Raw genomic sequence first — 57,671 nt, 5'->3', positions numbered from 1 at the left:
TTTGCGCTGTTGCCTACGTTGGTATATTATATTTCGGTTTACCAACTGGGAACTACGCTAGGTAATATTGATACGGGGGCGGTTATTGGCTCCTACATCGGTTTGTTTCTGCTGGGGGCAAATTTTGCGGCCATCGGCATTTTTTCATCTGCACTCACAAAAAATCAGGTGATTGCTTTTGCCATCGCAATTTTTCTGTGTTTTTTCGTTTTTAGCGGATTTGATTCGCTTAGCCAACTGTTGTCTTTGCAAAAGTTTGACGGCGTTTTAATCAACCTCGGCATTAATGAGCATTACCAATCTATAAGCAGGGGTGTTTTGGATACGCGGGATCTGGTTTACTTTATAAGTGTGATTGTTTTATTCTTAAGCATTACTAAAACCGTACTGGGAGGCAGAAAATGGTAAACCGCAAAAAAAATAAAGACTTATTACAGCTACTGGCGGTTTTTGTTGGGATTGTTGCGCTCAATTTTATTTCGGGCTTTGCTTTTCATCGGATTGATTTTACGAAGGAAAGGCGTTTTACCATATCGCCGGTAACGGTAAATATTTTGCAAAGCCTAAAAGAGCCGGTAAAAATCTCCGTGTTTTTAGAAGGCGAATTCCCATCAGGATTTAAGCGTTTGCAGCGCGCCACCAAAGATTTGCTAACGGATTACAAAGCTTATGCAGGCAATAATATTAAGTTTGAATTTATAAATCCTTTGGACGGTAAAAACCCACAGCAACAAGAAGAAGTTTACAACGAGCTGGGCGCAAAAGGGATAGAACCCACCAATTTGAGTGTAAAAACCGAATCGGGTTTAAGCCAAAAAGTGATTTTCCCTGCGGCGATGGTAAGCTTTAACGGCGAGCAAATCCCCGTACGTTTGTTGCAAAATAGGATGGGTTTATCACCAGATGAAGTGCTCAACAACTCCATCCAAAATTTAGAATATGCTTTTTCATCGGCCATAAAAAAAGTGAGTTCGGGCGGCAAGCCACGTGTGGGTTTCACAGAAGGCCACGGCGAGTTAAGCGACTTGCAATTGCAAGATGCTATGAAAGCTTTGGCCGACGGTTACGAAGCTGGTCGCATAAACCTTACCGACATTACCGCCAGCGGTTTGCAAAAGTTAAAAGTGATGGTGATAGCCAAGCCACAAACTGCGTTTACAGAGCCAGAGAAATACAAAATTGATCAGTTTTTAATGGCGGGCGGTAAAATCATTTGGGCTATAGACCAAGTGAACGCCGATTTGGACAGTATGCGCAGTACCAAAAGGGAAGAGCAACTGGCGTTTCAAAAAAAGCTGAATTTAGACGATCAGCTTTTTACTTACGGTATCCGCGTCAATTATGATTTGGTGGGTGATATGAACTGTGCGCAAATCCCGGTAAACGTGGGTTCGGTAGGTGGCCAGCCACAGTTGCAGCTGGTTCCTTGGCTGTTTTATCCTATTATTATGCCGGTAAGCCCGCACCCGATGGTGAAGAATTTAGACGGTATAAAAACAGAATTTATCAATACCATTGATACCATCGCGGTAGCAAATGTAAGGCATAATGTATTGTTAAGTACTTCTCCATTTAACAGAGAGCTACAAGCGCCCACTATCATCTCATTAAAAATGATAGAAGACACGCCCGATCCTAAGCTTTTCCAGAGCGCACCAAAAGCCGTGTGTGTTTTATCCGAAGGGATTTTTAAGTCTAATTTTTTAACGCAAGCCATCCCAGCAGGGGCAGATTTAGGCACCCAAAAGCTTCAAAAAAGCACTTTTACTAAAATGTTAGTATTTAGCGACGGCGATGTTTTTAAGAGCCAGGTGAGCGGCACAGACGGTTCTGTTTTTCCTTTGGGTTACGACAGGTTTAGCCAGCAAACTTATGCCAATAAAACCTTCTTATTAAACGCAGTAGACTATTTAACAGATGATTCGGGCCTAATAGCCTTACGCGGAAAAGAGCTGAAATTGCGTTTGCTAGACAAAGGTAAGCTGGTTGCCGAAAAGTTCAAATGGCAGCTTATAAATACCTTAATCCCCTTAATATTATTGTTGCTTTTCGGAATTTTTCAACATCTTTATCGCAAACGGAAGTATGCATATTAAAATTCATATTTTTGATTTTTAAAAAGCCCTAAAAAAATAAACAACGAGATGAGATTCATTGTTTCTACGTCAACTTTATTAAAGCATTTACAAGCGGTAAGCGGCGCCTTAAGCAATAGTGCGGTGTTGCCCATCCTAGAGAACTTTTTGTTTGAGATTAAAGATAACAGCTTAATTATTTCTGCTACAGATTTGCAAACCAGCATGACTACCTCATTGGCTGTAGAATCTAAAGAAGGCGGAAAAATTGCTGTTCCATCTAAAATATTGTTAGATACGCTTAAAACTTTGCCAGAACAGCCCATAGCTTTCTCGGTAGATGACAGCACTTTTGCCATTGAAATTAGCGCCGGCGACGGTAAATACCGTTTAAGCGGCGAAAACGGGGAGGACTTCCCTAAAATCCCTACCGTAGAAAATGCTTCGTCTGTAAACTTGCCTGCTTCTGTTTTGGCAGAAGCCATCAACAAAACTGTTTTTGCGGTTAGTAATGATGAGTTAAGACCAGCTATGACAGGTGTTTTTTGCCAACTGTCTCCGCAAAACGTTACGTTTGTGGCAACAGATGCACACAAATTGGTACGTTACCGCAGAAATGACGCAAAAGCAGAGGAAGCAACATCTTTTATATTGCCCCGTAAAGCACTAAACTTACTTAAATCATCTTTGCCTGCCGAAGATGTGAATGTTTCTGTAGAGTACAACTCAACCAGTGCGTTTTTTAAGTTTGCCAATATCAATTTGGTATGCCGCTTAATTGACGAGCGTTACCCAGATTATGAAGCGGTTATCCCTCAAAACAACCCTAACAAATTAACTTTAGACCGCAGTTTGTTTTTAAACTGTCTTAAACGTGTGGTTATCTTCGCAAATAAAACCACCCACCAAGTGCGTTTAAAAATCTCGGGTGCCGAGTTGCACATATCCTCCGAGGATATTGACTTTGCAAACGAAGCCCACGAAAGAATTGGTTGCCAGTTTGATGGCGAAGATATGGAGATTGGTTTTAACGCCAAGTTTTTAATAGAGATGTTGAACAACCTTTCTGGCGATGAAGTTACCATTGAAATGAGCACACCAAACCGTGCAGGTATCTTATTCCCAAGTGTGAAGGATGAAAATGAAGATATTTTAATGTTGGTGATGCCGGTAATGTTAAACAATTACGCATAAAATTATCTTATTTAATTAAGAGGGGCTTGGTATCAAAACCAAGCCTTTTTTGTTTATTTTTGGGCGATTTTAAAAATGACTACCAATATCAAAAGCTTATTAGTTAAAAGTTTGGCCTTAGTGCTTATGGCTGTGGTATTTTTTTCTTGTGCGCCAGAGGAAGTTCCGGATAGGGTAGGCGAAGCGCAGTTAAGAATTGTGAATGCGGTTGCCGATGATTTGGCTTACGGATTTTACATCAACGATACCTTAAAAACCGGAGCGCCTTTAGCTTTTGGCGAAGCTAGCGGTTATTTAAACGTGTCCGCGGGCACAAACCACGTTTATACCGAGCGCAAAGGACAACTTCTGCCCACCACAAAGTTTGATTTTTACCTGGACCAAAACAAGCGCCATACCTTGTTTTTAGCCGGAAAGCCGGGCACAGATTCTTTAATTTATATTGCCACCGTAGATAGAAGTACAGCTTTGACAGACACTATGGCCACGGTAAGGTTTATCAATGTATCGGCAGATGCTAAGGATTTAAATTTAGTGTTTCAGAAAAACTTGGTAGATAGCGTGAACGCCATCAAAAATATCAATTACCGCACCGCATCCGCTTATACCAACGTAAGGGCAGGAAACTACTTTTTGCGTTTAAAACCAACTACCGGAAGCAGCAGTTTGGCTAATTTGGATAATATCAGCTTGGATGCTGGTAAAGTTTATACCGTTTGGACAAAAGGCTTAGTCAAAGGCGCCGACGATAGAGCGGTAAGCTTGAAAATTTTAGCCGATTAACAATATTTACCCAAAAAAACATTAAAAGCAATAGACGTGGAAATTATTACGCACATTATCGATTTTATTATCCATATAGACGTTCATTTGAGCGAGATCATTAGAGACTACCGCGTTTGGACTTACTTGATTTTATTCCTAATTATTTTTGCGGAGACCGGTTTGGTGGTTACGCCATTTTTACCCGGTGATTCTTTACTGATTGCTGCCGGTGCTTTAGTTTCTGTAGGCGATACCGGGATGAATATTTATCTGCTAGCGCTGTTGCTGATTATTGCCGCAGTTGTAGGCAATGCCGTAAATTATGAGATTGGACGTTATTTAGGCGTTAAAGTCTTTAAACCCGGGAATAAAATTCTGAAGCAGGAATATTACGAGCAAACGCAGGCCTTTTTTCTAAAACATGGCGCAAAGGCAATTATCATTGGCCGGTTTTTGCCCATTTTACGTACGGTAGTGCCGTTTGTGGCCGGCGTAGGTAAATTACCACGTCCGCGTTTTAATTATTTGAACATCATTGGTGGTGTAATCTGGATTGTGCTTTTTCTTTTTGCAGGCTACTTCTTAGGCAGGTTCGAGTTTTTTAAAAGAAACTTTTCAATGATTGTTTTGGTGATCATATTTGTGACTATTTTACCGGCAGTGTATGCTGCGGTGGCCAGTAAATTTTCTAAAAAAGTAGTTTAAACAGCCAAGGTTTAGCTGTCGTTTTTCTCCAACAACTTTAAAAGCACCGCAAAATCTTTGGGATATTCGGCGGTAAAAGTCCGCATGTCGTTTTCTGCAATTTGAAAAGTCACTTCTCTGGAGTGTAGCGCAAAACGCTTCATGATGGGTTGTTCTTCCTCGTCTTTACTTAAGCGGTAATTGCGTTTAATTTTTGATAGATAAACAGGTTTACCGCCATACATCTCGTCACCGCTTATGGACGCACGTTGCGTGGCCAAGTGTATGCGTATCTGGTGCATACGGCCGGTTACGGGGCGTGCTTCAATTAAAGTATAATGCTTAAAATAAACCAAAGAGCGGAAATAAGTATCGGCGCGTTTACCCTCGCTTTTGCTAATTAATACGTTTCCTTTCCCTGCGTTTAAAATGGGTAAATCAACCAGTAAATCGTTAAAAGTATGGGTGCCGTCAACAATAGCGTGGTACACTTTTTTAACTTGGCGGTGTTCAAACTGCATCGACACAAAGCGGTAAGTTTCTGGGTTTTTTGCAATAATCATGGCGCCAGAAGTGTCTTTGTCTAAACGGTGGCAAATCTGCGCATCAGCGTGATATTTTTTAGCCAAGCGTAAAATATTCATCTCCGAACCTTCGCGTTCATCTAAAGAAGCGATAAAGGGCGGTTTGTTAACCACAATCAGGTTATCGTCTTCAAATATGATTAAGTCTTCTAGTTTCGGGATTTTCATAGCGGCAAAGATAAAGAAATGAAGCGTTTTTGAAGACTTCTGCTTGCAGCGCTTGGGCATAAGCGCGTTTTGGGTGGCTATTTTTTGGTTTTCAGGTATTCGCTAGGTGATACTTGGTAAGCTTCTTTAAAGCAGGTGGCAAAATATCCCGAACTGCTAAAACCAACCATATAAGCAATCTCCGAAACGTTATGCTGGCCACTATCTAACAACTGTTTGCCACGTTTTAGCCTAATGTCCCGAACAAATTCTACTGGGCTGCGTTGCGTTAAAGATTTTAGTTTTTTATAAAAGGTTGTTCGGCCTAAACCCATTGATAATGCTACGGCATCAATGCTGAACTGCGGATCCGTCATGCCTTGTTCTACCGTCTCAATTACGTCATTCAAAAACGTTTCGTCTTTATCGGTAATCAAAGGCTCGCTAGGGCTAAGCACTAAATTTGGTTTTTTATCCAGCAATTGCTTGTAAAGCATTTTGCGTTGCTTAATCAGGTTGGCTACGCAGGCCAGAACATGGTTTAGGTCAAAAGGTTTGGTAATGTAAAAATCGGCGCCATAACGTAAAGCTTCAATTTGATTTTCTACGGCAGATTTTGCCGTGAGTAAAATCACCGGTATATGGCTGGTTTCTTGCTGGGATTTCAGCTCATTTAATAAAGCTATACCGTCTTTATTGGGCATCATGACATCGCTGATAACTAAGTCTGGAAGATGGTTTTTCGCTTGCTCCATACCTTTTACGCCATCAGAGGCTTGCAAAACTTGGTAATGTTCGCTCAGCTGATCGGCTAAAAAAAGGCGCAATTCATTGTTGTCTTCTACCAATAAAACCGTAAATTCTTTGTCTTTTGCTATTTCAACAGCGTTTTCATCCTCAGCGCTCGCCTTTGCAACGGAACTGACTTGTAGGGTAAAAGCCTGGTTTTTAGGCTGTGGATGGTTAACAGAAGTTTTTGGTAAGGATACGGTAAAGCACATGCCCACCGGATTGTTTTGTGCCCATATTTTCCCGTTATGGCTACTGATGATATTTTTAGCCAGTGCTAAGCCAATGCCGCTGCCTTTTTGGTTTTGGTGTTCTGCCTCGTAGTAAAGCTCAAAAATTGCTTCCAATTGGTTTTCGGCTACGCCTATACCTTCATCAATTACTTGGATGGTCACAAAATCTGAATGATCTAAACAGCTTATTTTCAGGGTTATTTTCCGGTGCGCCGGGGTAAACTTAAAGGCGTTAGAGAGCAGGTTGTAAATTACAATGTCCAGCTTTTCTTCATCCGCGCTAAGCGTAAAAGCATCCGTATCTGCCTCTAAAACAAAGGTGATGTTTTTTTCTTCGGCAATTTCTTTAAAATGCTCGGCAACGGTAAAAGCTAAACTAATCACATCTACCGAAGTAAACTTTAAAGGCATTTTACCGCTTTGTATCTTTCTAAAATCCAACAGCTGATTAACAAAACGAACCATCCTATCGGCGTTTTTGGTAACAATATTTAAGTGTTTAGCGCCTTTTGTGCTTAGGGTTTCACTTTCCGCGATTTTTTTAAGCGGGTTAATGATTAAGGTGAGCGGCGTGCGTAGCTCATGCGAGATATTGGTAAAAAACTCCAGTTTCAGCTCGGTAAGTTTATGCTCTAAAACCACTTTATTGCGCAGGCGGATAACGGTAATAATGATATTACGCGCCACAAAAAACAACAGGATGGCCAGTATCAGATAAACCAGGTAGGCCCATCCGGTTAACCAAAAAGGAGGTGCAATAATTATTTCTATGCTTTTGGAAGGCTGGTTGGCAAATAAATCGTTGTTTAAACTGCTCACCTCAAAAACGTATTTGCCCGGTGGCAAACGGTTGTAGGCAGCGCGTGTTTGGTTTTTTACGTAATGCGCCTGTTTGTCGTAGCCTTTTAAAATATAAGCATAAGAAAGGCTATGGTTAGAGCGGTAATCCAAAACCGCATAATCAATATTGATGACGTTTTGATCGTATTTTAGGTTAATTTGCTTTGCCTGGTTTAAAGAAACGTTTAATACCGAAGCATCTGCACCTACGTTCACATCGTGATTAAACAGCTGCAAATTGGTAAAAGCAAGTTGCGCCTTAAATTTGTTAGATTTAATTTGTGAAGGCACAAAAGTGATATAGCCGTCAATACCGCCGAAACAAAGCGCACCCTTGCTCAGTTTGATGCTTTTACCTTCAGAAAAACCTTCTTTTGGCAAACCCTCGTACGAGTCGAAATTGCGGAAGCTTTCGGTTTTTTTATCAAAACGGCTGAGGCCGTACTCGGTAGCCATCCACAAATGGTTGGCGCCATCATCAATAATATTTAAAACAATATCGTTGGATAGCCCCTGCTCTTTGGTAAATACCTTAAATTTTACGGCTGTTGCGAGGGGCTGTTGTTTAATTACCTTATTTAAGCCTCCGCCAAACGTACCCAGCCATATATCGCCACTTAAATCTTTGTAAATGTATTGGATGTCGTTATTGCCCAAACTTGCTTTATCTCCCGGTATTTTTTGGGTACGATGAAACTGCGCGTTTTTTCCGAAGCGCGGGTCGAAACGCAAAAGCCCATCTGTTGTAGCAACCCAGATGATGCCATCATCATCCTCAAACAAATCTCTGATAACATTGCAGGTTTCAATAGGGTAGCGGCCAAAATAGTTTTGTGCGTTTAAGAATTCCAACTCGCCACCTTTTTTAACGGCCAAATTTAAACCGTTGCCAAAAGTACCTATCCACATGCGCCCATTGCTGTCTTCCAGCAGGGCATAAATCATATCGCTGCTGATACTTTTTGGTTCATTGGCCTTAGGCATATAATGCTTTACTTGGTAGCTGTTGCCATTGGTGTTGCTGGTGGCCACCCATAAACCGTCGCCCTTGGTACCCATCCAAATGCTGCCGTCTTTTGCTTCGGTAATGGTATAAATACGGCCAAAACTTTTGGTGTTTATGTTTCCAAAAAGCTTGGCGCTGATATCCACACCGTTATCAAAAACATATAATTTTTCGGCTTTGGTAGCTACCCACAGGCGTTTTTTGCGGTCTTCAAATACTGCGCGTACCTCGTTTTCTAATTTATTGTTACTGTTGGCGACAAGGGTTTTGGTGGTGAAATTATTTAAAGGGAAAACATATTTATTAACGCCACCAAAGCGGGTGCAAAGCCACAGTACGCCGGTTTGGTCCGAGTAGGCGTTGATTACATCGCTAAAATATTGCCGTTCTTCCAAGCTATTGCTTGCGGGGGTGTAAAAAGCATCTTTTTCGCGGTCGAAATAAGCAAATCCTCCGCCTTTGATGATCGCCCACAAATATCCGTTTACATCCTCGTAAACCTGGTAAACTGGCGAGCCTACGTTTGCGTTTGACAGCATACCGTTTACCGGCGACAAGTAGCGATTAAAGGTAGTGTTGCGCGGACTGTATTTTACAATGCCGCGGTCTGCAGGCTCGAGCCAGAGGTTCTGTTGCGCGTCTTCGTAAATAGATAGGTACGTGTTGGAAACGTCGCCTGCCGGTTGGTTAAATGTTTTGGTCGATGGGTTATAAATTACAAGTCCCTGTTTGGCTGTTGCCAGATAAACTAAGCCTGATTTTGTAACCTTAATAGCATTAATTTGATCTTTTTGAGGGAGCTTTTTTATCTGGAAGCCCGCTTTCGCGTAATCAAAATAAATGAGCCAGCCCTCGTTAGTGCCAAAATAAACTTGTGTGGCATTACCATCTGCACAACTGATGTTTTGCTGTGGCACAAAAGTGTCCTTACCGTTTCTTAATCGAAAAAAGTGGCGGTAGGCGCTGTCTGTTTTACTTAGGCAAAACAGGCCTTTATCTGTACCTCCCCAAATTTTGTGTTGCGCATCCTCAAATAAAAAGTTGACCTGTTTGCTGGGGATGTGCAGTTTGCCCCTCTCTTCTGGCAGGTATTGGTGCACGCGGTTCACCTTTCCGTTCGCATTGTTTCCAACTGCAATTAATCCTTGGTTTTGGGTAATAAGCCAAGTATCGCCAAGGCTGCTTACCACTGTTTTTTCAATCGATATTTGCCCAACAGACCGGCCTTCGTTGCTGAGGTTAAGGCCGGTAAAGCTTTCTGTGGCTTTGTTAAAAAGATATACCTTATTGTCGTAAGTTTTTACCCATAGAAAGCCGTTGCCAGCTTCTAAAATGTTACGGATCTTATTGTTTTTTAGGATAGAGCGGTCGCCGGGCCGTGCTTTGTAGGTAACAAAGTTTTGTCCGTCAAAACGGTTTATACCATCCCAAGTGCCAAACCACATAAAACCTTCGCGGTCTCTAAACATACACAAAACCCCATCATGAGAAAGCCCTTCCTCCGTAGAGTAATGTGTCATCTTGCTTTTTATAGGCTCATCCGCCACAGCGTTAAGCGCAAGCAAGAGGCACAAAAATGTGATGCTTTTAAGTTTTTGGTTCATCATGGTTCAAGCCTTAATTTAGGGATAAATAGCTAAATTCTGCTTGCGTAATTATTTATCGCCTTACGGAAAAACAATATTGTTAGCGTCTTTAAGTTCAACCTTAGTATTGTCTTTTGTTTTGAGGCTAAAGTTGTTAAAATGCCAGTTGTTGCTGTACTGTACGCCTCCGGCAGTGGTAGCCTCGATGCTTACGTTATCAAAATAAATATCTTGTACCGGCGAATTTTGCATACCCATTACGTTTATGGCCCTACGAGCACCTTTAACATTGATGTTTTTAAGATAAATGTCTTTGAACGTTGGCGTACCATCCTCGGGTTTTACCTGCATCAGCAACTTTTTCCAATGTGGCGGAATGTTTTGCGGATCATAAGCCGGTGGTAGGGTAGAGTAGCTGTAGCTGGGGTTCCAGTTCATGTTTACCTGCAACACAGTGCCAACGCTATCCATAGTTACGTTTTCTAAATGTATGTCTTGTACGGTGCCACCGCGGGTAAATGCCGATTTTATATTTAAGCAGTTGCTGGTTGCGCTCCCTTTGATGTTGCTGGCGTAAATATGGCGTATGCCGCCCGATGTTTCGCTGCCACAGGTAAGCAAACCCGCACCTTTGCGTGCAATACAATCTTTAATAACCACATATTCTGTCGGGCGGTTTACGCGTAAGCCGTCCCAGTCTCTGCCGGCTTTTAGGCAAAAGTTATCATCGTTACAGTCAATATCACAATTTTGTACCAATATCCACGATGAGGAGTCGATATCAATGCCATCTGTACTTGGACCATGGCCACCGACATTGTTTTGGATGGTTAGGCCATCTACCGTTATGTACGACGAGTATAGGACCTGCACTGTCCAAAACCCGGCCTGCTGCACGGTCAGCTCTTTAAGGGTAACATCCCTCGAATCGGATATTAAGATGGTACGCGGACGTTTAGCATCGTAATCTACAATCCAGCGTAAGCCTTTTGGGTCGTAATCTTCTTTGCGCAATTTCCAATAATAATCCCAAAAAACCTTGCCCTGTGCATTAATTAAGCCTTTGCCACTAATGCTGGCGTTTCTTTGCTCTATCACATTTACCAAGGCTGCCGGCCAAAGCATCTCTATACCGGCTACGCGTGTGTTTATTTCTGGGTAATCTTTTATGTTTTGGCTTCCCAGCAGGGTTACGCCTTCTCCAATGTGCAAATCCACACCATTTTTAACGAAGATAGAACCGGTTAGGTAAGTGCCTTTTTCAAAAATTACCTGTCCACCGCCATTAGCTTCGGCCGCGTCAATTGCTTTTTGAATAGCGGCGCTGTTTAAGGTTTTACCATCCGCCACAGCGCCGTAATCTTTAACGTTAAATGTTTTGGTAACTGTGGGCGATTTTTTGGCGCCAACCAAGTGTATCCAATCTAAATTGTTGCTTGCATTCTGTTGTGGTGTTTGGGCTGTTTTACAAGCGTAGGTTAAACTTAGTATGGTACAAAAAATTAAGCTTCGGCAAATTATTTTTTTGATCATTGTTGCAAAGATTATAGGGTGCTGTGCTGTAAATTAATCTGTCAGGATGTTTTCTGTTGGCATCACAAACTGCTTATTTTCTTCGTCTTGCTGTTGCAGGCCAAAGTAAAACCACAGTGTACGTTTTGTTTCGCCATTAAATTCGGCAGGTTCCCCGGCAGGGCCGTAGCGCTCTGGATGCGGCGTAATTTTTAAACCCAGTTTGCTACCTATCGCTGGTATTGCATCTAAGAAAGAAATATCGCCAGCAGGCAAAGCAGGATGCGGTTTAATTCCTGTTAAACCATAAAAATCAAACAAGCGCAGGTACATATTTTCTTGTGGCGTGGCAACAATAAATTTACCTTCAACGGTGTTAAACTGCACCCAGCTTACGTCAGAAAAATAGCCTTTAAATTCTGGAAAAATATATGGAAACGAGCCGGTTTGGGTATTGTTTTTAAACGATTCCCATGTGTTAAAGGTAACGCCCTGCAAGCGGTTTTTCCACACGCGGTAAGGGCCTTTGCCCAACCATTTGGTGCCTAAAATAAAATTCTCTGGATAGTCAAAACTGATACCGGCAAATGGGAATTTTCCGTTTAGGGTATAGCTGTAGTCCATTTGCAACCAACCGCTTGGGTACATGGTCCAGGTTACGCTGTTTAAGTTACCTTCGTATTTAGCGTTTACAATAACTTTATCGCCATCTGTAGTTTGGTTGATAGCGGTCAGTTTTGCATCGCCGCTTACCAATACCGGTCCATTGTTGAAAGATAAAGGCATGCTTTTGCTGTTGCCCAAGGCTACAATCCGGCCGGTGCTTTTGCTTAAGCTTACGCTGATATCGCCGCCGCGTAAAGTAATGGTGCTATCGTCTTCACTGGCGCTAGCTTTGCCGGTGTTTTTTTGCTCTGCCCCGTACAATAAAGGCACAATTTGGCTGTTGGGCGCAATTTTCCAAACCCAACGGTAAAGCTCTTCGCCATGTATATCTGTTGCGGTGAGCGCTAAAGCCTGTGCCTGTTTCCAATTTTTTGGCAGGGGAAGTTTAAAGTTGCCTTTGCCATAAGCCGGAATATTGGGCGCTTTGGCGGTGCCACTTTCAAGCACGGTAAAGCCAGCCGTTTCATCTGTCGGGAGTTTAAAGTTGATTAAATCCCACTTTAAAGAAACCGTGTTTAAGTTTAAAAAGTTGTAGCGGTTTTCTACTTCAATGGTGCCGTCAAAATTAATGGGTAGGGTTTCCATGCGGATTTTGAAAGGCGAGTAAATTTCTTTGATAGCATTATAACTGCCTTCCTTTTCGCGGTGTGGGCCTAAAACCCCATCAGGTGCATTTACGCCGTTTACGTCAATCATCCCGTTGCGGTCTGTGCGCACAATGCCCTCATCTACAAAAGCCCAGATAAAACCGCCAGCGCCACGTTTAGCGTTCCAATGCAAATCCCACATGTCCGACAAGCCTGCGGCGCCGGCTCCGTCATCTTGCGCGTGCATAAATTCGGTTACCATATAAATGTTAGAGTCGGCCAATATTTTTTGTGTGCTGTAAAAATCTTCGTAGTGGTTGCCATCGATACCGTTAAAAGCATTGCCCGGTTTATGGTGCGCATGAATTACAGGGCGGTTTGATAAATCGTACTTCCCATAATCATCGTCTAAATCAAAGTTATGCCCGCCCTCGTTGCCGTTGCTCCAAAAAATAATAGAAGGGTGGTTGGCATCGCGTATCACCATCTCTTTCACCAAAGGCTCGCCTGCTTTGGTGCTGTAAGCCTGTTGCCAGCCTGCCAATTCATCTAACACATATAAACCTAAAGAATCGCAATAGTTTAAAAATGCCTTGTCTGGCGGATAATGCGAGCAACGTACAGCATTCATATTCATGCCTTTAATCAGCTTTACGTCCATCAAATCCAATCGCGGATTCACGCTACGTCCGGTCTCGGGCCACCACACATGGCGGTTAATGCCTTTCATTTTTACTTTTTGGCCGTTTACATAAATGCCGTCGCTTTTGCGGATTTCAATGGTGCGGAAACCGAATTTATCTTCCGTGTGATAAGTTAAATTGCCGTTTGCGTTTTTCAAATAAACCTTAACGCGGTACAGATTTGGCGTTTCAGCTGTCCATAAGGCCGGTTTTTTTACCGATGTTAACAGCTTTACTACATCACTACCGTTGCTGTTAACGGCTTTAGCGGTGGCTACAGTTTTTCCCTGTGCATCAATGATGTCTGCCGTTACCTGAGTGTTTTTTTGTGCCTGTTGCAGGTGCACGTTCATGGCAAAAGAACCATCGGCCTTCGCGTCAATAGAAGTCCATTCAATATGTTCTTTAGGTGTTGCTTCCAAGTAAACAGGGCGGAAAATCCCCCCGAAAATCCAGTAATCTGCTAAACGCTCGGCATTGTTTACAGAGCGGTCTGCCGACATTTTACTTACCGTTACTTCCAGCAAGTTTTCTTTGCCAAAATTCAGCTTATCGCTGATGTCGTACTTAAAACGGTAAAAGGCACCTTGGTGCATTGCTCCGGCAGATTTTCCGTTTATTTTTACTTCGGTATCCGTCATCGAACCTTCAAATACGATTTGTACGGTTTGGTTTTGCCAATCTGCCGGCACGTTGAATTTGTATCTGTATAAACCTTTCTCATCGGCAAAGCGGAAATTTTTGCCGTAGGTTACATAGTCGCGGCCGTAATTGTAGTTGCCAAAGCCCTGTTGTTCCCAGTGGCTAGGCACCTGTATTTTGGACCATTTGCCCGAGTTACGGCCTCCGGTACACCAAAAATCCCAGGTTACGGTGTTTTCGTTATCCGTACCTGATAAGTACTGAACCTGTTTTTGCGTTTGCGCGTTTGTTAGCAAATATGAGCTAAGCATGAAAAGCGAGAAAAGTAATTTTCTGAACATGTTTTTGCGAATATGGTTTTATTGGATTCCTAAAGTAAGGATAAATAACGGGAGGGGTGTCCTGTGGTATCCTGATTGGCGGGATGGCGCTCCGTAAAAAAGGCTGCGGAAGGAATCCGCAGCCTTGCTAAAAAATACTTTTTGTGCTTAAATTGGAGGCTAAGGACGGGGGGCTTTTAAAGTATAAGTTTGGTAAGCGAAATATTTGCTGGCATCCGCATTGCTAACCCAAGGTCCTCCGAAAGGCCAGCCAGAAGCTTGCGCCATGTCAATGCCTGAGCCTAAATCTTTAGCTTTGTTTAAGGTGAACACTAACATCTCCATCCATTTTGGGGAGGTGAAATTGATGAATTTATTCTCCGCACCTTTTACCCCATAAATCGGGGTAATTTCCAATCCCCCTAAACCGGCTTGTTGGTACTGTTTTAGCATCCACGACAAGTTTGCCGTATCCACAGCGCTACCTTGCCACCACCAACGCGCCCAAGGTTTGGTTTGCATGGTTTGTGCAGGCCAGCTTAATTGTTTTTGTGCTTTTGCAATTGGTAACTAGCTAGTAATAAAAAAGAAAATAATGTTATATATTTTTTTGAAATACGTTTAATAAAAAACGAGGCTGTCAAATCAATGCAGCCTCGTCTGATAAAGTATTAGTTATATCCCTTATTTTGGGTGTATAAATCTTTTTTAAGATTGATTTGATTATACGGGATTGGGTAAATCACAAAATCCTTAGTAAACGGCTCCATTTTGTTTTCAATGTCATCGGCAGCATCCCATGCTGGGATAACAGTTGTTACCAGGCCGCTTCTAACCAAATCGTGCCAACGTAAGCCTTCGCCGGCAAACTCTAAACGACGTTGCTCCATTAATTGTGGAATGGTTAAGGTAACCAAAGGAACGGTTAACCCAGCGCGTGCCCTAATTTGATTAATTGGCGCAATAACTTCCGTAGCTACGTCTCCACCGCCACCGTTTAAAACACATTCTGCACGCAACATTAGTACATCTGTATACCTCAACACAATATAATTGATAGGCCAGTCCACACGGCTAGACGGTACCTTTGTTAAATCAATATATTTTTTGAAAAACGAACGCGTTTCTACTACACCGCCGGTACCTGTATAGCCGTTTTGTATAGAGAACGCTTTCCGAGTATCGTTTGCAGGATATGCGCTTAATAAGCTGTTTGAAATTGGGCGGATGGTTAAACCGCCTTGAACAGGTTTTCCTAAAGAAGTAAACCAATTATCCGGTGCCAATAGCCAAGGGAAAGTTGCGCCAGTAACCGGATTTGAGCCGGTATTATATTGTACATCAAAAATAACTTCTGGATTGTTCTCATTGCTGTAAGAAAAGATATCCGCATAATTTGAAACAAAAGCATACTTATTATCTACTACAATTTTGTTTAGCAAAGTATATGCTTTGCCCCACTCGTTCGATGCCAATCCGGGCCCTTCTATGTCATAGGTGGGGCCAGATTTAGTCATATAAACCAAGGCTAAAATACCTCTTGCAGCATAGCTGGTTGCTCGGCCTCTGTCTGCTGCGATAGTATATACCGGTGGCAGGTTGTCAACGGCAAATTGCAAATCAGATTCGATGAGTTTGTAAACATCTGCAACAGCGCTTCTCGGGATAGCTAGGGCCTCATTGGCGGTTACAACCTTGTCAATAATAGGCACTTTTCCGAAAATACGGACCAGATCAAAGTAGAAGAAAGCACGTAAAAACTTGGCCTCAGCTTCTAAGCGTTTCTTTAATACTTCGTCCGTAATAATACTCCCGTTTTTTTCTATCTGCCCTAATAGCACGTTGGCTTTATATATGCCGTTATAATTGGTAGCCCAAGCTTCTTCTATGTAGGGGTTAGTAGAGAGGTTTTTATAAAAGTCATTTATGCCTTCCCAGTCTCTTACCCCACCGTCTGATATAGCGTATAAATTATCAGATCGGGTTTCTGAGAGGTTAAGTAAACGATCTGGATAAGTACGCAAGTTGGAATAAATTGCGTTAGTACCTTGTATAAAATCGTTCGGGATTGCGTAAAATGTTTCTGTGGTGGCTTGAGAAAAAGGTACTTGGTTCAGTTCTTTCTCGCAGGCATTAAATAGTAATAATACTACAACAGCCCCTATGCTTAATATCTTATTCATAACAATTATCTCTTTATTTAAAACGTAATATTTAAACCAAAAATCAGCGATTTAGCTAGAGGAAGACCTCCGTAATCACCGGTTTCTGGGTAAGCCGAGCTACCGCTCACGTTCGTATTGGAGGCTTCTGGATTAAAGCCACCGGTATACTTGTCGTGTCCGAAAAAGTTTTCTGCCGAGATATAAATACGGGCGTTGTTAATTTGTTTAACTTTTAACGCGCTTCCGAGATTATAGCCTAAGGTGATATTGCGTACACGGATGTAATCTGACGAATATAACCAATCGGTGTTTTTGATACGGCCAAAATTACCTGTGGTTTTTCCAACCTCCCCATCGCCAGGGTCTGATGGTGATCTCCACCGGTTTGCCCAAGTACCCAACACGTTATCTGTAATACCAGTACCGGTACGGTTAACAGAACGGCCAAAAAGCGAGTAAAGTGAACCGCCGGTTTGACCTTGTACTAACACACTTAAATCAAATTTTTTGTACTTGAACTCATTAGTGATTCCGTAGGTATAATCTGGATTAGGATGGCCAACAATCACACGGTCATCAGCATCAATCACACCGTCTTTTTTTGCATCAAAATACTTAGGATCGCCTTCTGTTTGGTTCCCATAGCGTGCAGCACCATTCGCAATATCTTCGGCGGTTAAAATACCTATCTGTTTAACCACATTAATGCTAAACAACGGTTCGCCAACGCGGATTACGCTGTGCGGAATATCAAAACTAGAGGGCACAATGATTTCTGTTTGGCCGTTAGGTAGTGAGGTGACCTTGTTAGAGTTGTGGGCAATATTTAACGAAGTGTTCCAGCTAAAATCTCCGGTTAAGTTTCTAGACGTCACCTCAAACTCCCAACCTTTGTTTTGTACTTCTCCAGCGTTTGTTAGTAGGGTGTTAAAGCCTGTGGTTTGAGGGATGGAAACGTTCAGCAATAAGTCCGAGCTTTTTCTTTTATAGATATCAAACGAACCGCTAATACGATTTTTTATCAAACCAAAATCAAAACCGAAATTGATAGTACGGGATTTTTCCCATTTCAAATCGGGGTTAACAACCGTACTTGGCGCCTGTCCTACAACAGAGACCCCGTTTAAAGAGTAATTGTAAGTTGCTAAAACGGGTATGCTAGAGTAGTCACCTATATTATAATTTCCGGATTCGCCATAGCTTAATCTTAGTTTCAAATCAGACAAAGTTTTTTTGATGTTCTCCATGAAATTTTCTTCTGTAACGCGCCAAGCTAAAGATGCTGCCGGGAAAATACCCCATTGTGTGTTAGCGCCAAATCTAGATGAACCGTCTCTACGGATACTTGCTGAAAACAAATATTTCCCTTTATAATCGTACTGCGCTCTTCCAAAATAAGAAAGTAACACGTTCTTATTTTCGGTGGTATTTCCTGTTAAAGAGTTTGCTGCATTAAGCGTAGTGATAACGCTGCTGCTAAAACCGCCTGTAGAGCTTAGACTTGCATTTTCAAGCTTATCTTGGTTGTAAGAATAACCCGCTAATAAAGAAAGGTTGTGGTCTTTGTCGAATGTGGTATTGTAATTTAAGGTGTTCTCGTTTACCAAAGTTTGTTTTCGGTATGATGAAAAAGAACCTGAAGTATTTTTGGTTAAATCTGTTTGGCGTGCTGCTAAGGATCCGGTAATGGTATACGGGCGGTATACTTTTCCTTCAAAATCAGTGTTGTCAAAATTTATAGTGGTTTTAAAATTTAAACCTTTCAAAATCTGGTACTGTGCATAAATACTGGTGATGTTACGCATGGTAGCATTACGTGATAGCGTGCTTTCCAATTTAGCGATAGGACTGTTGGGAGAAGAGCTCCAGGCATATTTGTCAAAGCCATATGCATTGGTGTAAATACCGCTTGCTTGTTCTTGTACAGGAGTTAAACTGGTAAGCTGATGTAAGATGTTATCTTTACCTTCCACTCCTGGGTCGCTACCTACAGAATAGGTAGGCGCAAAGTTTAAGCCTACTGTTAAATCTTTGTTAGGCTTTACTTCTACATTTGCTCTTGCAGAATAAGCTTTGTAGTTAAGTCCTATTAGCATACCCTCTTGTCCAGCGTAGTTTCCAGAGATATAATATTTAACGGCCTCGGTTCCGCCACTGGCAGAAAGCTGATAGTTTTGGGTAAGCCCTTTTCTAAAACCCTCATTTTGCCAATCAATAGCCACTAAGCCCGGCATCCCAGGTTGGTACCATCTGTCATCGTACATCAAAGTGGTGTTAATTTGGCCAGGTTGTAAACCTAAAATAACACGTCTTTGCTCGTTAGTTTGGCTTGCTGTTCGGCCAGGGGCAGAAGTCACCCAGTTGTAATTAATCATCTCCGTAGCGCGGTCTATCCACTCGGTAGCACTTAACATATCAACATGGCGTTGTGCCTCATTATAACCTACATAGGTGTTAACGTTAATTTTAGCTTTGCCTTGTTTACCGCTTTTTGTGGTAATTAAAACCACCCCATTTGCCGCTCTTGATCCGTAAATTGCGGCCGACGCGGCATCTTTTAAAACCTGGATAGATTCGATATCATTGGGGTTGATGTTGTCTAAAGGATTGCCTGTGGCATAATTCCCAGATCCGTTTGGCGCTGCGGTAGCTAAGGGGAAGCCGTCGATAACGTATAAAGGCTCGCTTCCGGAAGAAATAGTGCCCGTACCGCGTACCTGTATGCTTAAACCTTTTCCAGGCAAACCGGTAGTTTGTTTAACGGTTACACCTGCCATTTGACCAACCATGGCTTGGTCCACACGACCTACAGGACGTTCCTCGAGCTGATCGGCTTTAAAAGAACTTACCGCACCGGAGACATTTGCTCTTTTTTGCGTGCCGTAGCCAATTACCACTACTTCTTCTAAAGATTTAGTGTCGGCACTTAGGATGATATTTAAATTATTTGTTGTGTTTCCAACCTTAATTGTTTGTGGCTTAAAGCCGATGTACGAAATGTTGAGTACGTCGTTAGTGTTGGCCACCATCGTAAAATTCCCCGACAGGTCTGTTTGGGTTGTTTTTTTTGTGGTGGTGTTTTCAACGGTGACGCCCGGTAAAGGTTGATTAGTTGCTTCCACAACTTTTCCTTTGATGGTCCTTTCTTGCGCTTTGCTTGTTGCCGTATTAAAAAGGCAGCAGCTTAAAACACATAAGCCAACGAAAGAAAATTTTCTAGAAATTCTCAGTCTCATAATACAAGTGAATTAAGGTTATATATTGGATTCCAGCATTGCTGTTAATCCAAATCTAAAAAACACATGTGGGTCTGGCAACCTGTGGTGTCCTGCAAAGAGGCTTTATCTGCAAAACACCGATATAGATTATCAGCTAATAAGTCCCTAGAAACTCCCTATAAAACCTTACTAGTTACCTATAAAAATGAGTTATAGCTGAAGTTAATATTTTAGAAAGTTTTGCTTCTTTAAGTGTTAGGATGCTGTGATTTTCCTGAGAAGGAAAGATTGATTTAGGATACATGGAGAAATAAAAAAGCCGTCTGATTAGACGGCACTATTTCGGTAGTTCTAACAAACAGTTCTTTTCAACACGTTAATGTTATTCTTCTAACATAATTCCCTGCTGGAGAATAGAGTTGATATGCAAACTCAATGAATTTAATGGTTTTTCCCGAATCGATATCCAAATCGGTGTTTAATGTAAGGTCGTCTGCTCCGCAAAATCCATATGAATGGTCTTCAGTATAGACATCTAATTCTACTAAGTTCTTTCCGAAACCTTTGTTATGGTTGTGTAAGCTAGGACTTTTGCGTAAGTATATAACCTAAGTTATTTTGAATCACTTGTAAATAATATGGGAGCTATATCACGCAAATAAATTGTATCCTTAACAATTCAAATTTTATTTGTAAAATCGTCGGTTAAAAAATTATATTATTTTTTCTCCGATAGCCAATTAAACATTTTGCCACTATCAAACTTTTGAAAGTTTAACCTAAGAATTGAATTGATGAAAAAGCTGATTTTTTTCTCGATATGCCTGCTGGTTTATTTAAACGGGGCGGCGCAGGCACCAAGTAAAACCAAACTTTTTTTTGAGAAAGCTTATTTGCGTACAGATCAAGACGCATATATAGCCGGTAATACCTTATGGTACAGCGCATTTTTAGTAAATGCGCAAGATAACCACTTTATTAATACCAGTAAAACTTTGTACGTTGAGCTGGTAAGTGCGGATGATAATTACCAAGTGCAGAAGCAAATTATTGAGCTAAATGAAGGTAAAGGTTTTGGTGATTTTGAACTGGACGACAGTTTAAAAACCGGTACGTACTTTTTACGTGCTTGGACCAATTGGATGCGCAATTTTAACGACAATTTCCTTTTTGAGAAGCATTTGGTCATCGCTGCGCAAAAGCCTAAAGTTGGTCATGATAAATTAACCAAAAAAAGCACTCCTGTGGCAACTGGAAATAAAGCAGTTAATGAAGTTAAAAGTGATGCAGTTTTAGCTTTTTTCCCGGAGGGAGGCTCTTTGTTGAATGATGTGCCCAATATTGTAGCTTTTAAAGCTTTGAATAGCAATGCCAACGCTTCCATATCGGGTACGGTTTATAATAAAGAGAATGAAGCAATAGCCGAATTTGAATCTAAAAGTAACAGAGGTTTATTCCTTTTTCAACCGATAGCCGGGGAGGTGTATTATGCGAAAGGAAAAATCGGTGCTTCTTCTTTCAGAACAGATTTGCCAAAAGCTTTAGAAAAAGGCTATGCTTTACAAGTCATCGAAAAGGACAGTTTGTTTCAGGTTGTGGTTAAAACCAATCAACAATCTAATGTGCTTAATAAAGATGTTTTATTAACTGCAAGCGCGAGAGGCTTAACCTATGTTAGCCAGCAATTTAACCTTAAAAACCTTCAGCAGGGATTAAAAATATACAAAAACACGCTTCCGCAAGGTGTGGTAAGCTTTACACTTTACGATGCGGAGGGTCGGCCTAACTGTGAGCGATTGGTATTTGTAGAAAACACGAATAAATCTGTTAACGTAGAAATTGCAAATTCATCCAGTAGCAATAAAGAATTGATACAGGTGAAAACAGGCGATGATAAAGATAACCTTTCAAAAAGTGCTTTTTCTATAGCAGTATTAAAGAACACATTAGCTCTAAACGGCAATACCGACATATATTCTTATTTATTTTTAACGTCCGAACTGCGGGACGAAATAGAAAAACCAAACCAATATTTTAGTTTGGCAAACACCGCGCGGAAACAAGATTTAAATTTACTGCTGTTAACCCAGGGTTGGCGTAATTATTTATGGCAACGTATCGCCGACACTTCTTTTGTAGTAAAAGACATTCCCGAGCAGGGTATTACTTTATCCGGGACGGTAAGCACAAAAGTAGGCGATAAACCTATAGAGGGAGCAAACGTTACCATACGCGCCGCGGGTAAAGAAAAAAGCGGTTTGTTTTGGGCAAAAACAGATCGAAATGGAAACTTTTTTGTTGACGATGCTAAGTTTTTGGGCGAGCAACTTTTTAGAGTAAACGCTGTAAATGATAAGGCAAAAAATGTGGGTTGGTTAAAGTTGGATCCTCTTTTTAAAAGCAATGCCGTTAAACCGTCTTTAAACAAAGTTTCCACTGAGCTACCCGAAAACGTAAGCGATAAATTGTTTGAGCAGCAAGACTTGCTTTCTAAAGGGAAAAGTATGACAGAGAAAACCATCGAATTAGAAGAGGTTAAAGTAAAAGGAAACCAACCCATAATTGTGGCTGATGTGCTGCTTAATGATTTCGGATATAAAGACGAGGTTTTTGATATAACGGATAAAGACCATGATTATCAGAATTTAAGCCATTACTTGCTAGCAAACTCCAAACAGGCCGGTGCAGATACTGGGGCAAATAATTACATCGTTTTCAGATACGGCGGACAAATTATTTACCCCCGTTTTGTGATCAACGGCCGAAGCAATGATTTTTTTGAGGACGATAATGAGACCTTGGATGAGGAATCTATGGCAGCCGATGTTGAGGTCCGAAACAATATTTACGACACCTATTTAAATATGCCCATGTCTGATATTAAGAATGTCACCATAAAGCATTTGGTGCGTGCAACGGGTGGTGCTTCAAAAGACTATTTTGTGGTTTTTTTAACCTTGCGCGAAGGTGCTACCCTCGGAGCAAAGGTTAACCCGGTTATAGTGAGGTTAGAGGGTTATTATAAAGCTAAGGAATTTTTCCCTTCGGATGTGAACAAGCCCAACCAGCCCCAGAACGCTTTGGTTTATTGGAATCCGATTGTAGAAACCGACGCGAAGGGAACTGCTGAAATTTCTTTTCAGCCACCTGCAGACAAAACGGATTATTATATAAATATTCAAGGGATAAATGCTAGAGGGATACCTTTTGTCTTAGAAAAACGGCTGGACAAATAGAAACTTGCAAATCGATATGGAGTAGTTTAACCTATTTCCTAGATTTTAACTTACGCATATAACAAAGCGGATTGGTATTAAATAGGGGGCATCTGAAAAAGAATGGGCGTAAGCTAAAGTTCATACGGGGCAATAAAAAAATAAACGACTTAAAGTCTCCTGAGACCGAATACCTAATACCTCATACCTATTATTTTAGGCGTCAGCCTTCTTTTGCAGGACAGCACAGGTTGCCATTGCCGTTTGCCTATTTTATATTAGCCTTTTAATTGTCTAAAAGACACGATAACCAATTTATCTTTTACTCAGTTTCACATCGTTGCACAGTAGTAAAGTCCTGTGCTTTTATGTGGGCCAATAGAAACCAAATATGAAGAAACCTTTATCTTTTTTAGGGGCATTAATGTGCATCATTTTGCTGTTTAACAATAATGCCATTTCCCAAACCTACACGTGGACGGGTGTGCAGGATACTGTATTTTTTAACTCCGCTAACTGGGATGGCTTACCATCGGCAACTGATCTTAAAACCGCCTGGCGCAATTATGTTATCCCCAACGGAACAGCAAATTATCCGGCGTATACAGAAAATGTTTTCGGAAAAAGCGGTACTGTACAAGCCGAGCAAATAACGGTTGATGCAGGTGCGCTTTTTAAAATTTACTCTTATACCATTTATACCAATTATGCTACCGTAAATGGTAATTTAATTTTGAGTAATGGCTCACTAAATATTCGGAAGGCAGCTGCAACCAGCTTATTTACCAATGGCAATGCTGTATTAAATATGACGGGTTCCAGCCTAAACACCAAATATGCGTTAAACTTGGCCAATGGAACGGGTAACTTAACGGCAAACCTGATCAGTAGTACAATTAGTACAGAAAATAATAATGACCTAAGCTTAGGAAACAGTGGCACGTCCACTGCAACCATCAACGTGAAACAGGCCGGAAGACTTGCTTCGGCGCGTAATTTAATTGTAGGGGCTAACACAACCATTAACCTAACGTCTACGGCGACCATAGATGCAGTTGGCTTAACGCTGAACGGAAGTATCAAATTAGCCGGTTTAGCCACCATAACATTAGCCGGAAATCAAAAAACAGCAATGGAAGCTTTGGTAACGGGCGGAAAGATAAGCAGTTCTGAAGGGAAAGCTATTACTGTTACTTATGATGCCGCTTCAGACAAAACAAATATTGTTTCTGGCAGCAGTATGCAGTGGGTACGTAAAGAAGGTGCATTCATCGTTTTAACAAACGGGGTAGTTACGGCAAAAATTGAAGAAACAACTTCAAAACTGAAGTCATTTGTGGTAAACGGGACAGAGCTTTTGGCTCAAACTAATGCCGGCAATGCAAACCGTGTAGGTGCATACCACGATTTTACTTATGGTTCTGACGACGCTGGGGGTTTTGAAGTTATCGCAAACACGCTTTTCTCTATTAAAGAGGTAAATGAAGATTATATTGATATTTCTTTCAAAAAAACATACAGTGGCACAGGGATACCTTTAGATGTAGACATCCATTATGTTTTGAAAAAAGATGATAACGCATTATATACTTACAACATTTTAAGCCATCCGGCATCTTACCCGCAAACGGATATTGGTTCTTGGCGACAAGTTTTTTGGATTGCAAACGATGGGTCAAAATTTACCACAGAAAAGATTTTTGTTACAGAACAGAAGAAATGGGAGATGCCAAGTTTAACGGACACCTGGCAACCTACCGCCATTGCAGAAATTATAAAGTACACTAGCGGGGTTAAGGCGGGCAAATATGACGGGAAATACGAGTACACGGAAAATTTGATGGACATTCCGGCTTACGGTTTCGCTAGTGATATCAACAAAGTTGGCTTGTTTGCTGTGTTAGGTAGCCATGAGTATTTTAACGGTGGGCCAACACATAACGATTTAAATGCGGCGGCGGGTATTATACATGTTTGTATGAACGGTGTGCATTATGGAGATGCCGGATACTCAATTGCTGCCGGCGAAGAATGGTCTAAAATTTATGGTCCGTATTTACTATACGCGCCTACAGAAACCACTGCCGAAGCAAACTGGATAAAAGCAAAAGAAAGAGCGGTAATAGAGAAAGCACAGTGGCCATATAGCTGGTTAACAAATACACCAGAATATCCCTTGGCCAATGCGCGTGGCCATGTTAAAGGGAAATTGACGATTACCGACGGTTATAAGCCAAGCGCAACCGGCGCAAATGCTTGGGTAGGTTTAACAAATCTTTCGCCCGGAAACACAAAGGGCTGGGAGATGGAGGCTAAAAACTACCAATATTGGGTTAAAACTGATGCAAATGGTAATTTCGATATTTCTGCAAGGCCAGGAACCTACACTTTATACGCATATAGCAACGGAGTGTTAGAAGAGTTTAAGATGACAGGGGTAAATGTCACGGCAGGTACAGATAACAACCTTGGCAACCTAGATTGGAATTTACTGCGCACTAAAACCCTTTTATGGGAAGTTGGCGTTGCAGACAGAAGCACCGCAGAATATAAATTGGGTGATTTAGCCTATAGCCAAGGTTTTATTCATGAAAAGTTCCGCTCGTTGTTTAGCCCCACCATTGAGTATAATGTTGCCGCCAAAAATTGGAGTGATATTTTACCTTACGTACATGCGCGTTACCCTTTAGATGATGCAGCTACAGACTTTACGCCATGGGTATGGCATTTTAATTTTAATTTGCCTGCTAATTTCAACCCGAACTCAGGAGGAGCAGTAGATTTGAACGTAGGCTTTGCGTCAAACGCTAAAGCACAATACTGGATATATGTGAATAACAGGGACCGCAGCGGAAGTCCAACGTTTGCTGGCTATCCAGAAGGTGTAGAGTCCAATACCTATATACGCCAAGCAAACCACGGAAAGTATAGCTATAAAATTTTCTCTATTGCCAGAAACAAACTAAAAGCAGGCGCAAACACCATCACGTTTGTTATGCCTTCAGGCAATGGAAACGTATCGCACGTGATGTACGATTACATTAGCCTAAGCGGCGATAACTCTATGCTTTTGCCAGTTACTTTAAGTAAGTTTTCGGCAAAAAAAGATGGTAATTATATAAACATCAGTTGGGCAACTGCTCATGAAGAAAATGCAGATAAATACATTGTAGAGCGGGCAGACGAAAACGCAAACTTTGTAAAAATTGCAGAGATACCGGCCCTAAATAAACCTTCTTCATACAGTTATAATGACAAGCAGCCTTTTGCAGGTATTAACTATTACCGTTTAATACAAAGAGATTTTGATGGTAAAGAAACTGTGTTTGAACCTAAATCTGTTTATATGGGCGTTAATCCGGACAATGTTTTTGAGGTTTCTGTTTCGCGCGAAGGTAATATCAACATCCAAATTAAGGATTTGGCGAACGCTAAAAAGATTGCTTTAATAGATGTGAACGGCAAACTTTTATGGGATCAACAGGTAAATTCAAATAGTATATCCATCAACGGAAGCAATTTTTCAAAAGGGATATATTTAGTGCGATTAGAGGGAGCTTACGAGAATTTTATAAAGAAGATAGTGTTGTAACAAAATAAAAAAATCTAAAAAAAAGAGCCGAGCTACCAAATAACTCGGCTCTTTCTATAAATTATATAGGCAATTAAATGTCACCTACGGCCAATTCACTATTCGCTTCTCAGTACTCACAGCCTCCCACAGGACGGCTCAGGATGCTCAAGCGAGACAAAAAATTTACATTAGCCCAGACTGTGACTGTGCAGTTTTATCAGCAATAACCAATACAACATGACCAAAGCTTTTCTATTATTTCCCTTATTATGGCTAAGCAACACCCTCGGTGCCCAAACAAAGCCAAGCTATGCTTTTGACTTCGGTGCCGGTAAAACAAAAAAGAACTGGCTACCGATTTCTCCACAAACAATTTACAGCGATAAACAAACTTATGGCTTTGATTTCGGCACGCTCCCGCAGTTTGTTAATTCTGGCAGAGGTAAGGCCTTAAAGCAGGACGCCGTAAGTAGCAATGCCCCTTTTTATTTTTCGGTAAAGTTGCCCGAGGGCAATTACAAAGTTACGGCTTACTTAGGCAGCAGAACCGACGCCTCAAACACTACGGTTAAAGCAGAATCGCGTAGGTTAATGTTACAAAATTGCGCAACAAAGCCGGGGCAGTTTAAAAAGGAGACTTTTATTGTTAATATCAAAGACCGCAAAATTAACGACCAAGAGAGCGTAGCGCTAAAACCGCGCGAGTACAACAAGTTGGATTGGGACGATAAACTAACCTTAGAGTTTGATGGGAACACCATTTTGTATGCGCTAACCATAGCGCCTGCCGAAGATCAGGTAACTGTATTTTTAGCAGGCAATTCAACGGTAGTTAACCAAGATGAAGAACCCTGGGCATCATGGGGCCAAATGATTCCGGTTTTCTTTAAACCGGGAGTAGCCATTGCAAACCATGCCGAATCGGGCCTAACCTTGGGCAGCTTCTTAGGCTCGCGCCGATTGAACAAAATTTTGTCTGTTGCAAAGCCGGGCGATTATTTATTTATTGAATTTGGCCATAACGACCAAAAAGAGAAAGGCCCAAATGATGGAGCCTACAAATCGTATACAGAACGGCTAAAGCTTTTTGTACAGAAATTTAGGGAAAAAGGTGGCTATCCGGTAATCTTAACCTCCACCAGTCGGCGTGCTTTTGATGATAACGGCGAACTATTATTCACCTTAGGTGATTACCCAGATGCCGCTCGCAAAGTTGCGAAAGAATTGGAAGTGCCATTGATAGACCTAAATGTTTACACCAAGAAATTTTATAAAGCTTTAGGTGTAGAGGGCTCAAAGAAAGCATTTGTACATTACCCGGCAAATAGCTTTCCAGGGCAAACAACTGCACTGGCAGACAATACCCATTTTAGCCCCTACGGCGCCTACGAAATTTCTAAAATAGTTGCATCAGAAATAGAACGGCAGCAACTGCCTCTTAATAAATTTTTAAAAAATAAAATATTTTTTGACCCCGCAAAACCCGACAGTTTAGACAGCTGGACGTGGCTAGCGAGTCCTAGAGCCGATTTTTTGAAACCAGATGGAAATTAAAGGCTAATTTTTATCAAAAAAAAGACGCTCATACAGGACACCACAGGTTGCCAAGCATTTTATGATATCTTATCTTAGTATAAATAACCAATTAACTGTAAACCCGACACTAATAACGCTATGCTAAACCAATAGTACTATGGAGATAAACCACTACTTGAACACAGTCTTTATAGAATAAAAGACGGCCAATTAAAACCAAACTGCGTATATGTTTATTCAAAGAGTTTTCCTCTTTTTTAAGCATAGTTAGCACTTATTACTTAATTAAAACCTAACAAAAAATTATGCTAAAAATTTTTAAGGCTAGCGGTATGCTTGCGTTGCTCGTGTGCGTGATGATTGCAGGCTGCCGCAAAGAAGAGTTTGATAAGTTTTATGCTAGACCTGCCGGTCTGGCTAAACCTATTTATCAGCAATTGGACTCGATGGGGAATTTCAAAAACTTTCTGGTTTGCATTGAAAAAGCGGGCTATAAAAACACGCTAGGTTCCGCTGGCTCCTGGACAGTTTTTGCGCCTACCGATGAGGCTTTTACTGCTTTTATGGCAGAAAACAACATCACAAACATCAATAATATCTCAGATTCTCTGGCTATCCAAATTGTAAGGACTGCAATGATTTACGATGGCGAGAAAATTGATAAGCTAAAAGACAATTTTACCAAAGCGGGTTTTGTAGAAGATGTTGCTTTTAGAAGACGTACCGTTTATTACGATTTTGTAGAAACATCAGACACTCCTATACCCGGCTTTAAAAGCAGAAAGTATATTTCTACAAACCGCAGCGCGGGCGTAGCTTATGTTCCGTCAGAAAATAACAACAAACATATTACCTATTTCTTTCAGAGCTATATGGATACCCGTGGTTTGGGAGCGCCAGATTATAATGCGTTTTATCCACAATCCAATTATACTGGACTAAATGTTGGACCTGCAGAAATTGACCCGGTTAAACACGATATTATCGCAGAAAACGGCGTAATACACGTTGTGAACAAGGTTTTATTGCCGGTAAAAAATATCGATCAATACTTAAAAGGCAAAGCAGAATATTCTTTATTTAAGAGCATATTGGATGGTTTTGCCACCTATACTTATAATGAAGCGGTTAGTCACCAGTACAAAGTTTTAACCGGCAACTCTGACAGTGTATTTACCAAAAGCTACTCGGATATTAAGTTGGCTTTAAACAACGAAAACTTTGATAAGGAAGATCCGAATGATGCGCAAGTGAACAACAATTCTATTACAGTACCAACTAACACCGCTGTTGAAGAGTACGCTAATAATGTACTCTTAAAATATTATGCGGCAGGGACTAAAGTAACAGATTTACTAAAGCTTAATAAAGAGGTATTAGTAGAGTACGTGAACTCACATCTTTATAATGGGCAACTTTGGCCTTCGAAGTTTAACACGCAAAAAAACATCTTGGGCGAATCTCCGAAAATAAACAGCTCAAACATTGTTGAAACTAAACTTTTAAGTAACGGTGCATTCTACGGCGTTAACAAATCCCAACGCGCAGACGTATTCCATACGGTTTACGGCAACGTTTTGTTAGATCCAAAATATAGCTTAATGAGCAAGGCTTTGCAATTGGAAGGATATAACTTAACGCTTAAAATCCCTACCATTAGATATATGCTAATTATGGTTCCGGATCAAGTATTACTTGATTTAGGTTTTAGTTACGACACCTATTATCCAACTGACCCTATACGTTATACTGAACCCGGTACAACTACTATGGTGAGTGGCAGAGCCAGGCTGAGACGCATAATCCAGCAACAAATAGTTCCTTTAGAGGCTTACCCTATACCTAGTTTATCTGGAACCGGTATATTAGAAACTTTGAATGGTGATTATATCCGTTACGATAACGGTCATCTAATATCAAGAGGAACCTTAGACAACGCCTTAAAAACAGGTCCAACCTATGCAAATATTACCAACACCGAAATAGGTACGCCTAATGGCTCGGGACCTTTAAATGGTATCGCAGTTTATGCTGATTATCCGATGACCTACTCTGAAAGACCCATCGGCGACATATTAGATGAGATGGTAAATAACAATTCTGCCCATCCATATTACAAATTTCTGCAATACTTAAAAGGCTCCGCAGCCATGTACAGTATCGATAAAAAAGAAATCACGGGCGTATCTGTAGGTGTTAACTATACTATTTTAATTCCAGATAACAATGCCATAACTGCTGCGGTATCCGCAGGTCTGCTTCCATCTTCAACGGCGCCAACAGACCCTTTGCAAAAAGACCAGGTTACGCGGTTTTTAAAGTATCATATACTTAAAAATACATTCGCAGTTGACGGCAAAAAGAAAGGTGCTTTTGAAACATTGTATAAAGATTTTAACGATGATGTAGTTGTGGTTACGGTAAAAGATAACACTACAACAAGCGTCACCTTGAAAGATGCTACCGCTACACGAGAAATTCACACTCGTTTAAGCGACAGCAATAAATTGGGCGATAGGATTTTAATTCATTCTTTAGACTCTTACCTAGATTATAGAAATAACTAAGATATGATGATGGCTAAACGTATAACAAATTTTTTATGCCTAGCGATTTGTTTTGTGCTTTGTGCCGGACAAGCACTAGCACAAACACAACCCGTAGTTACAGTTACGGGAAAGGTAACAGACAGAGGCGACAAATTACCTATTCCTGGAGCATCTGTTTCGGTATTGGATAAAGACAACCGTACCGTATCAGCCGCAGTTACAGATATCTCTGGTAACTTCGCGGTGAAAGTAAAAGATAAAGAATATCGCATAACCGTATCTTTTATTGGCTACAAAACTTCAAGACCTGTAGTGGTTGGAGATAGAACAACTTTAAATATCACTTTAGAGTCTGACGTGAATGCGTTAAATGAAGTAGTGGTAAAAGGCGAGGCTACGGTTGATAACGGGACTGGCCTTCCAATTTCAAAAATCAGAAACACTTCCGCTATTTCTTCTATCAATGCTAGAGAGATGCAAGAGATGCCATCTGCATCTATTGATCAAGCTTTGCAAGGAAGGCTACCCGGTGTGGATATCGCTACAGTATCCGGCGACCCAGGATCGGGCATGCAAATCCGGATTAGAGGTACAGCCTCTTTAAACGGGTCTAACGACCCTTTAGTAGTTGTAGACGGTATGCCTTACGAAGTTACCATCCCAGACGACTTTAACTTCGCCACTTCAGACGATAATGCCTACGGACAGTTGTTAAATATTGCACCTTCGGATATCAGCGAAATTTCTGTACTGAAAGACGCTGCCGCAACCGCAGTTTGGGGATCGCGTGCGGCAAATGGTGTTTTGGTAATCACCACCAAGCGTGGCGCAATGGGGCCACCTACCATTTCTTACAATTTCAAAGGCTCTGTTTCGCCAGAAACTAAACCTATTCCTATTTTAAATGGGGACCAATACACCACCTTATTATTGGAAGAGTTTTATAATGCGGGCAGGTTATTTTCTACAACAGAAAATGCTAAACAGTTCCAGTACGATCCTAACGATACCTACACTTATTATAATTTCAGTAGAAACTCCGACTGGACAGATGCCGTAGTGAGAACCGGTTTTTACCACGACCATAGTTTACAAATTAGCGGCGGTGGCGAGAAAGCAAGATACCTTACCTCAATAGGCTATTTAGGCCAAAAAGGTAACCAAGTTGGAACGGACCTTGGTCGTATTACCACCCGGGTTAACTTAGACTATAACGTATCAGAACGCATCAAATTTCAATCAGACGTTTCTTACTCGCATGTGGACAATAACCAACCATATTCAAACAAAATACGTGACGTGGCCTATCAAAAAATGCCCAACCAATCTGTTTATGAGTATGATGAATACGGCAATTTAACCGGTAACTTATTTACCCCGGCCAGTACTGCTCAGGGCACTTATGCTGGTACTTATAACCCTTTAGCCTTAGCAAGCAGAGCGGTAAATCATCAATTAGGAGATAATTTAAACACCCGGTTTAATTTACGATATACGCTGGTTCCAAAGTTGCTAACTTTGTCTAGCAACCTTAATTTTTACGTAAATAACAACAAAACCAAAACCTTTTTACCACAAAACGCTACGGGAAGACCGTTTACAGAAAGCGTAGTAAATAGTGCGTCTGACGCGGATATCGATCAATTTGGTTTAACCACTAAAACCGATTTGTTTATTACGCCAGACTGGGGCGAGAACCATCAATTTACCGGTGGCTTGTCTTTTCAAAGTTATGATGGGCGCTATACCATTCAAGGCTTACAAGCCAGCAATACCGCATCTTCTTATTTACAAGACCCAAGTATTCCGGGCCGTACAAATTCGGGAGGTTCAGCACGTTCTACGGTTACACAGTCCCGCTCTATCGGTTTATTGGCGCAAGCCAACTATTTTTTAATGAAACGCTACACCTTTGCGGCTAGCGTACGTATGGACGGAAACTCTAAGTTTGGTCCAGCAAACCGTTACGGCTATTTCCCAACCCTTTCTGCTGCTTGGCGTATGGGCGAAGAAAAGTTTATCAAAGACAACTTTAAGTTTGTAGATGAATTTAAAGTGAGAGCGAGCTGGGGACAAAGCGGAAATGCTCCTAAAAATGATTATAGCTATTTCAATACCTATACCACTTATAACTACAGCTATTTAGGGGAAACTGGTGTATCGTCTTCTAACTTAGAATTATCAGATTTAAAATGGGAGACCAACACCCAAATGAACTTAGGGATTGATGTGGAATTGTTAGAACACAGGTTGCGCATGGGTGCCGATTTTTATAAGCGCAGGACTACCGACTTGTTCTTTAGTGGTTTACAAGTAGCAAATTACAATGGCTTCAACTCGTTAACGCTTAACGCCGGCACCATGGATAATGATGGTTGGGAGGCAAGTTTTGGTTACACCGCTTTAAGAAATAAAACTTGGACTGTAGATCTTAACTTCAATATTGCGCATAACCAAAACGTAATTAGAGAAATTTCCAGGCTGTACAAACGCGAGAGCGCGAAAGGTATTACCAGAAATAAAACTTATTATTCTTTCTTACAGGAAAACAACCCATTTGGATCTTTCTACGGATGGCGTGCAACCGGTATTTATGCTAACGAAGCTGCTACCGTAGCAAAAGACAGAAGCGGCAACCCTATTTTAAGCCCAGACGGTGAGGAAGTTTATATGCGCTTTGGCTACCCAACAGTTGATTACCAGTTTCAGCCGGGCGATGTGATGTACGATGATATTAACCATGATGGAGTAATAGACTATAAAGACATTGTTTACCTAGGTAATTTTAATCCTAAGCTAACAGGTGGTTTTGGTGCTTCTATCAATTACAAATCACGTCTTAAATTCACGATGTATTTCACTTTCCGCCAAGGTATTGACGTGATTAACGGTACCAAGATGAATACTACGGATATGATCAGTTACAATAACCAAAGTACTGCAGTATTAAGACGTTGGAGAAATGAAGGCGATGTTACGGATATGCCACGCGCTGTTTATGGTATCGGTTACAATTCTTTAGGCTCTAGCCGTTATGTTGAAGATGCTTCTTTCTTGCGCTTACGCACCACTACAGTACGTTACGAGTTTGCAGATAAGTTTGTAAAGAAAATCGGATTAAAATCATTAAGCTCTTATGTGACATTGGATAACCTATTAACTTTCACCAACTATACGGGGCAAGATCCTGACGTTTCCGTGAGGTTAACAAACGCGTTCTCTACATTGGTAGACTATTCAAGAACGCCACCTTCAAAAACAATCACACTAGGTATTTCAACAAGATTTTAATATTAAGTTATGATAAGGAAAATATTTAATACCACACTGGCACTAGTTGTACTGCTTTCCGCTAGCTCTTGCAATAAGTGGCTCGATTTGCAACCACAAGACGGCATTACCAAACAGGAATTTTGGAAAACTAAAGAAGATGTGAAGGCTGCCTTAACAGGGATATACTCGTCACTCGTGGGCGGAAGCGTTGAAGAACGCATATTTACTTGGGGCGAATTACGCGGAGATATGGTTACTTTAACGCTATCTGCTTCAGAAGATTACAAACAAGTACGCAACTCTAACATACTTTCTACCAACAGCGTTTCCGATTGGGGAAGTGTGTACACCGTAATTAATAACTGCAACCTCTTAATTGATTTTGCCGGTGAAGCTAAGGCTTTAGACCCCACTTTTACCGATGCCTTGTACAACGATTACGTAGGGGAGGCCCTAACCATTAGAAGCTGGATGTACTTTTATTTGGTACGTGCTTTTCGCGATGTTCCTTTAAAACTGAAAGGTTCCTACAAAGACGGCGACATTGTAGAGATAGGAAAAACCCCTGCGGCTGATGTGATTAAGCAGATTTTGGCCGATTTAAATAAAGCCAAAACGATGGTGCCGCATCAAGTGGGTTCTGGCGCACAAGTAAATAAGGGTCGTATTACCAGATATGCTGTGTTCTCTTTATTAGCGGATGTTTATTTATGGAACGAGCAATATCAAGAGGCGGTTACTGCGGCAGATTCTGTTTTGGTAAATCCAGACTTTAAGTTAATCAACAATTCAGGCGGTTGGTTTAATACGGTATTTGCTACCGGAAGCAGCGCCGAAACTATTTTTGAGTTAAACCATCAAGCGTCCGTATCTAATATCTTTTACGAGATGTTGGTCGCAAGTAAAAAGCCGTACACCACTTCCGAGTTTGTTGCGACAGAAATTTTTGAACCTAATACTCAAGTAGGTGCCGAATTAGTTGATGGCCGGTCCGCGTTTTACAGCTCATCTGATATTGTTAAGTACACAAGAGACAACCCCAACTTTACCAATTTTCAGGTTTACCGCGTGTCTGATTTGATGTTGATTAAAGCAGAAGCATTAAATCACTTAGGTGGTACGGCAAACGGCGACGAAGCTTTAAACTTGGTTAAAAAAATAAGAACTGCCCGTGAAGCTTTGGCGGCAACAGAGCCAGATAATATAGACGGCGATGATATTGAAGGGATAGACCAGTTTATATTAGCAGAACGCGCCCGCGAATTTGCTTTTGAAGGCAAGCGCTGGTTTGATTTGTTGCGCTTTGCCAAACGGGATAATTATGCTAACCTATCTATATTAACAGATTTGGTGTCAAAAATATCCGATACAAAAGTGCAACAGAGCGCCATCAACAAAATTAAAGATTCCAACAGCCACTACTTCCCAATTTTGGAAACCGAGCTGTTTGCAGATCAAAAATTGGTTCAAAATCCATTTTACTTAAACTAATAAAAGACATGAAACGAAATTTTATGACCGCAAAAGGGGTGCTGTTAATGACGGTTATGTTACTTGTCATGTACTCTTGCAAGAAAGAGATTTTTAAACTCTCTACCACCAGCGATGTGAATATTACGGGTTATCTGGAAGAAAACCCCGAGCAGTACTCTATGTTGCTTCAAATTTTAGAAAAGTCTAAAACGCAAGGCTACTTGGGCGCCTACGGCACCTACACCTTATTTGCCCCTACCAATGCCGCTATCCAAACTTGGCTGACCGAAAATGGCAAAAATAGCGTTGCTGACATTGCTGATGAAGATTTGTTAAACTTCGTAAAATACCATGTAATTAAAGATACGGTGAGCACCGTACGTTTTGCCGACGGGAAAATTAGAACGCCCACGCTCTTTGGCGAGTATTTATATACCGACGTATCAAACGGGCTTTACAGAGTAAACAAAAGTGCAACCATTAGCAAAAGCAATATTGTATGCGGTAATGGTATCATCCAGTCTATAGACCGTGTGCTAGTGCCGCCCACAAAAAGCTTAGCACAGTTAATAGAAAGCAAAGCCGACCGCTATAGCATCTTTTTAGAAGCTTTAAAAACTACCGGCTTTTATGATACCCTAAGCTACCAACGCGGCGATAATGTAACACCGCAAAAACGTTTTCAAACCGTAATTGTACAGTCTGATAGTTTATATGCAACCATGGGTATAAACAGCTATCAAGATTTAGCGGATAAATATTCTACCAAAAACGATCCACAAAACCATGCAGATAGCTTATGGTTGTATATTGCTTACCATATTAGCAACGGTGCAAATTTTGTGCAGGATATTGGTAGCGCACAAAGTATTTATACTTTGGCGCCGGGCGAGATTGTGAGCACAAAGTTGGTGAACACCCAAGTTTTGCTAAATGAAGCCGAATTTAATGGTGTGCTTGAGCCGGGTGCGCCTTTAATCCGCTCGTACAGTGATATGCAAGCCAGCAATGGCGTACTGCATGAGGCGCGAGACAATTTTTATATAAAAGTACGGAAACAAGTACCGGTTTATTTTGACCTTGCCGACTCGCCAGAAATGATTGCGGCACTTGGCTCGGCCTATCATAACGCAGGTTTGGAGATTATGACTAACGGCGCCAGTATTGCCAGTTCGGTTATTTTTGAAGACCCAACCAAAAGCCAAGGCAGTAGCTACGATTATGCACCTACTCCAGATGCAAGAAGACCGAGGGCGAACGGGGACATGTTGAATTTGTCATTTTGTAACTCAAGTGCAGCACGTCAAAAATATGTTGAATTTAAAACTCCATATTTAGTGAAGGGCCGTTATAAAGTTTGGCTATGTTATATACAGTTCAATTATGGTGCACATTTGCAGGCCAGCTACGATCCAGGCACTGATCACGAACAAATTTTACCAAACATTGCCTACACCACTACAGATTTAGGAGGATTAGGAATCAGCAGTACCGATTTAGCAGGACCAAACTCTGATAACTTGCTATTAGCCCAAGGCTATAAACGCTATATGGCTTTGAAATCCGAAACAAGCAGGAATGGGGCAAGCGGTAATAAAGACGCCAACGGCAATAACGGAGTTTCAAATGTTGGCCGTTTAATGGGAGTCATCAATGTAGAAACCACAGATAGGCACATTATCAGACTAACCGCCATAGGCGAGGGTAGGTGTGCCACTAAAAACACGTGGTTAGATATGTTGCACTTTATCCCGGTTGATGATAACGAACAAAATTATCCGCGTTTTTCTGCCAAACCGGGAGAAATTTTCGATAGACCATAATAAGAAATTATAAACAAGGAGGGCTGTTGCATCTGCCCTCCTTTAAAGAACTGACGAATGAAAATATTTACGCTACAAAAGGCAGCACTGTTTATATTATGTGTTATAGGCTTCGCATCGTGCCAAGATAAATGGGACGACCATGTAGAAGGGCTTGGCAACAATGCACAAAACAACTTATATGAGGTGGTAAATAGCGACGCCAAATACTCCAAATTTGCCGATCTTTTGCAAAAATCTGGTTATGCCGATGTTTTAAAATCTTCTAAAAATTTCACGCTTATTTTACCAAACAATAGCGCTATTGATGAGGTGGCCAGCACGGTTGATTTTACTGATAGCTTGGCACTACGCGCATTTGTAGGCTACCATATCATTAACTCGGCCTACCCGGTTAACAACACCGCAGATACTATCAGAGCTAAAAACATCAGAAACAAATACATTGATTTTGTTAACGGGAACTTTAACAATATCGAACCAGATTTAGCTAATCAAGTAGCTCAAAACGGAATTTTCCACGTAGTGTCTCATGCTTTAACTCCCTACAAAAACATCTATAACTTTTTAATGAGTTTTAATGGAGGCTTTGCACAAAAGATGGCTTTACTGTCTTTTGATACCCTAAAACCGGTAGGAGATACCATTTTGCCGTTCAGAAGTCCGGCCGTTATTTCTACCCTTCTGTCGCCAATGCTTTTAGAAAAACAGAAATATACCTACTTTATTTTAAAAGACGATTTCTTTAATGCAGAGTACAGTAAACTTGAGCCTTATTTTACAACATCATATGCCGAAGATGGCCCACGTCCAGACAGTACTACCGTGTATTTTAACAGGTTAAATATGTTGCAAAACCTTATTGTTCCTGGAGATTTTTCGGAAAGTAATATGCCCGATAGTTTGACAGCGGCTAATGGTTTTAAGTTTAAAGTGGATAAATCGCAAATCATATCCTCGCATGTGGTGAGTAACGGACGCGTTTATTACGTAAACAGCCTACCTTATTCTTTAAAAGATCAAATCCGGGAGTTTAAGGTACTTGGGAAATCACCTAATAGTTTTATCCAGGGATATAACAGTGGTAACGTGTATTACCGCACCAAACGTGATTTATATAATAATACCTATACAGACATTGAGGTTTATGCTCATAAAACTTCAGAGTATTATATTAATTATGTTAAAAATGGCGCATATAAAGTGAAATATAAGGTTTACGGCCGTGCCATATCCGGACTAATGGGCGACCCCCAAACTAAAGAGTTTACCCAATACATCCAGTTTTTCAATCCTGCTACCGGATTATTTAACCTAAGCGTAACAGACGCAAATAATACAACTGTCGCCAAGTTCCCATACGTGGTAATTCCGTTAAACCATGACGAGGTTTATTTAGGCGAATACGATAGGCCACAATATGGCGCATTGAGATTACGCTTACAGTCAAAAGCAACCGTGACAGACAATGACAACACGTTGATATTGGAATACCTTCGATTTGAACCTATTTTACCTTAACCTGAAATTATATGTCTAATTATAAAATACTAAGTCTAAGCGCCGCGCTTGTTGTGGCGCTTGGTTCTACGCAACCTATTTATAGCCAGAATAAATCTGCTGAGGCAGTTGAGAAGAGTAAAGAAACAAGTAAGCTGAAAGTAAAAGGTAAAGTGGTTGATGGTTTAACTGGCGCGCCTATTGTAGGCGCCAGTGTAAGCGTTCCGCAATACACCGCAAAAATAACCGACCAAAATGGTGCTTTTGAAATAAGCGTGCCTACCATGCAAATCAATTTGGAGGTTGCCATTGTGGGTTACCAAACGGTTGTTGTTCCCGCCAATAAAACAGATTTGACAGTTACCCTTTATCCAGAGGGCACAAAATCATTTTATGCCGAAACCTATACGCCTTTTGCACACGATGTAAAACATGTGTCGCAAATGGTGGGCGCGGTTGATGTAGTAGACTTCCAGGGCGCTTGGGAGCAAAACTCTGAAACGGTAGATAATTACCTGCAAGGCAAATTGGCTGGTGTTAATGTCACCCGTAAATCCGGAACGCCATCTATGGGGGCAAATATTGCAATCAGAGGGCTTAACTCTTTATATACCCAGAACCAGCCTTTATATATCATAGACGGTTTAATCTACAATGCAGAAATTCATAGCTCATCTATTACTAACGGACACGAGAATAATCCTTTGCAAAATATCGATGTTAGGGATATTGAAAGCGTTACCGTTTTGAAAGATGCGGTTGCAACTGCTATTTACGGTGCTAAAGCCGCAAACGGTGTAATTGTAATTACTACGCACCGCGCAAAGGAATTAACTACAAAAATTGACTTTGAGGTAAGCAGTGGGTTTAACCAAACGCCAAAACGCATCCCAGTGATGAATGCTTTCAACTACCGAAGCTATTTGAATGATGTATTGGCGACGTCTACGCTTACCGGCGAAGAAATTGCAGCTTTACCTTTTAATAATGATAGTAAAGGCTTTATTGATTATCCGGTATATCATAACGAAACGGATTGGCAAAATAAGGTTTTTAAAACCGAGCTAGATAAAAGTTATTACTTACGTGTAACCGGAGGTGATAACATCGCAAAATACGCGCTTTCCGTAGGTTTTAACGATGATAATGGGGTAATTGCGAATACGCAACAAAACAAATACACCGCACGTTTTAATTCGGATTTGAGTTTAACCAAACGTTTAAAAGCCCAAACAAATATCTCTTTAGGCTACGGGCAGCAAAAACTGAAAGACCAAGGTTTTGCGCCTAACACCAATCCGATATTTTTAGCATTGACCAAGGCGCCATTTTTTAACACAAATGAACTAGCGCCAGACGGTACCGTTTCGCCAAATTATGCGCCGGCAGATTATTTTGGCTACTCGAATCCGCTACAGTTGATTTACAACGGTGTAAACGATAAAAAATCGTACAGGTTTTTAGGAGGTGTAAACTTTGATTTTAAATTAACAGACCATATTAACCTCAGCAATACCACCGGCATTACCTATGATAAAGCCCAAGAAAATTTCTTTATTCCGGCAAAAGGTATCGCTTCAGAAATTATTAATAATACAGTGGTTACCAGTAGACTGGGTACGCAAGTGGCCAGGTATTTTTCGATCACTAATGATTTTAGAGCAGCTTATGCAAAAACCATTAATGATAAAGATAAGTTTAACGCTATCGTAGGTTTGCGCTATCAACATCATGATGCAGAGCAAGATTATGCTTTGGGCTATAATTCGGCTACTGATGACTTGGTGAGTATCGGAAATAGCGATGCCGCTAAACGTACTTTTGGTGGCAACATTGGCGAGTGGGCGAATGTTACTTTCTACGGCTTAGCTAATTATGCCATTGACAACCGCTTTATTATTAACGCAGCCATTTCTTTGGATGGTTCATCTAGGTTTGGAAGCGAGGCAGAAGGCGGTGTAAATGTTTTTGAAGATCATCCTTTCGGCGTATTCCCGTCTATAGGTGGTGCTTGGATCATCTCCTCAGAAAACTTCTTAAAAGACAACAAGAACATCAATTTATTAAAATACCGTATAAGCTACGGCTTAGTTGGTAATGATGATATTGGAAACTATAATGCCAAGCAAAACTATGTATCGCAAAACTTCCTAGGCGTACAAGGGTTGGTTAGGGATGGCGTTTCAAATCCATACTTAAGATGGGAAACCGTACGGAAGTTTAACACCGGTTTTGATTTGTCGATGTTTAAAGAGCGTTTTAACCTAAGTATCGATTATTACAACAACCAAACAGATAAAATGTTGGCTTACCAAAATGGTAACACCCTATCTGGCATAGCGTATTATTTGGATAACAGTGGCAAAATGGAAACCAACGGTTTGGATTTAAGTTTGTTCGGAAAAATAACAACCGGGAAGGTTAAATGGGATGCCGGCTTGAGTGTGGGAACCTACAAAACTAAAGTGACCAGCTTGCCAGAGACAGTGTACACCAATATTGGCGGCGCCACTTACATCACCAAAGTGGGCGAGGCACCAAACGCATTTTACGGATACCAGTTTAAGGGCGTATTTAGTACGCAAGCACAAGCTAGCGCAGCCGGCTTATCAAGATATGATGAGGCCGGAAACAAAATAGCGTTTGAAGCCGGTGATGCTATTTTTGCCGATAAAGACAATAACAAGGTAATTGATGAAAACGACCGCTACGTTATTGGAGACCCTAACCCAGATTTTTACGGCGGATTTAATAACAGCATATCGTACAAAAAATGGTCGTTAGGCGCATTGTTTACTTTTAGCGTAGGTAATGATGCTTATAATTATACACGCGCCAACCTTGAATCGGGCAACGGACTTTATAACCAAACCGATGCTTTGTTGAACAGATGGAGAGCGGACGGACAGGTTACGAACATCCCGCGTGTAACTTATGAAGACCCAATGGGCAATGCACGTTTCTCTGACCGCTGGGTGGAAGATGCATCTTATCTGCGTTTAAGGCAATTGTCTTTGGCTTATAAATTCACCTTTAACAAGAGTATCGTAAACTATTTAAACATTTATGCTACGGCAAACAATCTATTTACCTTAACTAAATATTTGGGTTACGATCCGGAATTTAGTATGAATACAGATGTGTACAGACAAGGTATAGATGCTACGTTAGAACCTCAATTTAAATCGTTCCAATTAGGTGTACGTTTAGGACTTTAATACAAAGAACATGATCAAGATATTTAACAATAGAAACATTAAGCTTTTTGTAGCAGCAATTGGATTGGCCATGTTCGCCACCGCCTGCAAAAAATCTTTGGAAATTGCACCGCAAGATAAATTGGAGAAAAAGCAAGTGTACAATACACTTGCCGATGCCGATGCTGCTGTAATGGGTATTTACGGACAATTTGCCACTTTGGGCGAACAATATGTTTTGCTTAACGAGCTAAGGGCAGATTTAATGGACGTTACTGCCAATGCAGATCCCTATTTACAACAGCTATCAAACCATGATGCAACGGTAAATAATCCTTATATAGACCCAACCAATTTCTATAAAATCATTTTTAACTGTAATGATGCCATAGCTAATTTTAAAATTATGGGCAAAGAGGGTAAGCTGAAAGAGGACGAGTTTCAACAACGCTACTCGGACGTAGTGGCCCTACGGTCATTCTTGTATTTGCAACTGGCTATACATTTTGGACAGGTACCTTATATTACCGATCCTGTTATTAGTGTAGACGATTTAAAAGCAATAGAAAACTTTCCGAAAATCACCTTCGATGTGATGATTGACTCTTTATTGGCTGCAACTACTAATTTACCGTATAAAGAGTCCTATGCTTACCCTACGGCATCATCTTTAAACTTTAGCACAGACGGGGTAAATACCCGCAAAATTTTTATAAATAAGCCGGAACTTATTGGAGAGCTACAGCTATGGAAAGGGAACTATTATGAAGCTGCAAAAGCCTTTAAAAAAGTATTAGACACCGAGGACAACAATTCCGATGTTAACTATCAGGTGGAAGGTTATCGTATAGGCTGGCAGTATAATGTTATTTCGTTTACTAAATCGCAGACTGCTTCATCATTAGTAAATTCCACTTCAGATGGTTGGCGTGCCATGTTTGCCCAACCTAACACTTCCAGAAACTGGATTTACGAATGGACCTGGGGTATTCCTTACAATAACAGCTTTGCTCCGGGAAACCCATTTATAGAGTTGATGGGCGGGCCAGAAAAAGGAGGCAAGTACTTAGTGAAACCTTCGCAAAAAGTAATTGATTTATGGAATGCACAAACGTTGACCAACGGGGTGCCCGGGGATGCCAGAGGTACGCTGTCTTATAAAGTGACTAGTGAAACAGATCCGAATCCGATTATTACCAAATTCACGGATGGTGTTACTACACTAAGTGTAATTAATAAGGGTGGAAGCTGGAATATTTGGCGTGCCGCAGGCGTACATTTAAAATTTGCCGAAGCCGCAAACCGGGACGGGCAGGGCAAAGTAGCATATGCTTTATTAAATAATGGCTTACTAAATACTTTTTACGATGGCACATATAGTGGAGCCGACCAAAGCGGTACTACAAAAGTTCCAGCCAATTTTGATGAAGCTAACAGCGCGATTACGCCGTATCCAGAAGGTTCACCTTATTATTTTGACGCTAGAGACTTTGCTATTGGGAGAGGTCTTTATTGGTACCGCAACCAAGGGATAAGGGGGCGCGCAATGGAACCGAGATTAGAGTTGCCGGGAATTACCTACCGAGATCCTTACGAAAGACGGATTTCAAGTTTTAACGTGGACCAGTCTTTATTAGAAGACAAGATTATTGAAGAAGCGGCAATGGAACTTGCTTTTGAAGGTAGTCGTTGGGGAGATTTGATGCGCATTGCCCGCAGAAGGAACAATCCAGCCTTTTTAGCCGATAAAATTTACGATAAACTAATGAAGGCAGGCAATCCTAAAGCAGCTGAAGTACGCAGCAAATTAATGGATCCAAATAACTGGTACTTACCGTTTAAGATAAAATAAATTTTGTTGTTTGTAATTGGAGAAGCATCGCTGTAATGGCGGTGCTTTTTTTGTTGTTAGGTGTGAGAGGCAAGTACCAAGTATCAAGTGGTAAGTAGCAAGTAGCAAGACTAAAACCTTACGCCCTACACCTCTAACCTTACACCTCTAACCTTACACCTCAAACCCTACACCTCAAACCCTACATCTTCCACCTCACACCTATCTAATCCGCATTACAAAAGGAGAGGAGCTTTGGTATTTACCGCCTTGTGTAGTTAAAAAGAGGTGGGTGGGTTTTCCATCATGATTTAACAGCAGTTGCGGCCGCTCAAAACGGCCGTATTTGCTCAGATGCTTAGGTTTTGGGGGCTGGCTGATGTAATGCGAAACTTCGTCAAAAGCAAACTGGGGCTTGCTCCATTCTAATCCGGTTTTGCTGTGCATAATAATGCCCTTGCGGTCGCCGTAATAGCCCATGTCTCGGCATACTAAATTAAAACGATGATGCTCCCACCAGATGTAGGCATCTTCTAACTGTTCGTTATTGCCTAACACCGAAAAATCTATCACAGGGTTTACTGATAATTTGATGTAAGGTCCTTCTAAGGCATCGGCCACAGCCAAACCATATTTACGGTTGCCTTTTATAGCAAATTTCGGATGTTCATATTCCTCGGTATTCCAGCTTTTATAAAAAAGATAATATTTGCCGTTGGGGTGTTTTACAAAAGCCGGATTGGTGGTGCAATGGTCGTCCCAAGCGCCGGTGGGGCCAGGCAAAAGCAGTGGTTTACTAGGATGCCTGAAATCTCCATATAAGTCATCTGCCACGCTTAAACCTATGCGTTTGGTGTTGGTTTTTTTGTTGGCGTTGCCCATGTAAAACAGGGCATATTTGCCGTCAACTTTTTTGATGAGGGGATTGTGGCAGGTAGTGCCGTCCCAAAAATCTGGGCCACGCGGTTTTAATACTACGCGTAAATGTTTAAACTCGGCTTCGGCATTATCGGCCACGGCCTGACAAATTTCTGAACCGTTTAGCCAACCGCCCATGCCTTTGTTGGCATCCCAGCGCGAGTAAAATACATGCACTTTTCCGTCATCGGCTAAGATAGGGCTACATCCCCAAACGTAATAGCCGTCTTCTTCTAAAATACGATGCAAGGGTTGCAAATGCTTATAAAGCCAAGAATATTTGCCTTTACGGATGCGCTCAGTTGCCCAAGCCATATCGGCGACAGCCAAAGCGCAAGCGCCCGTTGCAAGGTATTTTAGAAAAATTTTACGGTTCATTTTATCAAGGCATTTTTTGTAGGCCTTCCCACTTCACATTCCATTTGCCATCTTTCGGGAAACCGGGGTTATTTTCTGTACTGCCATCCCAGCCGGCGCACATCATGGCTATTGCAGTAAGCAGGCCTCCGTTGCCCGGCATGTAAATAGAAAGACGTTCTTCTTGGTAATTATGGCCATTTACCAAATAGGTGTTGGTTTTAACATCCATAAACAGCGCGTCTAGGGCTTTTTCCGGCATTCCTAAACGTGCGGCGGTCATGGCGGTCATCGGGAAGTCCCATCCCCAAGTTTCGGCCCAGCTCCAATCTCTCCATATCAAATTAAACGTGTTTTTCATGATGGTGGTATCTACCATTCCGCTTTGTGGCAACATCCCAAAAGCACCGAAAACGGAAGGGTGGTCTGTTTTATATTCGGGATTGGTGTACGAGTCGGGCGCGCTTTCTGCTGCCAAATAAACATCGCCCTGTACCGGCAAAGGCGCCAAATTGTCTATTACCTGTTGCCATTTTTGCACCTTAGGCATCCCTAAACGGCCGCGCCACTGTTGGGCAATTTGTAGTGCCCATTTCCAATAGGCCAGCTCGTAGGTAGGGTTAAAGGTATCCTCTGCTTTAAAGCGTTCTTGCGCCGGAATTAATACTGGACCCAAATCGTATTTTTTGGTTTTAGGGTTAAAATGCGCAAAGGAAGCCATAAAATCTGCGGTCTTAAACACCAAATCTTGGTAACGCTCTAACACCTTTTCGTCCTTTTTGTTCCGATAAAGCATCTCGGCAAAGGTAATAGGATGCGGTTGTTGCCAAATTAACATGGCGCCCACGCTAGATGGACATTCGTTCCCCTCATTGTCGGTCATTTTTTGCCAGCGCACGCCCTCAAAACCTTGGCGTTGGGCAATGGATTTAGCGATAGTTTCTGCTTTAAAATACCAATCGGCACTTTTCTCCAATAACTCGGGCCTGCCCCATAAAGGATAATGCATGGCATGCCACCAGTGCATTTCCAAATGTTCTTTACCAAACCAGCTGTTATAGGTTAAGCCGGTTTCTTGAGGCGGAAAGTGCCCTGCTTCTTGCGTACGCATAAGGTATTGCGAAAGTACCACCCGGCGTTCCAGCTCTTTTGCGCGCGGATCGGTACATTCCGAGAAATCTACTGCTGCACCGGTGTTCCAGAAATTTTTCCAAGCTTTTGCACTTGCTTCTTCTTGTTGTGCCAAGCTAACTTTGGCAGCCGTAGCTTGCGGCGTAAAGCGCACGTTAAGGGCAAAAGTGTTTTGGCTTTTATCTGGGCTAATTAAAAAATAATGCTTTTGCTTTTCGGCGATTGTTGCTTTGCCTTCCCAGTTAAACGTGGCATAATAGGTAGTACCTTGCAACTGGTGTTTTAAGCTCGCACCATCTTCTTTTTGATATTCAATGTTGCTTTGGTGCTGGTTGTCTTCGCCGTAATAGTTGCCTGCATCTTTCCAGGCGGCGGTAGGGTAAGGGAAGCGCATTTTAATTTTGAGCTTTCCTTGTTTAATCAGGTCAGATTTTACCTCGGCATATATACCGTCGGCATCTGGCTCTGCTAAAGTTTTTACTTCCACTTTTTCGCCGTTTACCTCATATACAGAATGGATAATGCCGGTGTACATATTCAGCTCTTGCTGGATGTTTTTGATGGCGCTAATAGGTAAAACTTCGCCGTTGTTGCCATAAAATTCAAAACCGAAATTACCCATTTGCAAACGGTGCGCATTGGCGCGGAACCATTCTGAAGTTTCTTTGGCACGTTGCGGTTCTTTTCTTTGCACCATGTAGGTTACCTTACGGCCGTATTGATCATAAGCTTTTAAAGATTCTTCGCGCTGGTAACCCACGGTGTCTTTAAAACTGTCCCAAGCCCATTCAGACTGTGTACCCAAAGGCACGCCGCGGGCATAAAAATCAGGGAACGATTGTAGGCCGGTAACATCTACCGTCATGGCAAACTCGCCGTTTCCTACGGTAAGCGAATTTAATGAATCTGCTTGGGTTATTTTAATGCTGTGCCTTTCTACCAAAGCTTTACGGTCTATTTTTTGGGTGCCGTTTTGGCTGCAGGCCGAGAACGCGACGGTAGAAAAAGCGGAGGCCAATAGCAAAAGCGATTTTAATGTGGTGTTCATTTCTTTAATGTAGATTGAGGGATTAAACTGTTGGCATAAATTTCTATTTGGCTGTAGCCCGATGTTGCAATCGTACTCGCATCTGTTGGGTTCTTTTTGTCGAGCTTGTTTTTGCGTTCCCAGCTATCGGCGATGCCGTCGCCGTCTTTGTCCTTAATTGTTTTACCTGTTTTTATAGGGGGCTGTCCGCCGGCATCTTGCTCGTTACGGAAGATGATACCTTGTGTACCCAAGCTTTTTAAGTAGGTAATCAAGCGCTGGTCAATAGCATCGCGTTTATGGCTGCAACCAGCTTCGGCAATAATATTTTCAAAAGCTTCTTCGGCGGTTAACACCCGGTTTGTTAGGTCAAAAGTTGCTGGTGTTTTTTCTAGGGTAGCCTTCATTTCGATAAAAGGCGCATCGCTAACTGCTTCGCCGTCCAGCTGGCCGTTTTTATTTAAATCGGCTTTGTTACCACTGTGGTAAACATGGTCTGTTTCGGTAAACTGGCCTACAAAAGAATTGTTGGAGTTTGGCCCTGCGATAAAATAGTTGTTAATTAAATCCTGATAATGATGCGCACTGGAGTGCCCGCCCACAAATCCGGTTACGCCCCAATTGTAAATAACGTTGTTAACAAATTCTATTTTCGCTTTGGCTTTTGGGTTACGGCTTTGGTTATCAATCCACAAAGTGTTGTAAATGCTGATGTTGGTGGGCACTTCTAACAGTGCGCCAAAACGCTGCGGGTCAATAGCTTCGCCAATAATGCAGTGCTGCAGGGTAATATTGTTGCTTTTTTTGATGTGCAGGTTATCCCAGCGTCCCCATTGTACAGAGATATGATCAAAAATCATGTTTTCGGCATTATCAATAATGAGGGTGCAGGTGCCGCGCGACATGCCAATGCTTCCGCGCAAGCGTAAATAACGTGCAATTACATTGCTTGATCCAGAGAAACTGACACCATCGCCGTAAATCACCACACCATCACCGGGTGCAGTTTGCCCTAAAATGGTGATGTTGGACGCTACCTGCACTTTGGAGTTTATTTTGATGACCCCGCCGGTATCAAAAACTACCGTGCGGTTGGGTTGGCTCACGGCATCTCTAAAAGAACCTTCACCATCATTATTTAAATTTTTGACGTGGTAAATTTCGCCACCACGGCCACCGGAAGCGTATTTTCCTTTTCCCATAGCACCGGGGAAAGCCAGTTGTTGGGCAAAGCCGGTTTGGAATAAAATGGCCATTAGGCCTATTAAAAATAATCTTTTCATCAAAATCTATTTTATCAGTGTAAGCGCCATTAAACCTATTACTACATCATTTGCTTTGGTGGCTATTACCACATTTTTTAAACTTTTATCGGCACGTAAAGGCATGGCCAATAAGGTACCCGCGCCGCCGTCAACCGCCCTATCTGTAAAACCTTTTATACTGCTGAAGTTGTTAAAGTCTTTAGTGATTTCGCCAGTTTTAAAATACAGGCGGTAAGGTTTCGGCGCATCGGTGTTAAACGCAAAGCCGTCATTTAAATAATCTTGCTCAATTGGCCACCAATTTTGCGGATTTTGGAGCGCTAAAACATCCGCTGTGCCATCGGTATAATTTACGGTAAGCGTACCGTTTGTAAAACGGCTTTGCATAGGGTTGGTAGAACCCGCCATGATGAAATGCGCAGCTTTTGCTTTTCCGCTTAAGGCGATGACGGCCGAATCTGGATAGTTATCCCATTGCGAAGTGTAAATGATGTTTTTGCCGTTTGCCGGCGAGTGGAAAATGACGCCTTCGGGCGAAGTTATGCTTCCGTTCTGCAATTTTTGGCGGAAACCGCTGTCGTCAATATTTGCCGTTACCAAAGGATAGCACCAGTTGCCAATCCCTTGCGTAGGCAACTGAAGGGTTGTTGTAACCGGTCTTGGACTAAGGTATTCGTTTTTGAAAATATCAGTTACAGATGCGTTAAAATAGCCGCTTAAGTTTACCGAAATCTGTTGATCCGTGGGTTGTAAGCCAGGCAATTGCTGCGGGGTTTTGGTGTCTGGTTTTACAAATTTTACCGGAAGTTTCCAGCTTAACGCGCCTTGTTTTACCGGAATAAAAATATAAGCCGAATCTGATTGCTGTGCTTTCGCCATGATTTGGTTTAGCCAAGTTTTGCTATCATTAATGCCAAAAGCTGTCAAATCCAAACTAGGGCTTCCGTCTAAAATCACACGCTTTTCAATCGCTTGTGGCGCCGGGCCGTCCCACTCGACAGTAATCTGATAAGTTTTTGCTTTTGGCAAGTTAAGCTGTATGCTAGGGTATTTAACCGCATCCGTCAAAACTTGATAGCTTACTTTTTTTCCGTTTACCAGGATATTTTTGATTTGGGTAGCTTTTGCCACAAGCTGCAATTTCAAATTCATTAAGCGCGAATAATTTTGCGTAATGTTATAGTGCGATTGTTGTCCAGTTTGGCGAAAATCGAAACTCACATCGGGCAGGTTTAAACTTGCATATTCCCATTGGCTAGGCAAACCGGGTTTTATAGTTAAAGTATCGTTAATCACATCGGTCTTAATGCCAAACAAACCTTCGGTGAGGCTACGCGCGGCCATCCCGATAGGGTCGGCAAAATCGCGGTAAAGTTCTCCACGGTGCGCATCGTAAAAAGAAACCTGCCCAAAATTACCCGGGCTTGCACCCAGATACATATTCTCTAGCACGCTGCCTTTCCATAACTTATAAGCTTCATCGGCTTGGTTAGCCTGCCAAAAGGCCAAAGCGGTATGTAAAACCTCGGCAGTTGCCACATTATTGATGGACCACGTGTAGGGTTGCCAATTGGTGGTGCTGATGGTGTATAAATCTTCATTTAAGCCATTGGCCAAAATTGGAATGTGTGGGATATGATCGTCCACGTACTTTACCAATTGAAAAGCCTGTTCTTTGTTGGGCACGTCTGAGTCTATGGCGTGATAAACCGTCCACAAGCCTGCCGCTGGATGCAGGAGTTTTAAACCTAAAGCATCTTTGTACTCGGCATAGCGCCCCAAATTTTCCATCCACAAGTGCTGGTTCAGGGCTTTTTTGATTCTTTCGGCTTCTTGGGCGTAACCCGAGCCATCTTCGCCCATCAGTTTTGCAATTTGCGCAGCTAAAACATTAGCGCGGTAATTATAAGCCGAGGAATGTGTCACCGCGCCGCCGCTATATTGTAAGCCATCGCTGGCCCAAATAGCCGCGTAGGCATCGTACAAGCCATCATTATCGCTGTCGTAATTGCGTTTTTCCCATGCTAAATGTCTTTTAACCACTGGCCAAAGCGTTTTAATTTCTTCTAAATCGCCGGTGTAAAAGAAGTGGCTCAGCATCTGGTCTATAAAGCCCAAATTCATATCGTAATGGTGCGGTGGCGATTGTTTTCCGGGGTTTCTGCCGATGTAGCCTTCGCTAAACATGGAGGTGCCACGCTCTTCTTTTTGCCGCGCCAGATGCAAAGCGGTATCTGCCACTACAGGGCCGTTTGGTGGCGTTAGATATTGTGATGCCGCATAGCTGCCGAAGTGTGTTTTTGCGCGCTTGTGCCAGCCTAGCGGATCGGCAACGTAAGCGCCGCGCCAGCCGTTGAGGTGCATACGCCAAGCCACGGCACCGTGGATGTAAGACGGCTCTTCCCAAATTCCATCGGCCGCCACAGCCAATGCGGCGCCATAGTTATTGAGCCATTTATCCGGAGTTTTTAAAGTTACCCGGCCGGCTAAAGCGTTGGTTTTTGCGTTGGCTTTTGTGAAATCTTGCGCCAGATTAAACTTGTTTTGGCGGTTGATGGCCAAGTATTGTGTTTTGTTGTTAGCTAATGTGAAATTGGCTATTAATGTTGGCGCATTTTGCGCTTTACCGTTTAAATAGGCGGAAATATTGCCCCCTAAACTAGCGTCGCTTAGCTTTAGCTGTGATCCTTGCGGAAAGTAACCGAAAATCTGGCTGGTCTCGGCCTTGTTTCCTTTGGCCATTTCTTTGCGCGCCGTGGCGTCGTAAAAATCGAGGCGGAACTGATTAGCTTTTATTTGATAACGGTTGTCTTTGCAATACTCGGGCTTTAGGTAAAACACCGACTCGGGATCGGCGCCTAAATCGCCATCGCGAGAAAATTTTTGTCCGTTTACCCCGCCATAGCTTGCAAAAAGTTGTAAAGTTTGGTTTAAGCCTTTTGCATCCATTTTTACAATCATCCCTTCGCTATCGGCGTAAGCCAAAACCGTGAGGTAGATGCAGGCGTTGCCGAGTGCTTTATCGCGGATTTGGTAAAGCATTTTCCCAGGATTGTAAATAGCCACAACAGAGTCGGCCTGGGTAAACCATTTTGTTGTTTGGCCAGTTTTGAAACCTATTTTAAGGTTACCGCCCATGCCGGGCAGGTAAAGTGCAAATTCGGGCTTGTCGCCAGTTTCTACCCTAAACCCGGTGTTGGTGCCGTACAGGGCACGGTTAAAACGCCTTTCGAGGTTGACGCCCACAAAACCTTCGTGGCTGGGCTGATAGCGCACGCTGCGCGTTTTGTTATGCCAGAGCTGTTGGTTTTGGGCGTGGGAGGGTAGGGCGGTGCTGGTTAAAACTATTAATAAGCTCAAAAGTTGAGCAAAGTATCGGCAAAAAAAGTTAAACATAGTAAGGCTACAAAAAAAAGGCAGGCCTAAACCTGCCATCGATAATTATTTCCATTTAAAGGGTAGGTACCAATTTTTTTCATCGGTAAGACGGGCTCTTACTGCCGCGCCATCGCCATTATTAGAAGCATCAAATTTAGCACCTATTTTATTTGCCAAATAATTAGGGTCTGTTGCTTTTCTTCTTAAAGCAATGCGCAACAAATCTGGCCAACGGTAACCTTCAAAAGCACTTTCTAAAGCTTCTTCTTCGATAATTTTATCTTCAGTATCTATCATTAAATTGTTTTGATCAAAGGCTACGTTTCGGTCAACCGCACGACCTCTGATGCCGATATTGCGATACCAATTTCCGTTTACTGTTCCTTTAAAAGCATTAAAATCAAAAGGCGTCGGGTTATTAGCGTAGGTAACACCTTTGTCTGCAAAGCCGTCGTTAACAATAACGCCAGCAAGTTCGCTATATCCAGCTCTGTTGGCTGCTTCGGCGTAACGTAGGTGCAATACGGCCGCGCGATAAAGCAACCAGATGCCAGTGGTTTCAAACGGTTTGGTGATATCGTATTTAGCTACAAATTTGTACACTTCGGGTTTGCCTGCGTTAAGCCAGTAAGAAGCATTTAAACCGCGACGGTCGCGTAATCCGCCATCTAACCTCACTTGATCGTCCCATTTTTGAATAGCCAAGTCAGATGGTTTTAGCAGATAATTGCCGGTTGAAGAAAACAGCTTGATGAAAGGGTTGCCTGGTGCAAAATCCTTATTTAAAGGCAGGGTCCACATCCTTTCGCGGTTTGTTTCTCTCTCATCTAGTGCATTTGTGAAAATAGTTGGCCATGGGTTATTTGTGCCGATGGTTAGCAAGGTGTTTTTACCGCTATTGTCATTACTTACACGATAGGTGTCGTAAATTTCGATGTTTTGGTCGTTGTTAGAGGTATTTGTGGTGCCTAGCTCCATTACTTCTTTATAGTAGGCCGCCGCTTTCTCATAATTTCCTTTCCATAGATTAATGTCGCCCAACAAGCTTTTACGATGGATGAAGAATTTAAAAACGCCGTCTTTTACGCTGTAGCTGTTCATCGCCATTATTAAAGTTGGGCTAGCAGATGAAGTGTTTTGGTTAAGATATACCTTCGGGATGGCTTCTGTAAAGCTGATCAGCTGATCCAGCAGTTGGTCAAAACTTAGTTTTGGGAATTTGGTTTCGTCTTGTAAATCATTTACATTATCTAAAGCATCCGTAACGTAAGGCACGCTGCCATAGTGGATGCCCAGCTGTAAGTAAAGCCATGTACGCAATAAGCCAACCTCGGTATAACGTTGATAGTATTGGTTTTCATCCAATATTTTTTTCTCGCGCATTATGCCGAAGTTTTTTATTGCATCATTACAATTGATAATGATTTCATAAAAAGGCCGCGGGTCCGCATAGGGGTTATCTACCGATACGTTATGGAGGTTTATTTGGCGCAAATACTCATTTGCGTTTGGCGTTACGTCCAATAAATCGCCCCTTAATTCATTTAAAACAATGTAGCGTTCGGCCAAGCCAGAGAATTTTCCGTAAATGCCTAAAACTACAGCGTCGGCATCGTAAATATTGCGATAGGTTTGTTTCGCTTCTAAAACATCTTGCGGTTCCATATCAAACATCTTTTTGCAAGACATTGTTAAAGTGCTTGTTGCAATTAGCAACAGACCGGCTAACCTTATATTTTTATATATTTTCATTCAGATTTATCCTTTCAAAATTTTTATAAGCCAATGCGTACACCTAATTGCATTGATTGGTATAAAGGGTTCATTCCTAAATCTACCCCACGGGCAAACACACTTTCATTTGCATTAAACTCTGGGTCGTAACCTAAGTATTTTGTAGCGGTAAAAATATTGTTTGCGATAGCGTAAACTGTTGCGCTTCTGATAAAGTTAGATTTTGTTGGAATGTTGTAGCTTAAAGAAAGCGAGCGCAGGCGCAGGTAGCTTCCGTCCTCAATCCAACGGTCAGAGAAGCGGCTGTTTTGCATCGGGTCTCCAAATCTGGCTGCCGGTACATCTGTAACCTGGCCATTGTTGCGCCAACGGTTGTTAACATTTGGCGTTTGATTTTCGTAGCCGCTTAAGCTCTCTAAATTTGCCCGCAAACCATTGTAAATGTCGTTACCAATACTGAAAGTAAATAGTGCGTTTAAGGTGAAGCGTTTATAGCTTAAAGTATTACTAAATGAGCCGAACAAATCTGGGTTTGCATCGCCAATAATCTGGCGGTCCTGCTCATCAATAACATTGTCATTATTAGTGTTTACAAAACGAACATCGCCTCCCTTAAAGGGTACTAACGCACCTTCTGCAGTTTTATTCATCAATCCAGTGCCTGCGGCTTCTGCATCGGTAGCGTAAACGCCGTTAGTTTTGTAGCCATAAAACAAATTTGCCGGTTGGCCAACGCGTGTTAATATGGTTGCACCGCCGAAGTTGGTCATCAAATCTGCGTTGCCGGGCAACGTATTTATCTCGTTTTTGTTGTGTGCAAGGTTTACACCCAAATCCCATTTAAAATCTTGTTTATTGATCGCGCGAGCAGAAATTCCCAACTCGACACCGCTGTTTTGCATAGCGCCGTTGTTGGTAATGGCATAATCAAAACCTGTTGCCGTAAGCGTAGGTTCGTAAATTATCATGTCGGTGATGTTATTATGGTAAAAATCGAAACTTAAGCTTAAGCGTTCTTTTAAGAACGATGCGTCTAAACCTGCGTTAAACTTAGCGATGGTTTCCCATTTAAGTTCCGGATTTCCAATGTTGCCACGTACCAAGCCTTGGCGGCCTAAGAAATTTTGCGATACATAGTATGTTTTGGCAGTGTAGTTTCCGATATCATCATTGCCGTTAAGTCCATAACTCAAGCGCAATTTTAGGGTTTCAACAAATTTATTGTTGGCCATGAAATTTTCTGAAGAAATTAGCCAAGCACCCGCTACAGACGGCAAAACAGCGTAGCGGTAATTGCCCAAGCTTAACACATCAGGTATCTTTTGACCAAACCGAGAAGAACCATCCACCGATAAATTGGCACTTAAAAAATATTTACTGTATGCCGAGTATTTAAGGTTTAAATAGGTGTTTAGCCAGTTCCACTGCCCTAATGAGCCACCTATGGTGCGTAGGGTGTTTTGGCCACTATTTAAGGTTACAAAATCATCGCTTGCGGTGTTGTAGCTTAAACCAGTGTCGTACTCAGATTTGCTGCTGTTGTATCTAAAGCCAATGTTAGCATCAATTTTTTGACTTCCGTTAAAGGCGTGCTTAAAGTTTAACCAGGTGTCGTTATATACACTAAACAGGCGCTGTATTGCAGCCGCGGTTTGGTTGTAACCTACTGCGGTGCTTAAGGTATCTGAAGCAATGCCCACACTAGGTAAAAAAGAGTTTTCCCTAACTTTATTGAAGGTAATACCTAAAATGGTGTTCAAGGTAAATTTAGGACTGATGGCATAGTTTGCACCAACAGAGCCATTAAAACGGTAGCTAGCGCTTTTTGCAATTAAGCTGTTTGATACTGTGGCTGCTGGGTTGCTAAATCCAAAAATATCTATATCAGAAAGGTTTGGAGAAGCAATTCCGGTTTCCGACATCTCATTGGGCGATAAAAATGGCGATTTGATAAGCGATAAAAAAACAGGCGCTTTTTTGCTTCCTAAACCTTGATGGTTTAAGTCTTGCTCGCTTCGGCTAAAAGCCAAATTTGTGAAAGCCTTTATTTTTTTGCTTAGGTTTAAGTCTGCGTTAAAGCGGGTTTGATAACGGGTAAGGTTATTATTTTTGACAACCCCGTCGTTATCTGTATAGCCTAATGATAAAGCGTAAGTAGCAATGTCATCGCCCCCGGTAACTTTTAGATAATAGTTTTGCGACGTGCCACTTTCCCTTACTTGGTTTTGCCAGTTGGTATTGTTATGGTAGGTGTAAAAATCTGGATTCGCATTGTCGTCCATATAAGGTTTTGCTTGGATCTGTGCATCGCTTAAACCTTGGCTTTTCAGTATTTCAGATAGGTAAATGCGATAGTCAGCAGCATTCATCACCGGAAGGTTTTTAGGATTGATGTTTATCCCGCCGGAGGCCGAAAAATCCAAACGTGTGGCCGCATCTTTGGCCTTGTTGGTGGTAATTAATAGCACGCCGTTGCCACCGCGGGTTCCGTACATGGATGTGCCGTCTTTGATGAGGGTGATGTTATTTATATCTTTTACATCTAGGTTGGCTAATGGGTTATTTTGATGCCCTTCTATCAAAGAAGCGCCATAAGCGTTGTTATCAAATATTACCCCATCAACTACGATTAAAGGCTGGTTGGTTGCGTAAATAGAATTATAACCACGGAGGTACATATTTGCGCCAATATCTGGCGTGCCCGATTTGCGTTGTACGTTTAAGCCTGCAAAACTTCCTTGTAAATAGGTATCTGGTGTTTCGTTTGATTTATGGTAAGCACCGTTAACGTTTACCGTGTTTACTGCGTAGGGAATGTGGTTTTTTAACTCGGGGCCGAAAGGCAGTACTGCTAAATCATAAACAGAGTTGAAGCTTTCATCGTACAACCGTACAGAAACTGATGATTGTCCTTTTAACGCGACTTCTTTTTGTTGGTAATTAGCGCCAGAAACAATGATAGAACCGCGTAAATCTGGAACATGCACGGTGAATTTTCCATTATCGCCAGTGATTGCGGCAGAGAAGCCGGGTACGGTAATATTGATACCCGTTAAAGGCTTTCCGCTTATCGCATCTTTTACCTCACCGCTTATCTTTATCCCCTTTTTGTCTGTTTGGGATGTGTTTGTTTTTTGATTTTTAGGAGTTTGGGCAATTGTAGGAGTTGCGCTTAATAAAAGCATTAAGCTGGGCACCCACAAGGCTTTGACCGATTTTTTAGATATATGCATAAAATTTTTCCTAACGTTTAGTTGATTGGTACCAGTTTAATATAATCGAGGGATAGTGCCGTTGGCGCGGTACTAGTTGCGCCGGTAGACTGAATTAAGAACGAGTAAAGCGTGCCGTAACGTTCAGCGGTATATTCGCCCAGATATGTTTCGCGGTAGGTTTCTGGTATAGACGGGTCAAACGGTAGCACTTCTTTATAATCTGTGCCCAACAGGGTATCGTTTAGCTTTTTACCCACACTAAATTTAACGGCCATTGAAAATGGCGTGGTCAAAATATCGTTGATACTGCGCCAGTAAACCGCATATTTTACCGAGTTAACTTTTGTTTTGTACCGATAATGGTATAAAGGGCTAGGTGAAGAGGTAATGCTGGTTGATTGGATTTCATCAAACAAGAAACCGTCTGGAGATTTTTGTTTTTTGTACACCACCGCAGATTGCGAACGTATAGAGTCTGTTAATTCACCTTGGATAATTACCGTAGGAATTTTGTTTTCTAATACTTTATAACCGATGGCATTTACCACATAAGCTACGCCGTTGCTTAGCTGTTTGGTTTCTACCACGGCACTTTTATCTAAATGTACTTGTACGCCTGTAACTGCGCGTAAAGAATCGGGTAGGTTAGCCAAATCAAATCTGCCTCTAATTACTAAATCTTTAACCGCGCTAAATTTTGCGTCTGCCTCTGTACTGTCGGCGCTTAAACCCTGGTAATAAGGTTTAAGTTTATTCACCTCGGTATCAAAAGCATTATCATTTAAAATGATGACTGTAACGGTGCTATCCTCGCTTGATAAATCGGCCACCTGCCTAAAATATCTGTTGCGTGTAACCGGAAAGGTAGTGCCTTCTTGGAAAACAGTTTGACCTGTAATTGGGTCTTTAAAGAGAGGAACGCCTTGTGTAGTATCAATCTCTGTAAAATCTAAACTAGCAATGTACGAGGCCTGTTTTT

29 protein-coding genes (2 of these 29 cut by a window edge) are annotated in these 57,671 nt (G+C 41.8%); 15 read left to right on the top strand and 14 right to left on the bottom strand.

The annotated features are described in order from the left end of the window. The 5 genes from gldF to BCY91_RS16135 form a co-directional block, all read left to right on the top strand. Window positions 1-408 carry the 3' portion of a gliding motility-associated ABC transporter permease subunit GldF gene (gldF, locus tag BCY91_RS16155; RefSeq protein WP_120183084.1) on the top strand. The gene continues 321 nt to the left of window position 1, outside the view, so the window shows 408 of its 729 coding nt (coding positions 322-729); the start codon falls outside the window, past its left edge; the stop codon is at window positions 406-408. Further along, window positions 402-2,096 carry a gliding motility-associated ABC transporter substrate-binding protein GldG gene (gldG, locus tag BCY91_RS16150; RefSeq protein ID WP_120183083.1) on the top strand — a complete coding sequence of 565 codons (1,695 nt, stop codon included), beginning with the start codon at window positions 402-404 and terminating at the stop codon, window positions 2,094-2,096. Before gldF ends, gldG begins: the two co-directional genes overlap by 7 nt. A gap of 48 nt (window positions 2,097-2,144) precedes the next feature. Beyond that, window positions 2,145-3,269, top strand: coding sequence for a DNA polymerase III subunit beta (dnaN, locus tag BCY91_RS16145; RefSeq protein WP_120183082.1), 1,125 nt, complete (start codon window positions 2,145-2,147; stop codon window positions 3,267-3,269). A 75-nt stretch (window positions 3,270-3,344) separates the two neighbouring features. Next, entirely contained in the window at window positions 3,345-4,052 is a 708-nt protein-coding gene (locus tag BCY91_RS16140) for a DUF4397 domain-containing protein (RefSeq protein ID WP_120183081.1), read from the top strand. Window positions 4,053-4,088: 36 nt separating this feature from the next. Beyond that, entirely contained in the window at window positions 4,089-4,739 is a 651-nt protein-coding gene (locus BCY91_RS16135; protein WP_120183080.1) for a DedA family protein, read from the top strand. A gap of 11 nt (window positions 4,740-4,750) precedes the next feature. On the opposite strand, the gene BCY91_RS16130 is transcribed toward BCY91_RS16135, so the two are convergent. From BCY91_RS16130 to BCY91_RS16100, 7 genes are all read right to left on the bottom strand, one after another. Further along, the gene (locus BCY91_RS16130) at window positions 4,751-5,470 is read right to left on the bottom strand and encodes an RluA family pseudouridine synthase (RefSeq protein ID WP_120183079.1); all 720 of its coding nucleotides are present in this window, start codon (window positions 5,468-5,470) and stop codon (window positions 4,751-4,753) included. A 77-nt stretch (window positions 5,471-5,547) separates the two neighbouring features. Then, window positions 5,548-9,924: a hybrid sensor histidine kinase/response regulator transcription factor gene (locus BCY91_RS16125; protein ID WP_120183078.1), complete on the bottom strand. Its 4,377-nt coding sequence runs from the start codon at window positions 9,922-9,924 to the stop codon at window positions 5,548-5,550. 60 nt (window positions 9,925-9,984) lie between these two features. Continuing rightward, window positions 9,985-11,436, bottom strand: coding sequence for a glycoside hydrolase family 28 protein (locus BCY91_RS16120; protein WP_120183077.1), 1,452 nt, complete (start codon window positions 11,434-11,436; stop codon window positions 9,985-9,987). A gap of 33 nt (window positions 11,437-11,469) precedes the next feature. Further along, window positions 11,470-14,334, bottom strand: coding sequence for a glycoside hydrolase family 2 TIM barrel-domain containing protein (locus BCY91_RS16115; RefSeq protein WP_120183076.1), 2,865 nt, complete (start codon window positions 14,332-14,334; stop codon window positions 11,470-11,472). 159 nt (window positions 14,335-14,493) lie between these two features. After that, window positions 14,494-14,835, bottom strand: coding sequence for a glycosyl hydrolase (locus BCY91_RS16110; protein WP_120183075.1), 342 nt, complete (start codon window positions 14,833-14,835; stop codon window positions 14,494-14,496). 149 nt (window positions 14,836-14,984) lie between these two features. After that, window positions 14,985-16,496: a RagB/SusD family nutrient uptake outer membrane protein gene (locus BCY91_RS16105; protein WP_120183074.1), complete on the bottom strand. Its 1,512-nt coding sequence runs from the start codon at window positions 16,494-16,496 to the stop codon at window positions 14,985-14,987. Window positions 16,497-16,513: 17 nt separating this feature from the next. Then, window positions 16,514-19,714, bottom strand: coding sequence for a SusC/RagA family TonB-linked outer membrane protein (locus tag BCY91_RS16100; protein WP_120183073.1), 3,201 nt, complete (start codon window positions 19,712-19,714; stop codon window positions 16,514-16,516). Between the two features lie 776 nt (window positions 19,715-20,490). Here BCY91_RS16100 and BCY91_RS16095 point away from each other — a divergent pair. From BCY91_RS16095 to BCY91_RS16050, 10 genes are all read left to right on the top strand, one after another. Further along, window positions 20,491-22,932: a hypothetical protein gene (locus BCY91_RS16095; protein ID WP_120183072.1), complete on the top strand. Its 2,442-nt coding sequence runs from the start codon at window positions 20,491-20,493 to the stop codon at window positions 22,930-22,932. 370 nt (window positions 22,933-23,302) lie between these two features. Then, window positions 23,303-26,503, top strand: a complete 3,201-nt coding sequence (locus tag BCY91_RS16090) for a polysaccharide lyase family protein (protein WP_120183071.1) — start codon at window positions 23,303-23,305, stop codon at window positions 26,501-26,503. A 219-nt stretch (window positions 26,504-26,722) separates the two neighbouring features. Then, the gene (locus BCY91_RS16085) at window positions 26,723-28,039 is read left to right on the top strand and encodes a rhamnogalacturonan acetylesterase (protein WP_120183070.1); all 1,317 of its coding nucleotides are present in this window, start codon (window positions 26,723-26,725) and stop codon (window positions 28,037-28,039) included. 287 nt (window positions 28,040-28,326) lie between these two features. Continuing rightward, the gene (locus BCY91_RS16080; RefSeq protein ID WP_120183069.1) at window positions 28,327-30,588 is read left to right on the top strand and encodes a fasciclin domain-containing protein; all 2,262 of its coding nucleotides are present in this window, start codon (window positions 28,327-28,329) and stop codon (window positions 30,586-30,588) included. Window positions 30,589-30,591: 3 nt separating this feature from the next. After that, window positions 30,592-33,861, top strand: coding sequence for a SusC/RagA family TonB-linked outer membrane protein (locus BCY91_RS16075; RefSeq protein ID WP_220699494.1), 3,270 nt, complete (start codon window positions 30,592-30,594; stop codon window positions 33,859-33,861). 9 nt (window positions 33,862-33,870) lie between these two features. After that, a complete protein-coding gene (locus BCY91_RS16070; RefSeq protein WP_120183068.1) occupies window positions 33,871-35,334 on the top strand; it encodes a RagB/SusD family nutrient uptake outer membrane protein in 1,464 nt (487 codons plus the stop codon). Window positions 35,335-35,342: 8 nt separating this feature from the next. Beyond that, entirely contained in the window at window positions 35,343-37,139 is a 1,797-nt protein-coding gene (locus BCY91_RS16065) for a fasciclin domain-containing protein (protein WP_120183067.1), read from the top strand. 57 nt (window positions 37,140-37,196) lie between these two features. Further along, window positions 37,197-38,660 (top strand): fasciclin domain-containing protein, encoded by a 1,464-nt coding sequence (locus tag BCY91_RS16060; RefSeq protein WP_120183066.1) that lies wholly within the window; start codon window positions 37,197-37,199, stop codon window positions 38,658-38,660. A gap of 11 nt (window positions 38,661-38,671) precedes the next feature. Further along, a complete protein-coding gene (locus BCY91_RS16055) occupies window positions 38,672-41,857 on the top strand; it encodes a SusC/RagA family TonB-linked outer membrane protein (protein ID WP_120183065.1) in 3,186 nt (1,061 codons plus the stop codon). A 10-nt stretch (window positions 41,858-41,867) separates the two neighbouring features. Beyond that, entirely contained in the window at window positions 41,868-43,688 is a 1,821-nt protein-coding gene (locus tag BCY91_RS16050; protein WP_120183064.1) for a RagB/SusD family nutrient uptake outer membrane protein, read from the top strand. Window positions 43,689-43,889: 201 nt separating this feature from the next. Here the strand turns inward: BCY91_RS16050 and BCY91_RS16045 are convergent, their stop codons facing one another. From BCY91_RS16045 to BCY91_RS16015, 7 genes are all read right to left on the bottom strand, one after another. Beyond that, the gene (locus tag BCY91_RS16045) at window positions 43,890-44,963 is read right to left on the bottom strand and encodes a glycoside hydrolase family protein (RefSeq protein WP_120183063.1); all 1,074 of its coding nucleotides are present in this window, start codon (window positions 44,961-44,963) and stop codon (window positions 43,890-43,892) included. 4 nt (window positions 44,964-44,967) lie between these two features. Beyond that, window positions 44,968-47,121 (bottom strand): hypothetical protein, encoded by a 2,154-nt coding sequence (locus tag BCY91_RS16040; protein ID WP_245989216.1) that lies wholly within the window; start codon window positions 47,119-47,121, stop codon window positions 44,968-44,970. After that, window positions 47,118-48,383, bottom strand: coding sequence for a pectate lyase family protein (locus BCY91_RS16035; protein ID WP_120183062.1), 1,266 nt, complete (start codon window positions 48,381-48,383; stop codon window positions 47,118-47,120). Before BCY91_RS16035 ends, BCY91_RS16040 begins: the two co-directional genes overlap by 4 nt. Window positions 48,384-48,389: 6 nt before the next feature. Next, the gene (locus BCY91_RS16030) at window positions 48,390-51,725 is read right to left on the bottom strand and encodes a DUF4450 domain-containing protein (RefSeq protein WP_245989213.1); all 3,336 of its coding nucleotides are present in this window, start codon (window positions 51,723-51,725) and stop codon (window positions 48,390-48,392) included. A gap of 81 nt (window positions 51,726-51,806) precedes the next feature. Next, window positions 51,807-53,408 carry a RagB/SusD family nutrient uptake outer membrane protein gene (locus BCY91_RS16025; RefSeq protein ID WP_182995418.1) on the bottom strand — a complete coding sequence of 534 codons (1,602 nt, stop codon included), beginning with the start codon at window positions 53,406-53,408 and terminating at the stop codon, window positions 51,807-51,809. A 110-nt stretch (window positions 53,409-53,518) separates the two neighbouring features. After that, window positions 53,519-56,710, bottom strand: coding sequence for a SusC/RagA family TonB-linked outer membrane protein (locus BCY91_RS16020; protein WP_120183060.1), 3,192 nt, complete (start codon window positions 56,708-56,710; stop codon window positions 53,519-53,521). Window positions 56,711-56,727: 17 nt separating this feature from the next. Continuing rightward, window positions 56,728-57,671 carry the 3' portion of a fasciclin domain-containing protein gene (locus BCY91_RS16015; protein ID WP_120183059.1) on the bottom strand. Its footprint extends 529 nt past the window's final position, so the window shows 944 of its 1,473 coding nt (coding positions 530-1,473); the start codon falls outside the window, past its right edge; the stop codon is at window positions 56,728-56,730.

This window comes from Pelobium manganitolerans, from assembly GCF_003609575.1.
GTDB classification, from domain to species: domain Bacteria; phylum Bacteroidota; class Bacteroidia; order Sphingobacteriales; family Sphingobacteriaceae; genus Pseudopedobacter; species Pseudopedobacter manganitolerans.
The sequence above is the reverse complement of the archived record's forward strand: the minus strand, read 5'-3'. Positions and strand labels throughout refer to the sequence as shown.

What these genes read in the sequence shown, in the direction of transcription:
- dnaN (WP_120183082.1), top strand. Translation starts at nt 2,145, where the DNA reads ATGAGATTCATTGTTTCTACGTCAACTTTATTAAAGCATTTACAAGCG.
- BCY91_RS16130 (WP_120183079.1), bottom strand. Translation starts at nt 5,470, where the DNA reads ATGAAAATCCCGAAACTAGAAGACTTAATCATATTTGAAGACGATAAC.
- gldG (WP_120183083.1), top strand. Translation starts at nt 402, where the DNA reads ATGGTAAACCGCAAAAAAAATAAAGACTTATTACAGCTACTGGCGGTT.
- BCY91_RS16065 (WP_120183067.1), top strand. Translation starts at nt 35,343, where the DNA reads ATGAAACGAAATTTTATGACCGCAAAAGGGGTGCTGTTAATGACGGTT.
- BCY91_RS16075 (WP_220699494.1), top strand. Translation starts at nt 30,592, where the DNA reads ATGATGATGGCTAAACGTATAACAAATTTTTTATGCCTAGCGATTTGT.
- BCY91_RS16090 (WP_120183071.1), top strand. Translation starts at nt 23,303, where the DNA reads ATGAAGAAACCTTTATCTTTTTTAGGGGCATTAATGTGCATCATTTTG.
- BCY91_RS16040 (WP_245989216.1), bottom strand. Translation starts at nt 47,121, where the DNA reads ATGAACACCACATTAAAATCGCTTTTGCTATTGGCCTCCGCTTTTTCT.
- BCY91_RS16050 (WP_120183064.1), top strand. Translation starts at nt 41,868, where the DNA reads ATGATCAAGATATTTAACAATAGAAACATTAAGCTTTTTGTAGCAGCA.
- BCY91_RS16120 (WP_120183077.1), bottom strand. Translation starts at nt 11,436, where the DNA reads ATGATCAAAAAAATAATTTGCCGAAGCTTAATTTTTTGTACCATACTA.
- BCY91_RS16085 (WP_120183070.1), top strand. Translation starts at nt 26,723, where the DNA reads ATGACCAAAGCTTTTCTATTATTTCCCTTATTATGGCTAAGCAACACC.
- BCY91_RS16110 (WP_120183075.1), bottom strand. Translation starts at nt 14,835, where the DNA reads ATGCAAACCAAACCTTGGGCGCGTTGGTGGTGGCAAGGTAGCGCTGTG.
- BCY91_RS16020 (WP_120183060.1), bottom strand. Translation starts at nt 56,710, where the DNA reads ATGCATATATCTAAAAAATCGGTCAAAGCCTTGTGGGTGCCCAGCTTA.
- BCY91_RS16070 (WP_120183068.1), top strand. Translation starts at nt 33,871, where the DNA reads ATGATAAGGAAAATATTTAATACCACACTGGCACTAGTTGTACTGCTT.
- BCY91_RS16125 (WP_120183078.1), bottom strand. Translation starts at nt 9,924, where the DNA reads ATGATGAACCAAAAACTTAAAAGCATCACATTTTTGTGCCTCTTGCTT.
- BCY91_RS16080 (WP_120183069.1), top strand. Translation starts at nt 28,327, where the DNA reads ATGCTAAAAATTTTTAAGGCTAGCGGTATGCTTGCGTTGCTCGTGTGC.
- BCY91_RS16025 (WP_182995418.1), bottom strand. Translation starts at nt 53,408, where the DNA reads ATGGAACCGCAAGATGTTTTAGAAGCGAAACAAACCTATCGCAATATT.
- BCY91_RS16140 (WP_120183081.1), top strand. Translation starts at nt 3,345, where the DNA reads ATGACTACCAATATCAAAAGCTTATTAGTTAAAAGTTTGGCCTTAGTG.
- BCY91_RS16060 (WP_120183066.1), top strand. Translation starts at nt 37,197, where the DNA reads ATGAAAATATTTACGCTACAAAAGGCAGCACTGTTTATATTATGTGTT.
- BCY91_RS16100 (WP_120183073.1), bottom strand. Translation starts at nt 19,714, where the DNA reads ATGAGACTGAGAATTTCTAGAAAATTTTCTTTCGTTGGCTTATGTGTT.
- BCY91_RS16035 (WP_120183062.1), bottom strand. Translation starts at nt 48,383, where the DNA reads ATGAAAAGATTATTTTTAATAGGCCTAATGGCCATTTTATTCCAAACC.
- BCY91_RS16095 (WP_120183072.1), top strand. Translation starts at nt 20,491, where the DNA reads ATGAAAAAGCTGATTTTTTTCTCGATATGCCTGCTGGTTTATTTAAAC.
- BCY91_RS16105 (WP_120183074.1), bottom strand. Translation starts at nt 16,496, where the DNA reads ATGAATAAGATATTAAGCATAGGGGCTGTTGTAGTATTATTACTATTT.
- BCY91_RS16115 (WP_120183076.1), bottom strand. Translation starts at nt 14,334, where the DNA reads ATGTTCAGAAAATTACTTTTCTCGCTTTTCATGCTTAGCTCATATTTG.
- BCY91_RS16055 (WP_120183065.1), top strand. Translation starts at nt 38,672, where the DNA reads ATGTCTAATTATAAAATACTAAGTCTAAGCGCCGCGCTTGTTGTGGCG.
- BCY91_RS16045 (WP_120183063.1), bottom strand. Translation starts at nt 44,963, where the DNA reads ATGAACCGTAAAATTTTTCTAAAATACCTTGCAACGGGCGCTTGCGCT.